Below are 56697 nucleotides of genomic sequence, written 5' to 3'. Positions count from 1 at the left end.
TCTCGATCCGGCGGCGGCCGCATCCGATTCTTCTCGGCCACCCGGCCCATCGACGACCTCGTCGCCGATCTCAACGACTACCGGCCGGCGGCCGTCATCGGGTACTCGACCGTGCTTCGGGAACTCGCACGCGCACAGCAGGAAGGCCGGCTCGCCATCAGTCCAGCCATGATCGTTCCCACCGCCGAACCGATCACCGCCGCCGGTAAGGCGCAACTGCGCGAGGCTTTTCGGTGCGTGGTACGGGAGATGTACAGCGCGACCGAAGCCATTCCGTTGGCCACCGAATGCCGCGACGGCAACCTGCACGCGAACACGGACTGGTTCCTGCTCGAACCGGTCGACGATGCCGGTCACCCCGTCCCACCCGGCCTGCCCTCGGCCACGGTCCTGCTGACCCACCTGGGCAATCGGTTGCAACCACTGATCCGGTACGACCTCGGCGACAGCATCGCCATGCACCCACAACCCTGTTCGTGCGGCAGCGCCTTTCCGGTGATCGAGGTGCAGGGCCGACAAGGCGATGTCCTTCACTTTCGGTTCGGCACCGGGCGGCCGACGGCGGTCTTCCCCCTGGCGTTGACCGGCGTCGTGGAAGCCGTTCCCGACGTCACGCGCTGCCAGATCGTCCGCACCGGCCCGTCCGCACTCGAGGTCCGCTTCGACACGAAGACCGGCAGCGACCGGGCCGCCGCGTGGGACCGCATCGCCCGCTCCCTGGGCGGATTCCTCGAGTCCCAGGGGCTCGGCGACGTGCGGGTCGAACTCGGCACGGCGCCGCTGCAACGACACCCCCGCAGCGGCAAGTTCCGCCACGTGTGGACCGCAGACGGATGAGGCCCCGACACGGGGAGTGGATCAGCGTGGCGTCTGCGACGTCACCGCCGTCCGGTCTGCGGCCACGTCCAGGCGCAGGAACGACGCCACGCGATACAGCTTGAACGTCCGGCGCAGCCGTGGCGACAGAAACACCTGTGCCTCGGCGGTCGGCACGATGACCGGCGCGGTGGCGGTCAGTCGCTGCCCCTTGTGCTCGACGGTGCACACCTCTGCGGCGAGCACATTGGCGCACCAGTCGACACCCGTGCCGTAGGGAAGCGGAATGTAGAGACGGTCGCCGACCGCATGGATCAACACCGGGGTGGCATAGGCCCTCCCCGATCTCCGCCCCACATGGTGCACGACCGACGCGTACCAATGCTCGGATCCGGCCAGGTGCAGCATCGCAGGGTTCAACACCGCCCGGTTGAAGCGGCGCACAGCGTCGACCCCGGGCCGCCAGCGGGTGCGGAAGATCGACACCAGGACCACCTCATAGACCGCCAGCGCCAGCATCACGCGGCAGAAGGTTCGAAGGACCCGGGTCGAGCGGCGCTCCGTCGTGGACATGGGCCGAAAGTATCCCGGCGCTGAGACCGCGTAGTAGGGCCGTTGGGCCCTCGACTCCGACCCGGCGCCCCGTGATTCCCGACCTCGGCGCTACGACTCCAGCGTGGCGAGCCGGGCCGCAGCGGCTGCCCGTGCCGATTTCCCGCCGACGCCGAGTTTCGCGTAACAGTTCGACAGGTGCCGTTCCACGGTTCGCACACTCAGGTGCATGGCAGCTGCGATCGCGCCGTTGTCCATGCCCGCGGCGACGAGCCGGAGGACCTCGATCTCGCGGTCGGTGAGCAGGCCGCTTTGCAGCGTCGGGGTGGCCCGGCCTGCCGGCAGAAACCCGCGCAGCTGTGCGCAGAAGTCCGCCCAGGCCGGTTCGTCGTCGAGCAGGATGTGGTTGGCGCTGTCCAGCGGGACGAACGTCGCGCCGGGAATCAACGCCGCGAGATTTCGCCCCTCGTCGAACGGGACCACCGCGTCGTCGCGCACGTGCAGCACGAGCGTCGGGACCGTGATGCTGCGCGCCAGGTCGCGGACGTCCACGGCGTAGCGGACCGCGCGGGAGCGTGCCGCATGCTCGCCGGAACTCGATGCCCGTTGCAGTTCGTCGAACCACGCCATCTGGGCATCCGACCCACCCGGTATGAACAACGTCGTGAAGACCCGCCGGAACGCCGGGTTGGACCTGCCCCAACCCATCCGGGTCAGGGCGACGAATGTCTGGGCTTCTTCCCGCGTCTCCGGCGTCGGATCGCGGGCGACCCGGCCGCGCGCATAGGTGCCGTAAAGGACCAGCTGGGAAACCCGATCCGGATGCCGGGCCGCGTAGGCGATCGCGACCGGACCACCGCCGCTGGCACCGAGCAGGCTGAACCGCTCCACGCCGGCCGCGGCCACCACCGCCTCCAGGTCGCCGACCCAGTTCTCCAGCGTCAGGGCTGGGCACTCCCGGTCGGACAGGCCGCAGCCACGCTCGTCGTAGCGCACCAGCGTGTGCTCGCGGCTGAGAAACTCCACCCAGTGGCGCCATACCGGCGACGTCCAGTCGCGCTCCAGGTGGGTCATCCAATGGCCGGCCTTGACCACCACCGGACCGTGCCCGCTGGTGGCGTACGCAAGCCGCACGCCGTCCGTCGCGGTACAGAACCGCAGTTCCTGGCGCACGAAAAACATGCTACGTGCGTGCCGACACGTTCGGACCAGCGATTTGGGTGGTAGCACCGATGCCGCCGGTGGCCCCCGATTCCTACCGTTCGGCGTATGGGGAATACCGCGGAGGCGCGCGACATGGGGATCTTCTCCCGATGTGTCTCACCCGTTCACGGTCGACCGTATATATGGCCCGCAGAACCCGCAGCAGTGGCGCTGAACCGGCCGTTTCAGCGGACTGCAACATTGCCTCAACAACGCCGGTCCACGGTGGGCCCAGCACATCCGAACCGGCCGAGGACATCACCGATGCCAAAACCACCAACAGGAGAAACCGCCCGGAACCGCGCGGACCCCGTGATCGGCGACCTGGACGGGTTCGTCGGCGCGATTGCTTTGGCGACCACCCATGGTGCAGCGGCCAATCGGGTCACCGGGCAGGTGATCAATATGGGGACCACTTCCCGATGTGGCTCAGGCCCCGATCGCCGAGCGTGGACCTGGTCCGCGCAACCCGGCAGGAAGGAGCGTCACCAGAAGCGCCGACGAGCCACGTCCGGGCGGTACGCCGAAGCAGGCCGGGCCCCAACGAAGTTGAGGCAGATGCCTCATGCCGCACGGGGGCTACCACAACCACCATTTCCAATAGGTCATCAACAGTTCGGCGGGACCGCCGGGCCGACCACACAACAACAGCTGAAAACCCTCAACCCGCGGCCGAATCGCCGATCGATCCGGCCACCACAGAAAGGAAACATCTCATGACCACACTGACCACCCCGGTCGACAACGGAGTCAACGTCGACGCCCTGCTCGGCGTCCGCGCGGCCCTGCCCGATTCTCCGGAGATCGCCCAGTTCCAATGGCGGACAACGGTTTCCTGGGTCAACGGCACCCACAGCCGCGCCAGCGTCGACTCGTTCCACGGGTTCGGCGAGGAGCAGAAGCACAAGACCGAGTTCCACTACGACGTCGACCATCCGTTGGCGTTCGCCGCCGAGGACAACGGCGCCACCCCGGTCGAGTACGTGCTCGTCGCCCTCGGCGGCTGCCTCACCGCGGGCATCGCCTCGGTCGCCCAGAATCGCGGCATCCAGCTGCGTTCCGTGCACGCCACCATCGAGGCGCAGCACGATCTGCACGGCATCCTCGGTGCGGACCCCGACGTCCGCAACGGGTTCAGCGGCGTGCGGGTGACCTACACGATCGACGCCGACGCCACCGACGACGAGATCAAGGCCCTGGTGGCCCAGTCCCAGAAGCGCTCGGCGGTGTTCGACATCCTCACCAACCCCACCGACGTCACCGTCGACGTCGCCTGAAAGACCGGAGGCCCGAAGTGCTCACGACAACCACCGTCGTGGTGGGCGGCGGCCACTGCGGGCTGGCGATGAGTCGCCGCCTCGCCGAGAAGTCCATCGACCACGTGGTCTTGGAACGCGGCGAGGTGGCGCACTCGTGGCGCACGCAGCGCTGGGACTCGCTGCGGCTGCTGACACCCAACTGGATGACCCGCCTGCCGGGTTACGCCTACAGCGGCGACGACCCGGACGGCTACCTCACCGCGGCTCAGACCGCGCAGTTCATCGCGGACTACGCGAAGGAGTCCGCCGCTCCGGTGCGGGAGAACACGGCGGTGCTGTCGGTCCAGCCCACCGAACACGGCTACCTGGTGCACACCGACCAGGACACCTGGCACGCCCGCACGGTCGTCGCCGCCTCGGGTGCGACGGCGGTTCCGCACGTTCCGCCGCTGCGCAGCGCCGTGCCCGCCGGGATCACCTCGCTGACCCCGGCGCAGTACCGCAACCCGGATGATGTGCCCGACGGCGGCGTCCTGGTCGTCGGCGCATCGGCGAGCGGGATCCAGATCGCCGAGGAGCTGCACCGCTCCGGGCGCCCCGTCACGCTGGCCGTCGGCGAGCATGTCCGCATGCCCCGCACCTACCGGGGCAAGGACGTGCTGTGGTGGATGGATGCCTCGGGACTGTTCGGCGAACGCTACGACGCGGTCGACGATCCGATCCGGGTGCGCGCCCTGCCGTCGATGCAGCTGGTCGGTTCCCCCGAGGGCAGAACCGTCGACCTCAACGCGCTGAGCCGGCTCGGGGTGCGACTCGCCGGACGGCTGGCCGGGATCCGCGATGGTGTCGCGCAGTTCTCCGGCTCACTGGCGAACGTGTGCGCGCTGGCGGACCTGAAGCTGGGCCGGCTGCTGGACACCTTCGACCGGTGGGCGGCCGAGACGGGGATCGACGGCATCGAGGCGCCGGAGCGCTACGCGCCGACGGTGGTTCCGGCGGCCGTGCCGCTGACGCTGGACCTGCGCACCGGAGGAATCCGGACGATCCTGTGGGCCACCGGGTTCCGACCGGATCTGTCGTGGATCGATGCCCCGGTATTCGACCGGAAGGGCCGGGCCGACCATGACGGCGGCGTAACCGCCAGCCCGGGCCTGTACCTCATCGGCATGCCGTTCCTGCGACGCCGCAATTCCACCCTCATCGACGGCGCCGCCGAGGACGCCGCCGACCTGAGCGATCACCTGGCGGGTTTCCTCGCCGGGGCCCGAGGAGCCTCTGATGACTGACCACTACGACGCAATCGTCGTCGGCGGACGCGCCGCCGGAGCGGCGACCGCGATGCTGCTGGCCCGCGGCGGGCTGCGGGTCCTCGTCATCGAGGCGACCCGGCGCGGCACCGACACGCTGTCCACCCATGCGCTGATGCGCGGCGGCGTGCTGCAACTGCACCGCTGGGGCCTGCTCGAGACCGTCACCGCGTCCGGCACCCCGGCCATCGTCGCGACCGAGTTCGGCTACGGCGACGACGTCGAGACCGTCGACATCCGGTCCGCCGACGGCGTTTCCGCCCTGTTCGCCCCGCGCCGAACGGTTCTCGACACACTGCTGCAGGACGCGGCCCGCGCTTCCGGTGCCGAGATCCGCAGCCCGGCCATCGTGACGGACCTGCTGACCGAACGCGGCAGGGTGTACGGCGTCGAGGGCATCGTACGATCCACCGGCGCGCCGTTCCGTGCCACCGCGACCCTCACCATCGGTGCCGACGGACGGGGCTCGATGGTGGCGCGGACGGTCGACGCGCAGTTCCTTCGCCGTGGCGCGGCGTCCGGCGGGATCGTCTACGGCTACTTCCCCGGGCTCGGACGGGACCGCTACCGGTGGGCCTACGGATCCGGCGTCGCCGCGGGTGTGGTCCCGACGGGCGACGGCCTGGCCTGTGTCTGGGCCGGCACGTCGGCCGCGCGGTTCGACACCCTGCGGTCGCGGGGCCTCGAGTCGACGTTCCGGCTGCTGCTGGCCGAGGCGGCCCCGCGGGTGGCCCGCTCGATCGCCGCGGCATCGTCGGCCGGTGCGCTTCGCGGGTTCCCCGGGGCGCCGGGCCATCTCCGCGCGTGCGCGGGCCCGGGCTGGGCGCTGGTCGGCGACGCCGCCTACTACAAGGACCCCATCACCGCGCACGGCATCACCGACGCGCTGCGCGACGCCGAGCTGCTGGCCAGAGCGGTGCTCGACGCACCGCACGGTGGGCGATCGCAGGCCGACGCCCTGCTGGGCTACCAAAACACCCGGGACCGTCTCTCGACGGAGCTGTTCGACATCACCGAGCGCATCGCCGGCTACCGGTGGAGCCTCGCCGAGCTGCGCGGACACCTGCGGGTGCTGAGCCAGGCGATGCGGCCCGAGGTCGACGCGCTGCTGCACCTGGACACCCCCGATGAGCACGCCCTTCTCGCCGGTTGACACCATGCGGCCGTCGGCAATCGGGCAACGCTCCCTCATCGCGCTGATCCAGGTTCTGGGCCTGTCCGTGTGGTTCTCGGCCACCGTCGTGGTTCCGGGCCTGCGCACCGAATGGGGCCTGGGCCCGGTCGCGGCCGGATGGCTGACCGCATCGGTGCAGATCGGGTTCGCGGCCGGCGCGGTCGGCTCCGCGGCGCTCAACCTGGCCGACCGCATCCGGCCCCAGCGCCTGCTGGCCGCCGGGTGCGTGGGCGCGTCCGCCTGCACCGCCGCGCTCGCGTTCTGCGCCGACGGTCTGATTGCGGCGGTCCCGCTGAGGTTGCTGACCGGGGCCTCGCTGGCCGCGGTGTACCCGGTGGGCATGAAGCTGACGGCCTCGTGGTCCGGGTCGGCCGATCGTGGCCGCTCGTTCGGCGTCCTCATCGGGGCGCTGACCCTCGGCTCCGCCCTTCCGCATCTGATCAACGGCCTCGGGCCGCTGCCCTGGCGGACGGTGCTGGCCGCCGGGGCGGCGCTGTCCACGGCCGCGGCTTTGATCGCCTCGAGCGCCATCGTGCCCGGGCCACACCTGGACGGCGGCGCGGTGCGCTGGAACCCGCGGTACGCGGTGACCATGTTCGCCGACCGCGGGGTCCGGCTGACCAACATCGGCTACCTCGGCCACATGTGGGAGCTGTACGCCCTGTGGACCTGGCTCGCGCTGTTCATCGTGGCCGGCAGGCAGGCCCGCGCTGTCGACGCCGCGTGGTCGACCGGCGTCATCGCGTTCGGTGCGATCGGGATCGCCGGCCTGGCCGGATCCCTGCTCGGCGGTTGGGCGTCCGACCGGCTCGGTCGCCGCCCCGCCGCGGTGACCGCGCTGGTGGTCAGCGCATCCTGCTGCATCGCGTCCCCGTTGTTCTTCACCGCACCGACCGTCGTCCTGGTGCTGTTCCTGTTCGTCTGGGGTGCGTCGGTGATCGCCGACTCCGGGGTGTTCTCGACGTCGCTGAGCGAGCGCGCGGACACCAGGTTCGTCGGCACCGCGCTGACCGCCCAGACGGCGGTCGGCTTCCTTCTCACCATCGCCACCATCCAGCTCGTCCCGCTCGTCGCCGGCCACATCGGATGGCGATACGCCTTTCTGGTGCTCGCGCCCGGGCCGCTGATCGGCGCCGTGGCGATGGCAGCACTTCCCCGTCTCGCACCATCCACCACCGCACAGAAGGAGAGAACCCATGACCACTCATTCCCCAGCGCGGGTCACGCCGGTTGTCGGGCAGACCGCTGAGCTGTCCCGAACCGTCGGCGACGACGACATCGCGCTGTTCACGATGATCAGCGGCGACCGCAACCCCCTGCACTACGACGAGGCCGCCGCCAAGGCGTCCCGATTCGGTGAGATCGTGGTCCAGGGCGGTGTCACCAGCGCGATCCTCAATGCCGTGGTGGCCGAACGACTGCCGGGTCCCGGAACGGTGTTCCTGAGCACCCGATGGGATTTCAAGGCGCCGGTGCGCCCCGGCGACACCATCACCGGACGGGTGGAGGTGCTCGCCGCCCGGACCGACAAACCGATCACGACCCTCAAGACCACCGTCACCCGCGACGACGGCACGGTCGTGCTGGACGGCACCGCGGTGTGTTACACGATGGACCTGACGGGCGGCGCCGGCGAGTAGCTGTGCCGACCCAGACCGAGAGTCGTACGGCCTTGCCGTACCATAGTCGTACGGAAAGATCGTACGAAAGAGGTCGAGATGGCGATCAGTGCCAGCGAAGCGCGTCAGCGGCTCTTCCCGCTCCTGGAGAAAGTCAACGCCGACCACGAACCGGTACGCATCACATCGAAGGCCGGAGACGCGGTGCTGATGTCGGCAGACGACTACGACTCGTGGCAGGAAACGGTCTACCTCCTGCGTTCGCCGGAAAACGCGCGGCGGCTCATGGAGGCGGTCGCCAGAGACAAATCGGGCGAGTCCGGACCGGAACCGCACACGAAGACCATCGACGAGCTCCAGGAGATGGCCGGACACGAGTGAGAAGCATCAGCTTCGATCCCGGCGCCTGGGAAGACTTCCTTTTCTGGTTGTCCTCTGACCGCAAGATGGCCCGCCGGATCACCCGGCTCATTGCCGAGATTCAGCGCGACCCGTTCGCCGGGATCGGAAAGCCGGAGCCGCTCAAGGGTGAGCTGTCGGGATACTGGTCCCGGCGGATCGACGATGAACATCGACTCGTCTACCGGGCGGACGACGGCGAAGTCAAGATCCTGAAAGCGCGATACCGCTACTGATGCACCGCGCCGCCCGAACCAGCTCTTCGAAGAATCACCCCGATATGGCCGACCCCACCCCGACGAAACTGCGCCCGGCTCAACCAGCGCGGTTCGTGCGCAGGATACCCAGTCGCTGTTGGTATTCCGCTTCGTCGATCTCGCCCCGGGCGAACCTGGCTGCCAGCACCTGCTCGGGTGTTATGTCGTACGGCGGGTGCTGCGGCACGGAACGTGGCGGGGGGCCACCGATGGTGAAGCGGACCAGCGCGATGATGCCGACGATGACGAGAGTCCAGAACAGCACCATCCCGACAGCCATGCCTGCGTACCCCCATCCGCTCATGTCGTGGTCGTACCAGAACATCACGGATATCTCCTTCCTTGCGGACCTGCTGTGCCGGCGTAGTCGAGGGCGGTCATGATCCCGGCCGCCATGTGGTGACCCCCGGGGACAGCCGGCAGAAGGCCGCACCGTGCCACAGGACTCACCACAAGGGGCTGGAGGGCCATGACTCCACCATGCCCGCCACCCGCGTCGGGTTGGGTGTTGGTTTCGTCAAGATTTACGCAAGACGCGGGAGCGGTTGGCGGCACGCTGCCTATCGTCGGAGGCAGGAACCGGTTCACACCTCGCAGCAGGCAGGGAGGCCATGGGCAGCCACGGTGACCGAACCGACGGTCGAGGCCGGCTGCTGTTGATCGCCGCGGCGATCGTGGCAGGTGCGGCCCTCATCGCCGGTGTCTTCGCGACTGGCGTGCTGCGGTCGGACGACCGCGGCGACTCCGCACCCTCTGCCGAAGAATCGGCTCAGGACCGCTGCCAGTCCGACGTCCTCAGTCGGTTGGTGGCGCCCGAGACCGCGCGTCTCTCGGATGTCCGCACCGAGACCAGCGACCTGGAAGCCGACGGCAAGGACCTCTTCGCGCTGACCCTCGAGGAGCCGCTCAAAGGCGTCGACACCTCACGCATCACCGTGCTCAACGTCTCCGGTGTGGTCAACGCCCCCAACGAAATCGGTTCGACGATGCAGGACCACTTCGATTGCCGCGCCTACTTCGTCGACGGGTCGCTGGCCCACACCCTGGTGCTGTTCGACCACGGCCACTGAGTAACCACACGGTGCTAGCGATCGAGAACCGCGTGGGTACTGGCCTCGGGGCGCAGGTCCAGGCGCCGCAGCAGTTGTGCGTTGAGCGCCACCACGATCGTCGACAGCGACATCAATATCGCTCCGACCGACATCGGCAGCACAAACCCCACGGGCGCGAGAACGCCGGCGGCCAGCGGCACCGAGACGAGGTTGTAACCGGCGCCCCACCACAGGTTTTGCTTCATCTTGCGGTAGCCAGCGCGGGAGAGTTCGATCACCGACAGCACCGAGCGCGGGTCCGAACTGGCGAGGATGACACCGGCCGAGGCGATCGCGACGTCGGTACCGGCGCCGATCGCGATGCCGACGTCGGCCTGTGCCAGTGCGGGGGCGTCGTTGACGCCGTCGCCCACCATGGCGACCTTCTTTCCCTCGCGCTGCAGCGCCGATACCTTCGAGGCCTTGTCTTCCGGTCGCACCCCGGCGAACACGCGGTCGATGCCGAGGTCGTCGCCGACCGCGCGGGCCACGGCCTCGGCGTCGCCGGTGATCATGACGACCTCGATGCCGAGTCTGTGCAGCGCATCGACGGCTTCGCGGGATTCGGGGCGGACCTCGTCGGCCAGCCGCAGCCCACCGATGACTGCGCCGTCACGGACGACGTGCAGGATGATCGCACCCTCGCCGCGCCAACCCGCGGCAGAGCCGACCTCTGCGGCACCGACCTCGTCCAGCAGACGGGGGCCGCCGACCCGGATTTCGTGCCCGTCGACCGTCGCGGTCACCCCGACCGCCGGGGAGGACGAAAAGCCACCGGCGTGCGGCACGGTGAGTCCGCGTTCGTCGGCTGCGCGCACGATTGCACGCGCCAGCGGGTGCTCACTGTCGGTTTCGGCGGCCGCCGCCAGCGCGAGGACCGTGTCACGGTCGAGGCCGCCGGCGGGATCGATCCCGGTGACGGTGGGTTCGCCACGGGTCAGGGTGCCGGTCTTGTCGAACAGCACCGCATCGACGGTGCGCATGCTCTCCAGGGCGAGCCGGTCCTTGATCAGCACGCCGCCTCGCGCGGCCCGTTCGGTGGCGATCGAGACGACCAGCGGGATCGCCAACCCCAGCGCGTGTGGGCACGCGATGACCAGCACGGTGATCGCCCGCATGACCGATGCGTCCGGGTTTCCGGCGATCGTCCATACCGCAGCCGTGATCGCCGCGGCGACCAGCGCGAACCAGAACAGCCAACCCGCCGCCCGGTCGGCAAGGCGCTGGGCCCGCGATGACGAGTTCTGCGCGTCGGTCACCAGCCGCTGGATCCCGGCCAGCGCGGTGTCCTCGCCGGTGGCGGTGATCTCGACCCGCAGGCCGGAATCGGTGGCCACGGTTCCGGCCGTCACGGCGTCGCCGACCCCGCGCGCGACCGGCCGGGACTCGCCGGTGACCATCGACTCGTCCATGTCCGCGCGGCCGTCCACGATCCGGCCGTCGGCCGGGATGCTGCCACCCGGCCGGACCACCGCCACGTCGCCGACCTGAAGATCGGCCGGCGACACGGTGACCGTCTGGTCACCGTCGATCTTCTCGGCTTCGTCCGGAAGCAGGGCGGCCAGCGAGTCCAGGGCCGACGTCGTCTGGGCCAGGGAGCGCATCTCCACCCAGTGACCGAGCAGCATGATGACGATGAGCAGGGCCAGTTCCCACCAGAACTCGAGTTCGTGGTGCAACAGGCCCAGCGTCGCACCCCATGATGCGAAGAACGCCACGGTGATCGCCAACCCGATCAGCAGCATCATTCCCGGCTTGCGGGAGCGCATCTCGCTGCGGGCACCGGTCAGGAAGGGCCGTCCACCGAAGAAGTACATCACCGTGCCCAGCAGGGGAGCGACCCATCGGGCGCCCGGGAAGCCCGGGATCTCGTAGCCGAGCAACATCGCGAACATGCTCGAGAAGCCGACGACCGGTACGGCCAGGATCACGTTGATCCAGAACAGTTTCCGGAACTGCGCGGCATGATCGCCGCCGTGTCCGGCATGGCCTCCATGACCCTGGTGGCCGGCCATCGGCGAGGCGGCCGAATGCGCATGGTGTCCGTCGTGGACCTCATCCCCACCGTGCATTCCGGTGTGCGGGGTGTCCACCAGGTGGCCGTCGTGGTTTGTCATGTCTCCTCCTTCAGCGGGCTCGCGGTGCACCCCGGCCGGTGCGAATGCCATCACCCGCGCGCCGTTCATGCGACGCGTACCGCCGAATAGCCGGCCTCGTCGACGGCGTCGAGGATCTGCGCGTCGTCGACCGGACCGTCGGACGTCACGACCAGCGCACCGGTCTTGGCGCTCACCTCGACGTCTTGCACCCCGGCGACACCGCCGACTTCCTGTCGGATCGACCGCTCGCAGTGCCCGCACGTCATACCCGTGACGGTGTACCTACTCGTGCCCACGTCCCCCTCCCTCCGCTTTGATACCCCCTTGGGGTATAGGTCGATACCTTATACCCCAAGGGGGTATAGGAGCAAGGGGGTTTCGCGAGTCGCTGGGGGACCACCCGGGCTGGTCGCCGCCCGGGCCGATGAGAAGGCCACCCGGCACCGGGCAGCCGCCGCAGTGCATTGAACAAACTCGGCAGTTTGTCGCGCGGGCGAGACAGCCTGGCCCTACCGTTGCTTCGCCGGTGCGACTCCTGCTACATCTTGTAGCGAAGTGATCTATCACACACATCGGGAGGCGGGATGTGTCATCGGCCACCCCCCATGACCGGGGAAGGGCCACGGCCGGCAGCCAATCACGGCAGGTTCATCGGTAGGGTCGGCGCTCTCGCGGTCTTCCTGGGTGTCGGCGCGGCACTCGCGATCCCGGCGGCGAATGCCGAAACCGACGGCTCGGCGCCGAAATCCCCATCGGAATCACCGGCCTCGGAGGTATCGCCGGGGCCGTCCTCGCTGTCGAGGTCGGCTGCCGACGAGAGCGCCGAGGACCCCGAGAGCGATATCGGTGACGACTCCGACGGCTACGACGACACCGACCTCGCCGACACCGACCTCGCCGACGACATCGACGACATCGACGACCAAAGTACGCCGGACGGTGAACCGGACGAAGACGGTGCGCTCGCCGAATCCCCGGAGGACCTCGCCGACGAGGCGGCTATCGCCGACAACGCGACCGGTGACGATTCCACCTCCCCGGCTCCGGACAGCGGCCCCGGTACGCACGCGATCATCCCGGCCGACGACCAGCCCGTCACTGTCGAGTCCGATGCCGTGACAGCCACCTCGGTGGTCGAGGCGCCCGAGGTCGCCACATTCGCCCCGTCCGACGCCGACGAGCCACCACCCGCACCTGGGGCGTCACCGGCGGACTGGGCGTTGGTCGGCTACGCGCGGCGCCAGATCGGCGCCACCGCGGATGCGGCCGCCGAGGTCGACGGGCAGCCCACCGCAGCCGTGTCCAGCGTGGACATCGACGACACCGCGTTGACCAACCAGGTCAGTCCGCTGGGTACCCCGCAGCAGATCGCGCGCGAGCAGCTCGCGATGAGCACCGCGAACTCGCTCCCGGTGACTTTGATGAAGTTCGTTCTGCGGCTGGGCTTCCTGGCGGCCGGAAGGGAACAGTTCGCCCTCGTCGGCGGTCCCGACGCGGCCAACCTGGCGGCGCTGGACGACGCCGTCGACGAATACGCACTCGCCGCGGGGTTCCAACAACAGATCCTCAACCCGATGGACCCCGCGGTGGTCAGCCAGGTCGCGCCCCCGCACAGCTGGTACGGCATCGACGTCGGCGGCTCGCGCCTGCTCTACGACAACCCGGACACCATCTACCGCTTCATCCCGGTGAACAAGACCTCGGAGTACGTGATCACCGGCCGCATCTACGACGGCATCCCCGCCGACACCACCTTCAGCGTGCTCGAGGGAACGGCCGGCACGACGTCGACGATCCTGTCTCTCCAGGATCTCGACGTCAACGAGGACGGCTCGTTCGTCATCACGGTCAGCGGGGAACCCGCGGCACCCGGGCAGACCAACCATCTGCAGCTGACGTCCGGCTCCACCCTCATCGCGGCCCGAAACACGCTGGGCGACTGGAACACCGAGGATCCGATGGAGCTTGCCGTGCATCGGGTCGCCGGGCCGCCCAACAGCCTGTTCGCCCAGCTGGGCGGATTCGTCCTGCTCGGTGGACTGGTCAACGACAGCCCGTTCCTGACCTCGCTGGTGTCGTTGATCCCGCCGCTGCGCATCGCCGAGTCCCGCCCGGTGCGGGGCACCCTGGCGGCCCTGCTGCTGCTGGTCAGGGGCGCCAACGAACAGGCCAAGTACATGGCGCTGGCGACGACCGACGCCGACACCGGCGAGCTTCGGGCGCCCAACACGATGACCCAACCCGCCAGCAACGCCGAGTTCCTGGCCAACCAGCTGCAGAGCAACGGCTACTTCCAACTCGCCGACGACGAAGCACTGGTGCTCACGATCGACCCCGGCAATGCCGGGTTCTTCACCGTTCCCGTCTACAACGACTGGACGATCACCGACGACTACTGGAACCAGCAGACCAGCCTGAACAACGACCAGGCGATCGCCAACCCGAACGGCACCTACACGATGGTGGTATCTGTCGCCGATCCCGGTGTGGCCAACTGGATTTCGACCGGCGGGCTGAATCAGGGCATCATCTCGATGCGGTTCCAGAACCTGGATCTCGACTCGACGGACATGCCCACCGTCAAGGCGGTGGTGGTCAAACTCGAAGACCTCGACGACGAGCTGCCCGCGGGCACGGTGTACGTGACGCCCGAGGAACGGGCCCTGCAGCTGGCCGCCCGCAAGGCCGGCTACGACCGACGTTGGGCTCCCTACCCGCAGGCGTGATGCGTCGCGCCCGTGCCGATCTGGCCGGGAGGCGCCGGTGCGCTCATCCGGCGGCTCGGGGTGCGCCGCCCGACAGCAGTTTTGCCGCCTGGCATACCTGCTCGGCCAGGCGGGGGTGGCTGTCGGGTTGCATGCGCTCGGCCGGTCCGCTGATCGCCACCGCGCCGATCGGCCGGCCGTCCACATCGAACACCGGTGCCGCGATGGTCATCGCGGGCGCGTTGACGTCGCTGCTGGCCGCGAAGCCGCGGGCGCGGCAAGCGTCGAGAAGAGCGCGGAACGCCGCGTCGGGCGGTCCGCCGAGCAGCTCTTCCTGCCGCGCCTCGCTCAGGTAGGGCAGCAGGATCCGGCCGGTCGCGCTGTCCCGGGCCGGAACGAGGGCACCGATACTCGGGGCCATGCGCAGTGGTTGGTGACTTTCCGCCACCTGGGAGACCACCAGGCGCGGGCCGTCGGCCTCGTTGAAGATCGCGGTCTCCCCGGTCTGGGCCGCCAGCTGTTCGAGCACCGACTGGATGGTGTGGCGCAGATCGGCCTTGGCGCGGGAGCTGTGGGCGATGTTCAGGATGCGCACGGTGGTCTCCCACCGCGTCATCTGATCCTCGCGCGCCTGGATCCAGCCCTGCTCGGACAGTGTCACCAGCGCGCGCTGCACCGCGCTCTTGTCCATACCCAGCATCCGCGACAGGGCTGCGACGCCCACCGGCTGGTTGGCCGCGACCGCCTCGAACACGACCAGCACGCGTGCAGCCGTAGAACTGCCCTTGACGGCCATCGACACCTCCGGCTAGGTTGGATAGTGATCCACCGTATCACTTATTGATACATATACACCTTTGGTCCGCCTCCCGGGAGAAGCCAGTCATGTCATCCATTCACGTCCGTCCCCTCCGTGAGGATCTCTCGTTCGGTGCACGGGTCACCGGCGTCACCCTCGACGTGCTGGCCGACCAACAGGTCCGAGACCAGCTCAGCGATCTCTTCGACGAACGCGGGATGATCCTCTTCGAAGACGTCGAACCCGACGGCAGGCTGCAGGTGGAGCTCAGCACGGTGTTCGGCCCGCTGAAGGACCATCCGGTTCCGAGTGTGCCGCGCGCGGACGGCGGCTTGCATCCGGGCGTCGTCGAGATCGGCCAGGCGCCGCGTGAGGGCAACATCGTGATGGTCGACGGCAAAGAGGTCACGTCGTGGCTGCCCTGGCACTTCGATCACTGCTACAACAGCGAGTTGAACCGGGCCGGCGTCCTGCGCTGTGTGACCGGCGTCAGCGAGGGCGGCGAAACCCAGTTCGCCGACGGCATCGACCTTTACCGGGCACTGTCGCCGGAACTGCGGCAACAGATCGAGGACCGCAACATCCTCTACAGCCTGAACCTGCGCTTCCGGGACATGCGCTTCGGCCTGACCGACGGATTCCGCGAGGTCCAGCCGCACGTCCGCCTCCAGGAGACCATCGAGTTCGGCAAGACGCTGCCGCGGGCCGTGCATCCCGCGGTGTGGACCCGCGCCGGCGGCGAGAAGGTGCTGCACGTCTCGCCGTGGATGGCCGAGGGGGTCGAGGGCGCCGAGACGCCCGAAGGTGACGAGCTGCTCGAAGCGGTGTGCCGGGAGATTCTCGCCAAGATCACGCCCTACACCCACACATGGCGCCCCACCGACATGGTGATCTGGGACAACACCCGGATGCTGCACGCCGTCACCGGACACGATCCCGACGAGAAGCGGATCATGCACCGCACCACGATCCGGGGCGACTACGGCCTGGGCTACTTCGAGGGCAACGCGGCAGGAGACCGGATCCTCGAGATGACCGTCTGAGCACCGGGATCGCGAGACCGCTGACCGTCGCCGAAATGGCATTCCGGCAGGCGTTCTCCGTAGAAACGCCTGCCGGAATGCCATTTCGGCGGGGCTGAGGCGCTACGACAGGTAGTTGGGTTGTAGTCACGTCAGCCGGATTCTGCGTGCAACCGCAGGATCGGATCAGATGGCAACGACGCGGATCAGGTCCTCCAGGCCGACGAAGTCCGCGGCATTCCTGCTGTAGAGATCCAGCCCGTGGGCGTGGGCGGTCGCGGCTATGACCAGATCGGCGAATCGGCTGCGCGGCTTTCTGCCTTCCCGTACCACCGCGGCCACGACAAGGCCGTAGCTGCGAACGGCAACGGCGTCGAACGGGATCGGCTCCAACTTGGATTCGACTTCCTGCAGCCGGGCCTGTCGTTTCGCCGCCTCTACCGGTGTGCCGGCCAGCAGCGGACCGGCGGCCAGTTCGGCGGCCGTGATGGCCGAGATCGCGTCGAAACGCGGTTTCTCGCCGGCTGCCCTGGGCAACAATGGGGCATGGAGTCTCGAGTCGGCAGGGTCGCGGGCTGACGGTGGCATCGACGGATGCTCTCGCGCGGGCTTACCGTCGCGCGGTGGCGGTCTACCGCCGTACCGGTGCAGATGTGCCGTTCGGCGACCCGGTGCCCTCGCACGGAACAGAGATGGAGGGCTGGTTCTGGCGGATCTCGGACGCGGCCACCGGCCGCGTCGTGGTGGCGCTGTGCAGCGCCAACCGCGACCCGGGCGGCGACTGGGCGACCGCCGCGATCGCATTGCATCCCGGCGGGATGGTGCGCTCCGCGGCCATCGACGGGGTGACCGCCGACCGGAATCGGTTGGCGGTGCGCGCCGCCGCCGACAACGCCTGCGTCGATGCGTCGATGGGACGACTGGACATGAAAGTCCGCGATGCCGGGCTGGACCTGGTGTTCTCCGATACCCGGCTGTGGCCCAAGGCTTTCGGTGGTGGGGGCGTGTTCTCCTGCGTCCCGTTCCTGAACCAGTACTGGCATCCCTACCGCCTCGGGGGTACCGCGTCGGGGACGGTCTGCGTAGGCCAACAGCATTGGGAATTCACCGACGCGACCCTCTATTGCGAACGCAACTGGGGTGCCGGATTTCCCGAGCGGTGGTGGTGGGGGCAAGCCCACGACTTCGGTGCTGCCGACGTCTGTGTCGCGTTCTCGGGTGGCATCCTGGCGCTGGGCCCGCTAAACCGTGCGGTGACCGGAGTCGTGGTGCGCCTCGGCGATCGCATCATCCGGATCACCCCGCCGGCCCCGGTCAGCGGCGCTGCCGACGGCACGCAATGGCGTGTGCACGCCAGGACGCCGCGCTACCAGATCGACGTGGACGGCCACGGTGCCGACGAGGGCCCGCACGTGCTACCCGTGCCCCTACCCGCATTGCACCGCAACATCGATGCCGATTTCGAACACCTCGCCGGACGACTGCACCTCCGCGTGCGAGAGTGGGGCCGGCCGATCTTCGACGGCACGTCGCCGCTGGCCGGCTTGGAGATCGGCTCGCGTCCACGATGACCCCGAACAGCAGCCCCCGACGACGTGCGGCACGGGCCGCCGACAGCGCTACGACTGCGGGAATGCCGATCGGAGAGAGGGATTCACGATGATCCTGCTGCTCTATTTTCTCGCTGTCGCGGCACTGATCGTCGGCGCCGGTGCGCTCTATCTGACGCTCGTCCCGGCGGTTCCGAGCACCTGGGTGTACTACCACTACCGCGTGCGTAAGCCCGCGGTGTGGTCGATGTTCGCCGCGGGCGTTCTCATCGTCGGGTGGGTGACCCTGCGGGAAGGGGCGTTTCCACTCGCAACGCTGGTACCGCTGCTGTTGCTGGGGCTGGCCGTCGTCTTCACCTACCGCCTGCACCAGGAGGTGGTGTTCCGCGCGGTGGATTTCCCGGCGATGGCCGAGGATCCGCTGCGCCTGCCTCTCCGCGACGACATGCACCTGGCCGTCATCGAATCAGAAGGGGTTAGCAAGGCCTATCCGCTCGACTACGTGATCCACCACCACATCGTCAACGATCGCTTCGGCGACAAGACCGTGGCACTGACCTTCTGCGCCATGTGCCGGAGCATCATCCCGTTCGACGTCACCGACATCGGGCCCTTGTTCGTCGGCTCCTTCAAGAAGGCCAACATGATCGTCGCCGACCGGCGCACCAAGACCTTCTTCCAACAGGCCACCTTCGAATCGATCGTCGGCCCGCTTCATCCGCACACCTTGTCGATGGTGCCCTTCCAGATTCTTTCCTGGGCCGACGTCAAGCACCTCGACCCGCTCCCCCAGGTCGTCAGGGTCACCGAGAAAGACCTGCGTCCCTTCGAGTTACCCATCCACGGGGTGTGGCGGCGGATCGTCGGCAGCGAGGTGACGCCGGGGCTGAGGCGCACCGACCGTGATGAATCGTTGCCGGCCCGAACCCGTGTCGTCGGCGTGCTGGCGCCAGTGGTTCACCCGCGCCCGGTCTACCTCAAAGACGATCTGCTCGAGCACCGGGTGGTCCGCAACGATGTCCTGGGCTGCTACCTGGTGGCGGTGAACGGCACCGTGAACGGTTTCCACGCCCAGGCCGACGGACACGAGGTGGCGCTGACACTCACCGACGACCTCCTGCTCCACGACTCGGCGACCGAAACCGACTGGGATCTCAGGGGGCACCGGATCCGCGGGCAGCTGGACACCGACCTCACCCCCGTTGCGATCTCCGACGAGTACTGGTTCTCCTGGAAGTTCTTCCACCCCGATACCGAATTGGCCCGGATCTGAGCAGCCGGCGGCGTCATCGAACGACGCGGTACCTCAGATGGGCAATGCCCGGCGCCTCGAGTACCCGCACGAGGTCGAGCGTGGGCGTACCTGCGGCGAAGCCTTCGAACAAGCGCTCTCCCGCCCCGAGGATGACGGGGTTCACCTGGAGGTCGATCTCGTCCACGATTCCTGCCGCTATCGCCTGGCGGGCACACGACGCCCCTCCGGCAATCGAGATGTCTCCACCCGAGGCGATTGCGGTGGCCTGCTCGTAGGCGGATTCGATCCCGTCGGTCACGAAGAAGAACGTGGTCCCGCCCTCGAGCTCGATCGGTTCATGCCGGTGGTGGGTCAGCACGAAGACCGGACAGTGGTAGGGCGGCTCGTCACCCCACCAGCCTTGCCACCGTGAATCGCCCCACCCGCCGCGAATCGGGCCGAACATGTTGCGGCCCATGATCGTCGCCTTCATCCCGTCCAGCATCTCCGAGACGACCTGCCGGTTCACCGGGTGGTCTTTGGCAGCTCCGAGATGCCACCCGTGCAGCGCTTCGCCACCCACGCCCAGCGGGTGCTCGCTGCTTTGATGCGGTCCCGCCACGTATCCGTCGGCCGAGATGGACATCGACAGATTCGTTCTGCTCATCTTGCCTCCGCCTCGATCAAACTGGTCGGATCACATCATCAAATCTAGACTTCGGCACACCGCAAGACTCATCGTCGAAGACGACGTCGCGGAGATCGCCCACTACATCCCCGTGGAACGCATCTTGTTCGGCTCCGACTGGCCGCACGCCGAGGGAATGTCGGAGCCCAAGGAGTATCTCGAGAACGTCGCGACGTTCACCGCAGCCGAGCGGAAGCTGATCATGCGTGACAACGCCCGGGCGCTGACCTTCGGATGACAACGGGCGAGAAGTCGGGCCGGAGCGCCCCGCGCCCGGTCGGCGCTGATGTCGGCGAAATCGCGGCGGGGAATCCCAGCAGCTCTATCGCGACATCACCACCCTCGTCACGCGCTGATCCAGACTCCGCCGTCGGCATGGACATTCTGGCCGGTCATCCAGTGGCTGTCATCGGAGGCCAAGAAGACGAAGATCGGCGACACATCGTCATACGGATCACCGATTCGTCCGAAGGGGTTGTCCTTGAACGCTTTTCGTGCCCATTCCTGCACTTCTGGGCTGCGTTTGTGTAGCAGGCTGGTGACATTGTCGGTCCAACCGCCGGGACTGATGGTGTTGACCCGAATGTTGAACTCTCCCCACTCCCTCGCGACTACCCGCGACAGGCCCCGAATCCCCTCCTTCGCCGCAGCGTATGCGGCGTGAAACGTCGTACCTTCGATCCCGCCTTTTGACGAGGTGTTGATGATGGACGCACCGGCGCCGGGTTTGTCCCTCATGTACGGAAAGCACAGTTTCATCATGTGCCAGGAGGCGTAGAGCGAGGTCGTCAACTCGGTGTCGAGGTCCTCTACGCTGAAGTCCAGGAAGCGCCGCAGGTCGGTGATCTTGTGCGCATTGTTGAGCAGAACGTCGATGGTGCCGAAACGAGCGGCTGTTGCGTCGACGAATGCCACGAGATCCTCGTAGCGGCCGACATCGCAACGGAGCGAGACGACTTCGGCACCGCGCTCTTCGCAGAGTCGCCTCGTCTCGTCCAGCTTGCCCTCTTGGACGTCGCAGATCGCCAGGTTCGCACCTTCTTGTGCAAACCTGAGCGCATGTTGCTTTCCCAGTCCGCTCGCGCAACCCGTGATCACGGCTACCTTACCGTCCAGCTTTCCCATGGCCCGGCACCTCCCTCTCGCGATCGATGATCCAGCGGCGGCCGACCATGCTTCCGCCGACGGTGCGGGCTGATTTCCCTGCTGCCCGCGAAAAGCTGTCCGGCGCGCTACCCGGTCAACGGCGCGGACTGTAGGTAGACGTCGAGGTGGCGAACCTTCCCGTCCTCGTTGAACTCGAATACGCTCATCGAGTTCACCACGAGCCAATCCTCCCCGTAGAGGTGCCGTTCTTCGACCTCGAAGTAGACCCGATTCGCCAGCTCGGATATGCGGCGCACCGTGGTCTCGAACGATTGGACTCCTTGAGCCCATCCGTTCACCATCTCGGCGTACTGCGGCCAGTCCTGCTTGTCGAGAAACGGGCCGATTCTTTCGAATTCGTCGATCGCCAGGAACTCGCCCAACGGTGCCCAGTCCTCTGGTGACTTCACCTCGGACACCAGCCTTCGCACAGTGTCGTCATATTCGATGACCTTCTTCGTCAAAGGTCCGTACTCGTCCACTACGGGCTCTCCTTCGCTTCGTCGGACAGGTTGATAGATCAACCGGTCGTCGACAGTTGGGTAGTTGCGGATAACCGGTTCAAATTTCGGACACGATGATGGCCTGCCGGGGACATGCCGCGGCAGCGGCGCGCACCGCCGCGTGATGCGCGGAGTCGGGGTGCTCGTCGGTGACCGTGGCGATGTCGTCGTCACCTAGATCGAAAACCTCGTCTGCCAGTTGGAGGCAAATGCCGTGTCCCTCGCATAGACGCGGGTCAACACGGACTGTAATACGTTCGCTCACATGTAAATCCCGCCGTTGACATTGATCTGCTGGCCGGTGATGTAGCCCGCATCCTCGGAGCAGAGGAACTCGCAGGCCGCAGCGACGTCTTCGGCGGTCCCCACTCGCTTGAGTGGCAGCATCGCCCCGATGTCGTCCAGCTTGGCAGGAAGCGTTCCGTCGGCTTCTGCGGCGCGCGCCATCGGGGTGTCGACCAGTGCGGGCGGAATGGTGTTCACGGTGATCCCGTTGCCGGCGAACTCCGCTGCCAGCGCCCTGGTCAGCGCGATCACCCCGCCCTTGGAGGCCACGTAATGTGCCTGTCCGGGTGCCGCCGCTTGACCCGCGGTCGATGAGATCGTGACCACTCTGCCCCAGCCGGCGTCGATCATGTCGGGAATCGCGGCTTGAATGCAGTTGAAGGTGCCGGTCAGGTTGATGGCGAGGGTCCGCTCCCACTCCTCGATGCTGAGCTCGGTGAACGGAGCGTAGGCGGTGATGCCGGCACTGGTGACCACGATGTCGATCGGTCCCAGATCCCGGCGGGCCGAGCCGATGGCATCCTGCACGGCCGAGCGGTCGGTGACGTCGACCTCATAGCCTCGAACGTCAGCTCCCTCGTCGCTCAGGGCCGACACGTGTTGTTTGAGCGTGTCACCTCGTTGATCAAGAATGGCAACCTTGTCTCCACGTCGGGCGAACCGCCGGCTGATCGCCGCGCCGATCCCGGACGCACCACCGCTGACCACAGCCACTCTGCTCATGGATCCCTGCTTTCTTCGGGTTTGTCGCGCGTCAGTCGACAGGGGTGAGCACGAGGTGCAGGTTGCTCAGTCCACGGACGATGAACGTGGGATCGTATTCGTATCGACGCTGCCCTTCAGGACCGTGCTCCTCCTCCGAGAGCGAGATCTCGCTGGTGCGGTCGAGGAACCGTTCCACCGTGACGCGGCCCTCGGCTCGGGCCAGCGGACCGCCCGGGCACGAGTGCGCGCCGCGGCCGAAGGCGATGTGTTCGCGCACATTCGCACGTCCCAGTAGGCACTCGGTCGGCTGCTCGAAGCGGCTGTCGTCGCGATTGGCGGCACCGGGATGGATCATCACCGTGGTACCCGCCGGGATGTCGACCCCGCCCAACGTCGTAGCGACTCGGGCCAGTCGGAAGTCGCTCATGGTCGGGCTTTCCAGCCTCAGAACTTCCTCGATGAACTCGGGGATCAGGCTCCTGTCGTCCCGCAATCGCTGCTGAATTTCTCTGTCTTCAGCGATAATTCGAAGCGCAGCGGCGAGCATGCGAGCCGAAGTGTCCTGTCCGGCTCCGAAGAGAAACGTGGCAGTACGCACGACGGCATCGACGTCGGGCAGCGTTCCATCGTCGTATCTTGCGCTCGCCAGGTGGGTCAGGATGTCATCTCGGGGGTTCGCGCGACGGTCCTCGATGTACTCGCCGAACTTCTGATAGAGGAACTCCAGCGGGTTGACCGGGAGGGTCTCCTCCTCGCCGACGACGCTGATGGTGCTGCCGACCAGGACCTGCTGAACCTCGGCGCGGTCTTCTTCTGGCACACCGAGCAGATCAGCGATCGCCCAGGTCGTGAAAGGCTTGCCGTACTCGTTGACCACCTCGCAGCGACCGGTGCCGATGAATGCGTCGATGCAGCGGTCGGCAATCCCGGCCAATGCCTCTTCGTTCTCCTTCAGCCGGCGTGGTGTGAGCAGCTTGCGCAGGAGGTTCCGCTGGGTTTCGTGCTTCTCACCGTCCATCGTCACCATGAACTCACTGAACGGCCATTGTTCGCGCGAGCTTTCGATGACGTCGGTGACGTCGGTGATTCCGGGCGAGGGCGTCACCACGGGCGGGAAGGGCCCACCGACCGAATTGCAGGACGAGTACGTCGCCGCATCGCGGTAGACCTCGACCGCCGCCTCGTAACCGGTGACCGCGACGACACCGGGGTGGGCCACACTACGCACCGGGCACCGTGCTCGCATTGCATCGAAATATGGATACGGGTCGGTGACGAGCGCGGTGTCGGTGAAGAAATCGGCCGCGTCCAGGTCCACCCCCCCGGATTTCGTTTGCTCCTCGCCAGGCTGATTGCTGCTCGCCACGACGGGCTCCTTCTTGCTTGTGTGGACGGGTTTCGGATTGGGCTTCGGCGGCCGCTTGTACACCTGTATAGTCCATGCAAGTGTACAAGCGCAAGAGACCCACCCGCTGATGCGGAATCGTTTCACTCAAGCTCTTGTCGAACTACAAGGGTGGTGGACAACACCCGTCTTGTCATGAGAGGACTCTGCGATGGCACGAATGCAACCATTACCGCCGAAAAGCTGGTCGCCCGAAATGCGGGAGGCATTGGCTGTCATGCCGCCGCCGGATGCGCGCTATACCTTGATCAGCGAGGGCCGTCCCAGCGGATTCAACATTCTCGGCGCAGTTGCGCACCACCCCCGGCTGGCGAAGGCGTTCTTCACACTCCAGGCCCACCTGTTGCTCACCACCAGCCTGAACGAACGTCAACGCGAGCTCGTCATCATGCGCACCGCGGCGCTGCGGCGGTCGACCTATGAATGGGCCCAGCATCTTTTCATGGCGCGCGACGCAGGTCTGTCTGACATCGAGATCTCGTGGATCGTCTGGGGGCCGGATGCGCCGACGTGGAGCCCGGGTGACGCCAGCGTGCTGCGCGCGGTCGACGATCTCCTGCTCGACGGCGTCATCAAGGATTCGAACTGGGCGGCGCTGGCCGAGCACCTCGACCCACAGCAGATCCTCGATGTGATCTTCACGGCCGGGTCCTACGCGATGCTGGCGTCGATGCTGGACAGCCTCGGCATCGAACTCGACGAGGACCTTCAGAGCGGTGTCAACGATCTGACCCGCCCGCCTGCGGAAATGGTCGACTAGTCCGGCTTATGCCGGTTAACCCAACACGGCGGCCGACGTGGTGTCCGCCCGGCACGGGGAGGTGGGAGGACGGCTGCCAATCGGGGCCTCGGTGCGGAAGCAACCCGGCAAGAACTGCTCAATGCCGTCGAGCGGGTGTTCTTCAAGGGCGGTCACGCGAAGGTCAGCTATCGCGGGGTGGCCGCACGGGCAGGCGTGACCCCGGGCCTCGTCCAGTACTACTTCCCCACGATGGATGGCCTCTTCGCGGCCATGATCCGACGGCTGATCGACCGTGACATCGAGCGCTGGAATGACGGTCTGCGGAGCCGCCCGGACGAACCGCTGCGCGTTCTCTGGGAGTACAGCTGGGACGAGGCGGCAGGGGCGTTCGGCACCGAGATGATGGGGCTCGGTGTGCGCCGCCCGTCCCTGCTGCCTCTCATCGCAGAGGGAACCGAGCGCATTCGCACCGCACAGCTCGAGGCGCTCGAGAGGAAGTACCCCAGCTTTACCTTTCTCGGCGACGTGCTACCCCCCGATGCGATGGTGCTGCTGGTGACCAGCATCCCCAAAGTCCTCACGCTCGAAGAGAGCGTTCACGTGACAATGGCGCATCGCTCGCTAGTCACGGCTTTCGAGAGTTTCCTCGACAGTGTGGAGCCGACCGGTCCGAGGCGGCGCCGGAGCCGTTCGTCGCGGCCGCGCCGGTGACCTCTACGTCGTGCTGACCGGCGCGGCACCTCCCTCTTACGCGAACATCCCCCGATAGCCGTACGCGGGGTGGGTCTTGGCGATGGACGGGCTGTCCGTGTCGAAGACTTTCTCCCTCAATGTTCCTGGCCGGTACTCCTTCTGCATCAGGCCCTTGTCTTGGAAGACGGGCACCAGATGTTCGAAGAAGTCGTCGTAGCTTCCGGGCATGACCGCGTTCATCACCTGAACTCCGTCAACGCCGGCGGCCTGATATTCGAACAACTTGTCGGCGATGGTCTCGGGTGAACCCACGACCATCTGCGGCAGCGACAACGAGGTAAGGAAGTCGGTGACGGTCGGCTTCATCCCCGCAGGCCACGCATTGATCACCGACAGGAAGGCCCCGCGGATACCCGGGATCTCGTCCAGCAACTCTTCCAGAGGTGTTGCCGGATCGTACTTCCCGAGATCGGTACCACTGAGGCTGGCGAAGTAGGCGGTCTGGGCTTCCGGGGATCGGTACTGCTCGAGTTCCGACCACTTGCGGTACGCCTCTTCGTCGGTGGAACCGGTCACGAACATGAGCCCCTGGAGGAACCGGATGTCGTCATCGAGGCGCCCGTGTTCCCGGGCCATGCCGCGAACGGTCTCGACCTGCGCGGTAATCGCCTCGGGGGTGAAGGCCGACAAGAACATCAACTCCGCGTGCCTGCTGGCGAAGTCAAGCCCTGCCGGCGAACCGCCCGCCTGAGCGAGCAACGGAGTGCGCTGTGGTGAGGGCTCCATCAGATTGAAGCCCTCGACCTGGTAGCGCGGGCCGACGTGGTTGATGTCATGGATCTTGTTGGGGTCGGCGTAGACGCCACGCGCGGCATCGTCGACGACGGCTCCCTCGTCCCAGGAACCTTCCCAGAGCTTGTAGACAACGTCGACGTATTCCTTGGCCCAGTTGTATCGGTCTTCGTGCGAGAGGTCAGCCGGAAGACCAAGATTCTTGAACGCCCGCTCGTTGGCCGACGTGACGATATTCCACCCGATTCGGCCGTTGCTGAGATGGTCCAGCGTCGATGCGGCACGCGCGAACACGAACGGATGGTGGGAGATGACCGAACTGGTGTAGAGAAAGCCGATATCGCTGGTCTGTTGCGCCATCGCAGGAACCAGCATCGTGCAGTCGGCGATGGGAACGTTCACCGCCATCTCGAACACGATGTCCCGCGATCCCTTGTACTGCCCCCCGACACCGATGATGTCGGTGAAGAAAAAGGCATCGACCTTGGCGGCCTCGGCCTTCTTGGCCAGGTCGACCCAAAGGTCGAATTTCTTGAACTCGCGGTTACGCGCCTGCGGGTTGCGCCAGGCGCCCTGGAAATTGTGCCCGACCGCATCCATCACCAGCAGCGTGAAGATCATCCGTCTTGTCGGCATCGCGGAATTCTCCTGTTTCCTCGTGGAGGGCCGGTCAACCACCCTCACTCAAGTTCTCGGGTGGCCGGACAGCCCCGAGTGGTACCGGCCGCCGGGCAATTTCCGCCAACGCGTACAGTGCCCGCCATACACTTGTATAGCAGTGGCCGTGGTCACACACTAGCAGAATCAAGCACTTGATCAATTCTGTTGTTGGCGGGCAGCCCGAACGTGGCAGACTCGTCGGCCATGGAGACGCCGCCAACCCTCGGTCGCCCCGTGGGAGCCCACGGTGACGCGACCCGCAGGCGGATCCTCGCCGCGACCATGCGCTGCGTCACCGACCTCGGCTACGCCAAGGCCACGATCCGCGAAATCGCACGGACCGCAGGGATGACGAGCGGCAGCCTCTATCACTACTTCCCGACCAAGACCGAACTGATCCGCGCCACCTTCGAGGAACTAGCCGATTTCTCGATGCCCAGGATTGCGGCCGCGGCGGCGCGCGAGACCGGTTTCCGAGACCGGCTGATGGCCGTCCTCGAGGAATGCGACCGGGTGATGCGGGACTATCCGCTACTCGTCGCCTTCGACCACGCCGTGCAAGTGGGTACCGCGCGCGAACTCGAAGGGGATGTCGAGTCGGTATTCACGCCTCTGCGCGACGTCCTGATCAACATTGTCGAGCAGGCGAGCCAGGAACGCTGCCTCCACGCCGACGTCGACAGCTCTGCCAATGCGATCTTCCTCGTCCTGCGCGGACTGACCCACCACGGCGCTACCGCTTCACCCGAAGACTACGACGCCACCGTCGACGCGCTCAAGAAACTGGTGAGCGGCACCCTGTTCGACTGACCGACCGCACGCGCGAGTTACTCCAGCACGCCCCGCACCGCTACGACGACTTCGGTGCTCTCCCGTGGGCGTCGGCCGTCGAGCGACTTCGTCCGGATCGACAGCGCGATGTCCTCGACCACTCGAGTTCCGGCGAGGCCGAACGACTTACGTGTCTCGCCGTGCGCCCGGGAACCGATGTCCTGCGGACGCCGATCGCGGGGCTTCGCGCGCGCCGAATCCCCTCGCCGACGTCAGACTGCTGTGATGGAGGTCAGCGCCGGAAGGGCGCCTGATGTGGAGGGCAGATAATCATGGCGCCAAACGGCGGCAGTGGTAGCCGGAGGACCAGCAAGCGCCAGGCAATCTTGGCCGCTACCGAGGGCCTCATACTGACCGAAGGTTATGGGGCCATCACCTACCGCAGTGTGGCCGCCGCGGCAGAGGTCACAGCGGGGCTGGTGAAGTACTACTTCCCCGCACTCGACGAGCTGTTCGTCGCCGTGTTGCGTGAGTCAACCGACCGACTCATCGAGCGGCTGACGAGCGTGACCGGTGCCGCCCAACCGCTGCGCGCGGTCTGGGCGTATGCCAACAGTGCCGGGGGAACAGCCCTGTTGATGCAGTTCGCAGCACTGGCGCAACAGGTTCCCGAGGTCAGGAAGGTGGTGGGGGAGGGCGGCGAACGGGTACGCCAGGCACTGGTACAGACCCTTTCGGACAAGTGGGCCGACTACGGCCTGGCGGACACGGACCTGACGCCCGGCGCAGCTCTGTTCCTGCTCGCCGCGATCCCTCGGATGATGTTCCTGGAGCAGTCGCTCGGCACCAGCACAGGCCATCAGGAGGCGCTGGCGCTCGTGGAGCACTTCCTTGACCGCGTGGAGCCGTTGCCGGAATGAGCTCACATCGCCTTGCATTTCCCCCATGGTCATGATCTTCTTTGTACAGAAGATCAAACTCGGAGGAGTCACATGTCAGGCACTGCGCAGCCAATCACCTCGAAGATCGGACTCGAGGTGACCGGCATGACGGCCGGCCAGTTCGCCGATCCGGACACCGCACAGCAGGCTCAACGCGACCTCGATGAGTACGGTGTCGTTGTCTACCGTGACGTCAATCTGAGCGACGACGAACTGGTCGAGTTCAGCCGCCGCCTGGGGACCCTGGTCGTGCAGCCCACCGGTGAGCATCAACATCCCGAAATCCAGACGATCACTCTGGACCCCAGCAAGACCAACGCCATGCTGGCGTCGTTTCGGCAAGGCAACTTCCACTGGCACATCGACGGCGCCACCTTGGACATCCCACAGAAGGCGACGCTCCTGACCGCCCGCGCGGTCGATCCGGCCGGCGGAGACACCGAGTTCGCCAACACCTACGCCGCCTACGACGCACTGTCTGACGCCGAGCGTACCGAGATCGCCGACCTGCAGGTCGTTCACACATTCGCGCATGCGCAGTCATTGGCGAACCCCGACCCCACCGCTGAGCAACGCGCAGCATGGGATCGCGTACCGCCACAAGTCCATCCGCTGGTATGGACGCGCCGCAGCGGACGCAAGTCTTTGCTGTTGGGTGCGACCGCTGCCGAGGTGGTCGGCTGGCCGATCGAAAAGAGTCGAGACCTACTCGACCGACTCCTCGCCTGGGCCACCCAACCGCAGTTCACGTTGCGGCACCAGTGGCACGTCGGAGACCTGGTGATGTGGGACAACACCGGAATGCTGCACCGTGCACTGCCTTTCGAGCCCACTTCGGTGCGTTTGATGCATCGCACCACGCTGCAGGGCGAGGAGCCGGTGACCGCGGCCTGAGCCGCCTCACCGCGGTCCGTACGCGGCCCCTCCGTCGATGAAGAACGGATGGCCCGTGAGATAGCCCGAGGCATCGCTGGCCAGGAAGACGATCACCGGGCCCAGATCTTTGTCGGCATCACCCACATAGCCGACGGGAAACGCCGACTCGATCGTGCGGCGATTCTCGTCGCTGATCGCCATCCAGTCCTTCATGGCATCCGTCACGACGGCCGGATAGATCACGTTCACGGTGATTCCGAGCCTACTCAGATCGGTTGCCGCGGCGTAGGTCAACGACGCGATGGCGCCCTTGGCCATGGCGTAATGTCCGAGATTTCCTACCCCGCCCCTCGCTGCGCCCGATGCGGTGTTGATGATCCGGCCCCAGCCCTGTTTCTTCATGTGTGGCAGGCAGGCCTGCATGAAACGAAGCGTGGCCACCGGACCGGAATACAGCGAAGTGGCCACGATGTCGTCGGTGAGATCCTCCCAAGCGACCGGATCCAGGGCGCCCTGCGCGTTGTTGACGAGGATGTCGACCGTCCCGAACTTCTCGACGGCCTTGTCCACGACCTCCTGAACCTGCTCCTTCTCGCGAACGTCGCACTGCAGCGCAAGGCATTGGCCACCCGCGGCCTCGATCTCGGCTTGAACCCCGAGTAGATCGTCGTAGGCGATGTCACACGCGACCACCTTGGCCCCCGCCCCGGCAAGCGCCATCGCTTCTGCCTTGCCGATGCCCCGCCTGGCGCCACTGACGACGGCGACCTTGCCGTCGAGCACACCTTGGTATGCCATGTTGCACTCCTCACATCGTGGCGCGGCTTCGGGCTCAACGCCACGCTCGCTATACGGTTATACGATCGTACAGTGAACTCGTTCGATTACGGCCCGAAAGGCTCAGCAGAACTCGCCGTCTCTGCCGGGCGGCCATCGGCCGCCGAGGCCCGCGCAAGAGACGGCGCCGGCGAGGGCGGTAGTCAGTTGCCCCCCGGCGTCCACGGTGCATTCGACACCCACTTCGGGACCGCCGTACGGGCGTTCGCCAAGCTGTTTCCCGGGCCCCGTTCAGGGGGCGGCGCGCTAGCGGTGTACCTACACGGGGTGCCCGTGGTCGACGTGTGGACCGGCTGGGCGGACCGCGAGGGGACTCGGCCCTGGACTGCCGACACCGGGGCGCTGGCGTTCTCGTCCACCAAGGGTCTGACGTCGACAGTCATTCACCGCCTCGTCGACAGAGGCTTGCTGTCCTATGACGCGCCGGTTGCCGAGTACTGGCCCGAGTTCGGCGCGAACGGCAAGGCCGATCTGACGGTGCGCGACGTGATGGCCCATCGGGCGGGGTTGTCGCGGCTGACAGACATCACGATCGACGATCTGCTCGACACGCGCCGCATGGAGGAACGTCTCGCCGCTGCGCCACCCGATCGGCTGGTTGACCGCTCGGCTTACCACGCCCTGACTTACGGCTGGCTGCTCTCCGGGCTGGCACGCGCCGTGACCGGATGCGGGATGCGGGACCTCTTCCGATCCGAGCTCGCCGCCCCCCTGAACTCCGACGGATTGCATCTGGGTCGACCACCTGAGGACGCGCCCACGACCCCAGCCCAGACGTTGCTGCCCCAGGGCAAACTGTTGAGTTCGGTTTTCGACTTCGCCGCACCGAAACTGGCCGGCCTACCCATGTCCGGCATGCTCAGCGCCCTGCGAGTGCCCGGGTTGGTCGAAGTGTTGCAAGGAGACATGCGCTTCCTCGACGCGGAAATCCCCTCCGCGAACGCGGTGGTCACCGCGCGCGGGCTGGCGAAGACCTACGGGGCGATCGCCGACGGTGGTCGTATCGACGGCCGGCAGTTCCTCTCCCACGAGGTCGTGCGCGGGCTGGCGGGTGCGAAAAGCTACCGTCCCGACGCCAATGTGGGCATGCCCATGTCCTTCCATCTCGGCTATCACGGCACATCCATCCCCGGCCTGCTCCCGGGACTGGGGCATTCAGGACTCGGCGGTTCGGTCGGTTGGGCGGATCCGGCTACCGGCGCAGCGTTCGGATACGTCCACAACAGGTTCCTCACCCGAATGGTGCTGGATCAAGCGTCTTTCGCGGGTCTGGCGCCGTTGATCCGGCGGGCTGTGGTGCGGGCGGAGCGTGACGGACACCATTCGGTCGACAACCTGGGTGCCGGTTACCCGGCATCGGTGACGAACGCCTGAACGAGCCGCCGGGGCCATCGAAACATGGCCTATGCCAACGCACAGCACCACCTCGAGTGCGAGAATGTCCAGAACCGATCGAGCGAGGAGACCATGGCATCATCGCCGCGGCGCGTGGGCGCCGAAACCTCCAAAACCAGGGACACCCTGTTGGACCGGGTAGAGAAGATGATGCTCGACGAGGGTTACGCGAGTGTCAGCTACCGTGCGGTGGCAACAGCGGCCGGCGTGACGCCGAGCCTGGTGCAGTACTACTTCCCCACGCTCGACGACATTTTCCTGGCCGCCATCCGTCGCTACTCAGAGCGCAATCTGGCCGTATTGGCCCGGGCGCTGGACAGGCATGTCGAAGACCCACTGCGGGCCGTGTGGGAATTCAGTTGGCACGAGGCAACCGGGGCGTTGATGACCGAGTTCATGGCCCTGGGCAACCATCGCAAGTCGATTCGTGCCGAAATCGCCGGCGTGACCGAGCAGATGCGCAAGCTCCAACTGGACGCGCTCACAGCCAAGTTCGGTGAAGGTGCGCATCCCGGGGGGCACCTGTCCCTTCCGGCTTTGCAGCTGCTGATCTCCGGACTCCCCAAACTCCTGAGTCTGGAGGAAGGCGTCGGTGTCGACACCGCCCACGAGGAAGTGACCGCCGCCTTCGAGCGCTACGTGAACATGCTGGAACCCCCCGCCGACGGAACCACGAAGTCGCCCAGCACCCCGAACGTCGCGAAGACGAACACGGCGGCGCCCAGGCATCGCTCTGCCCGCCGCCGATGAACGTCCGGTCCCTCACAGCGCTCAGCTGACGCCGGCCCCACCTGCAAGCCCCGAGACCGCGCCGGCCCGGTTTTGCTGTACGCTCGTATAGCATCGGGTGAATGGTTGGCTCGGACCCCGGGGGCGAACGTCGCCGCCCGATGAGCCGTGGCATGGAAGGAGTCGCGCCGATGACGAATGTAGAGGACATCGGCGTTCTGCCCGGCGAGCCGCGAATGCTCATCGACGGAGAACTGCAGCTCACCGATTCGGGCGCATCCTTCGATGTCGAGCACCCGGCCACCGCCGAAGTCGTCGGTCAGGCCACCGACGCGACGGTGGCCGATATGGAACGCGCGGTCGGCGCCGCGACGCGCGCATTCGGCCACACGGAGTGGTCGCGCGATGTCGAGTTCCGCCACCACTGCCTGATGCAGTTGCACCAGGCGCTCGATCGCAACAAGGAGCGCCTGCGCCGCGTTCTGATCACCGAGGTCGGGTGTCCGATCACGGTGACCGCCAGCCAGATCGAGGATCCGATCGCCGAGGTCAAACACTGGGCCGACTACGGCCGATCGTTCGACTATCAGGTCGATACCGGTATGCATGAGACGGCCCTCGGCCCGGCGCGACGGAGACTGCACTACGAGCCGATGGGAGTAGTCGGCGCAATCACTCCGTGGAACGTGCCCTTCTACCTCAATGTCGCCGAAACCATTCCGGCATTGATGGCGGGAAACACCGTCGTCCTCAAGCCTGCTCAGTTGACACCCTGGTCGGGTAGCGAACTCGGCCGTATCGTCGCCGAGGAAACCGACATCCCTGCCGGGGTGTTCAATGTCGTCACATCGAATTCGAACGAGGTCGGCGCCGCCCTCTCCGCGGATCCGCGGGTCGACATGATCACCTTCACCGGCTCTACAGCGACCGGTCGCGCGATACTCGCGGCCGGAGCCCCCACGGTCAAGAAGACGTTGCTCGAACTCGGCGGCAAATCCGCCCACATCGTGCTCGACGACGCAGACTTCAATTCAGCGCTCCCGTTAGCCGCGATGATGGCCTGTGTGATGTCCGGCCAGAGCTGCATTCTGCCCAGCCGAATCCTTCTGCCACGCAGTCGATATGAGGAAGGCCTCGCACTGCTGAAAGCGTCGATGGAGAACTTCCCGGTCGGAGACCCCTGGACACCAGGCGTCATGCAGGGGCCGCAAATCAGTGCTGCGCAGCGGCAGAAGGTGCTTGGTCTGATCGAGAGTGGCATCGCTTCGGGGGCTCGATTGATCACCGGAGGCGGAGTACCGGAGAACCTTCCGCGGGGCTATTACACCCAGCCCACCCTGTTGGCCGACGTCGATCCGGACTCACAGATCGCCCAGGAAGAGATCTTCGGTCCCGTCCTGACGGTCACACCCTACGACGGCGACGACGACGCGATCGCCATCGCCAACAACTCCATCTACGGTCTCTCCGGTGAGGTCTCGTCCGGCGATGTCGACCGCGCGCTCGCGGTGGCGACCCGGATGCGAACAGGCAATGTCACGATCAACGGCAAGAGCCACTTCGGGATCACCAGCCCCTTCGGGGGCACGAAGCAGAGCGGGCTCGGCTATCGCAACGGCAGCCACGGTTACCTGGAGTACCTGGCCATCAAGACGATCGGCCTTCCCGGGTGACCATCGTCGGCCGTGGGACGGGCACGGCTTCTCCGGTCCGGGACATCCACCCGGCCACCGTGCGGCACATCGACTGCTTCGATCGCCACCTGCTGACTTTCGTACTCACCTGGGCGCCCTTCGGGGGCCCCGACGACGAGGACACGTTCTCCCGCTTCGGTTTGCCCTCCAACTCGGTATGGGACAGGTTCTACCGAATCGTCGAAGCCGCCGAACCTCACTTGGGAGAGTTCGATGACGCCGACGCCGATCTGATCCGGCGAGCATCTTCCGTCGACCGAACCAGGCGAATCGGCTAGCGGACCACAGCCGCTGCTAGGCGCTGCGTGATTCCGCGAAGCTGCTGCACTACCTCATCGTGTTCAGCGGGGTGCCTGCCCGCCAGCGACTTCGTGGGCATTGACAGCGTGCAGTCGTCGACCACCTGCAGGCCGGCGATCCCGAACGATTTTCGCGCCTCGTCGTGGGCCCAGCCACCCCCGTACTGGCCGAGCGAAGCTCCGATCACCGCTACCGGCTTGCCCTTCATCGGACTTCGGCCGTAGGGACGCGACAGCCAGTCGATGACATTCTTCAGCGCGCCGGGGATGCTGCCGTTGTATTCGGGTGTGACCGCGAGGGCCGCGTCAGCGCCACCGGCTGCTTCGCGCAGCGCAGCCACCTGTGCCAGCGGCGGTTCGGTATCGAGGTCCTCGTTGTATAGCGGCAATTCACCCACCCGGTCGAACAACACCATCTGCACGCCGCTGGGCGCATTCTCGATGGCGACTTGTGCGAGCTGACGGTTGACGGAGGCCTTGCGCAGGCTGCCCACCACTACCAGAACGGTCACCCCGGGGGAAGTCGCGCTCATCGCGCTCCCGCCTCCGGCGATGTCGAGCTGATCGGTTTCGTGCGTTGGGGGCATGCGGAAAGTACTTTCGGGTTGCGGCCTTCTGTGCTGTACGTGTGTATAGCAGCAGCTGCCGACAGGGTCAAGCACATTGCCACCACCTTCAGGTGTGCTATACAGGTGTACAGCGCATTGGCGCCTCGAACCTCCCGAAAGGACCACCATGTCGAACACCGATGACCTCGACCAGCTGCGCAAGCGGGTGCAGTACCTCGAAGACCGGACGGCGATCCTGGACTGCATCATGAACCAGTCCCGCGGTCACGACCGCCACGATGCAGAGCTGATGGCCAGCGTCTATCACGAGGACGGTATCGACGAGCACGGCCCCATCGTCAAACTCGGCCCCGAGTACGGCGAGTGGGCCAACGCGGCACACAGCAAGGTGTTCGAGGATCACCTGCACAACATCACGACGCACACCTGTGAGATCGACGGCGACGTAGCGCACGCAGAGACCTACGTGATGGGCGCCATGCGGGCCAAGGGCGGCAAGATCGTCTCCCTGATGGGCGGCCGCTACCTCGATCGCCTCGAGCGTCGCGACGGGGTCTGGAAGATCGCCCTGCGCCGGTGCACCGTCGAATGGATGATGACCGGCGACTCGTCTGTCATGGCTTCCGGCGCAGTGAAGGGCTTCATCAAGGGTAAGTGGGACAAGACAGATCCGTCTTACGCCCGGCCGCTGGTCCTGGACGGTGAACCGGTCGAGCGGTACTGACCGAATCCCTTGCGACGGACGCCGTCTCGACTCGGCGGCCGTCGCGTTTCACGGCGAAGCGACTCTTTGGAGAGGGGCGGATCGGTGCAGCTGCAGGGGCGCGTAGCACTCGTGACCGGTGGGGGTTCCGGCATCGGAAAGGCTGCCGCGCAAAGCCTCGCCGACGAAGGCATGCGGGTCTGTGTGGTCGACATCGACGGTGCGGCTGCATCCGCCGTCGCGGCGTCGATCGACGGAATCGGCCTCCAATGCGATGTCTCGGACCACGGCCAGGTGGACGGGGTATTCGCCACGTGTGTCGAGGAGTTCGGGAGCATGGATCTCGCGCTCCTCAATGCCGGCATCACGATCCGCTGGTCCGGCGACATCGGCGAACTCGACGTCACCGACTATCGGAAATCCGTGGGCGTGAACCTCGACGGTGTGGTGTTCGGAGCCGCCGCAGCGGTGCGCACGCTACGGGCCCGCCCGGAACGGACCGAGGGCGCGATCCTGGCGACCGCCTCTCTTGCGGGCATCATGCCCTGGCATCCGGACCCTGTCTACACGCTGGGCAAGCACGGCGTCGTCGGGTTCATGCGGGCCATCGCCCCCAACCTCGCCCCCGAGATGATCGCCGTGCACACGATCTGTCCGGGGATCACCGAGACCGCAGCGCTCGGCAACCGTCGCGCACTGTTGGAACGAATCGGCGTTCCCGTCATGGAACCGGACGCCATCGCCAAGGCGGTCCTGCTTGCGGCCACGGCGCCACTGGACCAGACCGGTGGCTGCTGGGTCGCGCAGCACGACAAGGCGCCGTGGCGAATGGAGTTCGCGGAGGTCCCGACCCCCGACAGTCTGCTCAACGTGCCGGTTGCGCCTCCAGCAGCCCCGGAGTGACCGGCCGGCCCGCCTTCATCAGCCAAGAATGGCGGGCATCGAGTCCCAGCCGCGCACCGTCGCCGTCGGTGCCCGAACCGCCCCGGCGAGGTCCACGGTCCAGTCGGGCCAACGCTTCAGGATCTCCTCCAGCGCGACACGACCCTCCAGTCGCGCAAGCGATGCACCGAGGCAGAAGTGCGTGCCTCGCCCGAACGACAGATGGTTGGCATTCCGGTGGATGTCAAACCGCTCGGGATCATCGAACTTGCGTTCATCGCGGTTCGCCGACCCTGCCATCAGCAGCAGAGCACTGCCGGCGGCGATCGTCTGTCCCTGGTAGACAACGTCGTTGGTCACATAGCGCGCGATATTGTGGACCGGAGGCTCGTAGCGGAGGACCTCCTCCACCGCGCCGGGTATCAGTGACGGGTCCTGCACCAGCTCCCGGCGCTGATCGGCGTGCTCACCCAGCAGCTTGCCCAGCCAACCGAACAGGCGACCCACCGTCTCGGTGCCGGCATTGGCAATCACACCCAGGAAGACCAGAAGCTCTTCACTGCTCAATTTGCGCACTTCGCCGGACACATCCTTGAACTCCACAGCCAGCAGTTCGGTGACGAGGTCGTCGGAGGGATTCTTTTCCCGCCATTCCACATACTCCCGGAACATGTTGCCGTTGAAGTAGTTGTCCTTACTCACCGGCAACGGCTCGCCTGGCTTGTTGCGGAGTCGCTGGCCGGCCACCTGTCGTACCGACCGCTGCAGCGAGTCGGGAATGCCCACCAACATGCCCACGACTCGCATCGGCATCTCCGCGCCGAGGTCGAGCGTGAAGTCGAACCGGTCACCGCCGACCAGAGGGTCTAGGCACGCGGCGCAGAAGGCACGAACCTGCTCCTCGATAGCCTTCATCTTTCTCGGTGTAAACGCGCGGGAGACCAGCAGTCGATGGACTGTGTGCAACGGCGGGTCCTCGTTGATGAAGACACCGAGCGGCATGGTCGGTTCGGCCTTGACCACCTCGAGGATGTCGCCTTTGGCCGAGCTGAGGTTCTCCACGTCGCGAAGCGCGGACTCCACGTCCGCGAAGCGGCTCAGGCCCCAGAAGTCGAACTTCTCGTTGTAGTACACGGGTGCCTCGTCGCGTAGCCGCCGATATGTGGGATACGGATCCACGTCGATCCCGACGTCGTACGGGTCGTAGGACAACGCTTTCTCGTCCGATACGCGCATCATGCTCCAAATCCCTTGCATCATTGCCTGACCGGTGGTGCAATACGATCGTACAGCAGCGGCTTCCGACCCGAAAGATGCCCAATGGACCTGGGGTTCGTCTCAATGAACACGCCACGCGATCTCGCGGCGGCCCAACTCGCCTCCGAGCTGGAATCGCGCGGCTTCGAGTCGATGTGGGTCGGCGAGCATCCGCAGATACCGGTGCGCGGCCGGGACCAGTTCCCGGCCGGTCTACTGGCGTCTCAGAAGCGAATTCTCGACCCTCTGCTATCGCTGATGTCGGCGGCGCAGGCGACCACCGAACTTCGGCTCGGCACGGCCGTGCTGTTGCCGTTGGAACACGAACTGTTCACGCTCGCCAAGCAAGTCGCCACCCTGGACCACATGAGCGGTGGCCGGCTGCTCCTCGGCGTAGGAGTGGGGGTTCGCGTCGAGTTGGAGGTGTCCCGACGAATCGCCTGGGCGGACAGATATCGTGCGTTGGCAGACATGGTGGCTGCGCTGGACGCATTGTGGTGCGACGATGAGTCCGAACACCACGGCGAGTTCTTCGACTTCGATCCGGTGTGGTCATATCCGAAGCCGTACGAACCCTCTCGGCCCCCACTCCTGGCCGCCGCCACCGGACCCAAGGCAACCCGCCAGTGCCTGCCTTGGGCCGACGGCTGGCTTCCTGGCGACGCCGGGCTGCGGGACGTCGCGGCCGCACTCGCAGATTTCCGTCGCACGGCCGAAGAGACCGGCCGGGACCCAGGAAGGCTGGACCTCACCATCATGGCGTGGGGGGACCCGTCACTCCGGCGTCTGACGACCTATCGCGACCTCGGATTCAACCGGGTGGTGTTGGGCGGAGGCCGGCGCGAAGGTGACAATCCCGCAACGACTTTGCCGTTCTTGGACCGCTACGCGGACATGATCGGTGAACTCTGCTGACGCTGTCGGCGATCTCGCTCGGCCGCCATCGAGTTCAGCTGCGTGGCACCGGAGCCACGTCGGTGTGCACCAATTCCAGCAACTGACCTTCGGGGTCACGAATCATGCAGGCGAATCCCCCGCCCGGATCTGCGATGACGGCACCGCCCGCGGATCGGACAGCGGCCTGCGCCGCCGCCATGTCGTCGACTGCGATCGACAGGTGGGTGAGACCGGCTCCGACCATCGTGCGCTCAGCCTCGTCTGGCGCCGGGTAGCCCGAGAATGTCAGCAACTGCAATACGAAGTCGCCGTTCTGCAGATAGACGGCCTCGAAACCGATCGGAGAATCCAGCCCGAGCAGGCCGCCGGCGAGGGAGTCCGGTACGCGCAACCGCTTGACTTCGGTGAAACCGAGCGCTTCGTAGAAGCGCTTCTGACGGTCGAGTTCGCGGACACGTAAGCCCACATGACTGACGCTCATTCGATTGCCTCCAAGATGAACGGGGAACGTCTGCAGTGTCGTCGCACAGTGCCTACGCCGGCGTCAGACACCCGCAGGACCGGGGCCGCCGTGCATGTAGAGCGTCTGACCGGAGCAGTAGCTCGAGGCGTCGGAGGCGAAGAACAGCACTCCGTAGCCGATCTCCTCGGGTTCGGCGATACGGCCCGAGGCGTTGGTCTGCCCGATCATGTCGATGTCGAACCCTTGACGCTTGACATCGGCCTCCAGACCGGGGGTCCGGATCGCACCGCACGCGATGCAGTTCACCCGGACACCCTTGCGCGTCCACGCGGCTGCCATCGATCCGGTCAGGTTGTTCAGTCCCGCCTTTGCGGCCCCGTACGCCGCGGCCTGCGGCATGGCCAGCAGGCTGGCTCCCGAGGAGATGTTGACGATCGCCCCCCTGCCCTGCGCGATCATCGGTTTGGCGGCGGCCCGGGACAGATACCACGCACTGGACAGGTTCAGTTCCAGTACCTGCTCCCACTCCTCGTCCGTCCACTTCATGATCGACTTCGTCTCACCGCCGCCCGCATTGTTCATCAGGACGTCGACCCGACCGAATTCGGCGAGCGTGGCGTCGACGAGATCGCGGCACTCGTCGGCCTTGGTCACGTCGGTCGGAACTGCAACTGCGCGGCGACCGAGCGCCTCGATCTCGCTGGCGGTCTCCTTCAGGGGGTCGAGGCGACGTCCGGCCAGCACGATGTCGGCGCCGCGCTCAGCCAACAGGATCGCCGAGGCCCGGCCGATTCCGGTTCCGCCGCCGGTGATGATGGCGACCCGACCCTCCATCGAGAACTTGTCATTCACAACGTCACTTCCTATCCCTGGCAGTCGCGCGTCAAGTGCAATACGACTGTACAGCATCACCGACGGCGGTCGGACCGGGTTCAACGAGGATCATCGGATTCGGAATGCAGAGCCACGTTTGCGAGACTGCTCCGCGGGACACTCGACAACTTCGCGCGCGTCGAGTACACCAATGGGATGCGACATCCGAGCAACGACGTCTGGGAGGTCCTGGCGACCGCCCGATCGATCCGCCGCTTCACCGACGAACCCGTCGACGCCGCGACGCTCGAACGCTGCCTCGCGGCCGCGACGTGGGCACCCAATGGCGCGAATGCCCAGCTCTGGCGGTTCATCGTTCTCGATGGAGCAGACCAGCGGGCTGCTGTCGCGGCGGCCGCTCAGACCGCCTTACAGACAATTGAAGCCATCTACGGAATGACTCGTCCCGCCGACGAAGACACTAGCCGCGCGGCACGCAACAACCGGGCCACCTACGAACTTCACGACCGGGCGGGTGAATACACGTCGGTGTTGTTCACGGCGTTCAAGAACGAATTCGCCTCGGAGTACCTCCAGGGAGGGTCCATCTATCCCGCGCTGCAGAACTTCTACCTCGCGGCGCGCGCGCAGGGTCTGGGCGCCTGCATCACCAGCTGGGCCTCCTACGACGGAGAGCAGATCCTGCGCGAAGCCGTTGGCATACCTGACAATTGGTTCCTCGCCGGACATGTCGTGGTGGGCTGGCCACGCGGTCACCACGGCCCGGTGCGCCGCCGCCCGCTGGCCGACGTGGTGTTCCACAACCGCTGGGATCCCCAGCGGGCCGACATCGTCTACGGCGGAGGCGCGCGACCCCGACGTGGCTGACGTGATCGTTCGCCGGCCCCTGGTGGGACGAAACGCTAACCCTCGCGAGCGAGTTCGCTCAACAACGTTCGCGTTCGCCGGATGGAGTCCACGCGTTCCGCACGATCGACACCTACCGCGACTGGTTGCGCCCATACCTCGGTGGCGCCGGCTTCGAGCAGACCCGTGAGTTGCCGGTGAACCGAGGTCTCGTTGCCCACGATCGCGATGTCGGCGGGGTCGACCCCTCCACCGGCTTGGATGATCCGCCGGTAGTTCGCCATCCCCGCATACGAGGAAGACGTCGCGGCCACCGACTCACGAGCTGCTGTGACGTCATCGTGGACGGCGACGGGCAGGCCCGCAACGATGCGCGGCGGCGGCCTGTCGGAACCGGCCGCTGACCGCAGCGCCGGTGCGATCCGATCGGCGATCGCGGTCGCGGAGGCCATCCACAAGACCACGCCGTCTGCCAGCCGCCCCGCGATGCTCAGCATCCGAGGCGACAGCGCAGACAGCAGTACCGGCACCGGATGTTCGGCAGTCACTGTGCGGCCGCCAGAGTGGGTCGACCAGTATGCACCGTCGAAATCCACCTGTTCACCGCGCAATAGCCCACTGACAATGCTCAGGTACTCTTCGGTATTGCGCGCTGGATGGTCATAGGACATGCCCAGCACGCCTCGGACCACAGGCTCGTGGGACGGACCGAGTCCGAGGACCAGACCCGGCCTTCCCATGGCGTTTGCGGCCGCGACCACGCGATTGGCCTGTAACAGCGGATGGCACGGATAGGTTTGCAGGACCGCGGTACCCAACTCGATCCTGGCGGTGGCTCTGCCCGCGATGGCCATGGCCACCAACGGATCACCCGCGACAGCACTGGCGTACCACAGTGCGGAGAATCCGTCGGCCTCCGCCTGCTGGGCCTGCTGAACGATCTTGTCGACGGAGGATCCGCCTCCGGTCAGGCCGATCCGCAACGCAATTCACCTCTTGAACCGATCGGGGCAGCGAATTCACGGCGTCCAGCCCGCGAGACCGTCATCGCATGACGTGCGCACATTGTGCAGTCGGGTGGACATCGAAGAGCTCGCGGTAGGACGGTGGCTGGCGGCCGTCCTCGTCCTTGATTCCGTATTTCACCGCGAGCTCGGCGCCGATCAGGGTCTGACCACTGAGTTCCATCAGCTCGGGATCGTTGAACAGTGCCCAGATCACGTGGCCGGTGAGCTCGGGAGTCTCCGCGGTGTCGAGGATGTGACCGAACTTGTCGGGCTTGCTGGCGATGATCTTCCGGACGCGGTCGGTCAACAGCGAACCCATCCAGATCGACACGGCCGCAATGCCGAACTCCCGGAAGTCCACCGCCATATCGGCGGCCATCTTGTCGGTGCCGGCCTTGGGCACCCCGTAGGCGGGGCCGAACGCGTAGTGCACAGAACCCGACGAGGACGTGAAGGCCACCAGTCCGCGCTTTTGCGGCAGCATCAGTGGCGCCGCATATACCGTGGCGACATAGCTGCTGCGCAGGCCGACGTCGAGCGTGTCGATGACGTTGATCGGCTCTTCCCAGAACTTCGTGCGACCCATCATGGCGTCCCGGATGATGGCCGCGTTGTTCACCAGGATGTCGACCCTGCCCTGCTCCTCCGCCACTCGGTCGAACAGACCCCTCACCTGTTCGTCGTCTCCGTGGTCCACCCGCACTGCGATGCCGGTTCCGCCGGCCGCGGTGACCATGGCCGCGGTTTCGTGGATGGTACCCGGCAGTGCGGAGTCCCCCGCCTGTTCGCTACGGCCGGTCACGTACACGGTGCATCCGTGACTACCCAGCGCATGGGCGATACCCACGCCGGCGCCGCGACTCGCTCCCGTCACCACTGCGACCGGCGCACCTGCCGACATGTCCCACCTCTTCCTGTTGTTTGTCCTGATACGGAAACGTGCTGCTGCCGAACGAGTTCAGTCGCCGATCGCGGCGGATTCCTTGCGTTCGGTGATGGGCCGGGCCAGCTCCTGCTCCTCGCAGATGCGCTGCAGCTTGGTCACCGTTTCGTCGACGCCCGGACCCGACCGCGAGCCAGCGGTGAATGTCGCCGGCAGGTGCCGCATTCCCTGGATGACGCCGATGCTGTCATAGTGCACCGTGCCCTCCGGATCGCAGCGATAGTCCGGCATCCGATCCAGCACCGCGGTCAACATCGACTTGAACACCGTACGCGCCACGTTGGATCCGATGCACCGATGCACGCCGAGTCCGAAACTGAAGTGTCGGTTACCTTTCCGGTCCAGATGCACCTCGTCCGGATCAGAGAACACCGACGGGTCGCGGTTGGCCATGGCCCATGAGAGCCACAGCCGCTGCCCTTCCTTCAATGTGGTCCCGTCGAGTTCCATGTCCTGCGAGATCGTGCGGGCGTCTCCGGGCGCCGGCGTGAAGAACCGCAGGAACTCCTCGGTCGCGGGATTCAGCAGAGCGCGCCGCTCTTCGCTGAGCCGCGTCCGCTCGTCGGGGTGCTGAGACAGCCACTCCAACGCATGTGCGGTCAGCGCGGTGGTGGTGTCGAACCCTCCGCCGATGAGCAGGTTCAACATGCCCATCAGCTCCATGTCGGGTGGCGCCTCACCGTCGATGCGCAGCTTGGCGAGCGCGTCGATGATGCCCGGCCTGGGGTGGTCCCGGATCTCGACCAGATTCGTATAGAGATCGACGCCCATGGCGACGTAGAGGTCGCGGACCCGCGCCGCGTCCGGCGAGTCGGGCGGGGTGTACACCGAGGCGTGGGCGGGCTCGTTGTAGATCGTCCATTTGTCCAGCGGTATGCCGAGCATCGCCAGAGTGAGCACCGCCGGCACGATATTCGCCAGGTCGTCCACGAAGTCGATACGGCCGGTTTCGATACGGTCGTCGATGCACGCACGGACGATCTCGTCGACGAAAGGCTCCCAGCGTTTGACGGCCGCCGGCGACAGATATGGGTTGAGCGCGGTTCGGTAGTGGCGATGCTCGGGGTCGTCCATCTCCAGCATGCCGCCCCGGTACTCCGAGGCCTCGATCATCACCGGTATCGAGATGCCCTTGTAGCCACGGCGTTCGTTGCGCACGTCGTGGTCATTGGAGACATACGGACACCGCGCGAGTTCGAAGACCTCCTGGCTGCCCGCCGCGACCCAGTGGCCGTCATAGGTGTCGGTCCAGGCGAGCGGGCACTTCTGTTGCATCTCGTGGGTGACCTCGAGAAATTTTTCACGGTATTCCGGTTGGTGCCGGTCGAAGTGATACCGATTACCCGGTTCGGCGACTTCGGCCTCCGGATTCACCTGCTCATGCTGTGTGCTCACTTCACGACACCCGCAACGGTCGAGGTCTTGCCTTCGGTGTCCGACCCTTCGTCAGCTAGCACGATTGCCTGCTCGGGACATGACCGGGCAGCTTCCAGGACCTGTCCTTCGAGCGCGGCGGGCACCGTTTCGCTGACCGCGTGCGCGGTGCCGTCGACATCGTCGAGTTCGAAGGACTCGGGCGCGATCATCGCGCACAGGGTGTGACCCTGGCACCGTGAAGCGTCGACTCGTACTTTCACCGCTGCTCCTCCGGGATCCTCTGTGTCTTGATAGTCCTGCTCGGCCGATGCACGATCAGATGACGGCCCCGCCGTTGACTCCGATGACCTGACCGGTGACGTAGCCGGCGGCATCGGAGCACAGGAATGCGCACATCGCCGCGATGTCATCTCCGGAGCCCAACCGACCGGCCGGGATGGCTTTGGTCAGGTACTCCGCCGGAGGCAACTTTCCCGCCTTCTGTTGTTCACGCAGCATCGGAGTGTCGATCACGAACGGCGGAACCGTGTTGGCGGTGATGCCCTTCGACGCATAGTCCAGCGCCACCGACTTGGTCATCGCGATGACGCCGCCCTTGCTGGCCGAGTAGTGGCCCTGACCCGGCGCCCCCTTCTGACCGGCCGCGGACGAGATGGTCACGATGCGGCCCCATTGCCCAGCCACCATGTCGGAGAGCACATTGCGGATGCAGAGGAAGGTGCCGGTGAGGTTGACGGCGAGATACCTGTTGAACTCGTCCAGGGAGATCTTGTCGAATCGGGTGAACCCCGAGATCGCCGCACTGGTGATCAGGATTTCCAAGGGGCCGAAAGCCTCCCGGACCGAATCAAACGCCACGTTCACCGCTTGTTCGTCGGAGACGTCGCACGGCGCTGCGATCGCCTGACCGCCCTGCGCCGTGATCTGGGCTGCCGCTTTCTCGGCGGCCTCGGCGTCTACGTCGATGACGGCGACGCGATGACCGTCCTCGGCGAGCTTCGCCGCGATGGTCTGACCCATCCCGGAACCGGCACCCGTCACCGCTGCAACTCGGCTCACGTCTCTCCTCGATCGATCTGTGGGCATCATCACCCATTGCTGTACAAGTGTATAGCCAATGCGGGCGTTGAGCACAACCCTCCGTGCGCAGGTTGCGGCCCCGCGGTGTTGGCTGTACGAATGCACAGCGAAGGCACCGCCGCCCGACCATGGAGAAGGGCTACCGCATCGGGATCTCGCCGCCCGATGGGTCACCCCGGCATGGTTGCCCCAGAACGATACCGTGCTGTACATCTGTACAGCACGTGCGATATGCTCACCCCGGCTTCGCAGGAGGAGATGACGTGAGCGACCTGTACTACGACCCATGGGACGTCGAGATCGATATCGACCCCTACCCCACCTATCGTCGACTCCGAGACGAGCAACCGCTGTACTACAACGAGAAGCACGACTTCTGGGGTGTCAGCCGTTACGCAGACGTCGACGCCGCACTACGGGATCCGCAGCGGCTCAGTTCGGCGAAGGGCGACATCCTCGAAGTGGTGAAGGCCGAACCGGTGATGCCTCCCGGCGTGTTCATCAATGAGGACCCCCCGCTGCACACCATCCACCGCGCGCTCGTCGGCCGAATGTTCATGCCCAAGAAGATGCGCGCCCTCGAAGACAAGGTGCGGGCGTTCTGCGAGGCGTGCCTGGATCCGTTGGTCGGTGGCGATCGTTTCGACTTCGTCCAGGACCTCGGTGCCGAGTTGCCGATGCGCACCATCGGGATGCTCGTAGGCATTCCCGATGCCGACCAGCCCTCGGTGCGCGCCCACGCCCATGCCGTTCTGCGCAACAAGCCGGGCGAACCGCTGCCGGTCAAGAAGGACCACTACTTCGACGGCGACATGTTCACCGAATATGTGAAATGGCGTAAGAAGAACCCTTCCGATGACCTGATCACCGAACTGCTCACGATCGAGTTCGAGGACGAGACCGGAACCACCCGGAAGCTTCGCACCGACGAGCTACTGATCTTCCTGGCCGTGATCGCCGGCGCGGGGGTCGAGACCACCGGCCGCCTCTTCGGCTGGATGGGCAAGGTGCTGGCCGAGCATCCCGATCAGCGCCAGGCGTTGGTCGACGACCATTCGCTGATCCCGGTGGCGATCGAGGAGCTGCTGCGCTACGAGCCTCCCGGCCCGCACGTCGCCCGTTACGTCGCCGTCGATGACGTCCAGTTCCACGGTCAGACCGTCCCGGCCGGCAGTGCCTTGCTGATGATGCTGGCCTCCGCCAATCGCGATGAGCGCCATTTCGACGATCCCGACGCCTTCAACATCCACCGCAAACCCGGCGGCCACCTGACATTCGGTCGCGGTGCGCACTTCTGCCTGGGCGCGCCGCTGGCCCGGCTTGAGGGTCGGGTGGCCCTCGAGGAGGTTCTCAAGCGCTTCCCCAAGTGGGACATCGATATCGACAACGCCCGGCGGTCCCGTACCTCGACGGTCCGCGGCTGGGACACCATGCCCGCCCTCATCAGCTAGCGGCCGGCCCGACGTCACGTCTCGAATCGTCCACTGCACAATCACATTACGCGGAGATCCTCAATGCCACCGACATCTCGGCGGGTAGCGGTGGTCACCGGCGCCGCCCGAGGCCAAGGCCGCAGTCATGCCGTAGCCCTGGCCGCCGGGGGCGCAGACATCATCGCCATCGATATCTGCGCCGACATCGAGTCGATCCCCTATCCGCTGGCCACCAAGGAGGATCTCGACGAGACGGCGCAGCTCGTTCGCGACGCCGGCGGCCGGATCGTGGCGAAGGTTGCCGACGTACGCGATCTGAAAGTTCTGCGGGCCGGCATCGACTCCGGGATCGAGGCATTCGGCGAAGTAGACGTCGTCGTCGCCAACGCGGGAGTTGTCGGCATGGGCCTGCCGGATCCCGAGGATGACCAGGTATACCGCGACATCGTCGACACCAACCTGCTCGGCGTCTGGCACACGATCGTCGCCACCGCTCCTTCGATGATCCGCCGCGGCACCGGCGGTGCCATGGTGCTCATCAGCTCGATGCAGGGACTTCTCGGCCGCGGCGGTGACGGCAGTGCCGCCACATTCGCCTACGCGGCATCCAAGCACGGGGTGGTTGGGCTGATGCGGTCGGCGGCCTACGCATATGCCAAGCACAACATCAGGGTCAATTCGGTGCATCCCACCGGTGTGGCCACCCCGATGATCTTCAACGAGCACATGTCACAGATGTTCGAAGCCAATCCGGAGGGCACCGGGATGTCGGGCAACCTGCTTCCCGTACCGTTCGTCGAGCCGGCCGATGTGACCAGCGCAGTGGTGTGGCTGACCGGCGACGGCGCCCGGCATGTCACCGGCGTGGCGCTGCCCGTCGACGCCGGCTTCGCAGTGATGTGACGTGTCGGCCTGACGTCGCGTGGCAGGTCACCGCATGCGTGCCATGCCGGCAATGTCGGGATCGAGTTGTTGCAGGGCAACGATTATCGACACACGATAGTTGTTTTCCCCGGTCTTCCCCGGGGTGTTCATGTGCCCGATCTCTGAGCGCACGGTGCTCGTTCGGCCACGCCGCTCGGGCGGCCGGATCTCGTCGATCCGGGCTTCGAGAGCGTCGATGATCTCGTCGAATTCCAAGACCAGCCCCGCGATGATCAAGACTTCCGGGTCGATGAGCGCCTCCACGAACATGGCGGTGTGCGCGACTCGATCGATGGCTTCACGGAAAGTATCGGCGTCCTTCGTCAATCCACCGAGGTCACTGTCTTCGGCCGCTCGGACGGCGTTGAGGGACACACCGGCATCGATGCAACCGATACGCCCGCACCGACACCGCGCGCGGCCGCCGAAAGCGGGGATGTGCCCGATACTGCCGGCCACTCCGGTCGCCCCGACGTAGGGCTTTCCGTCGATGATGAGCCCGATACCGACACGACGTCCGTAGTCGAGCACCACTGCCGAGCGGACCTCCCTGGCCTGACCGGCGATTGCCTCGGCAAGCGTGACGGCCTGGGTGGCGTCCTGTACAGCGGTTGGGATTCCCAATGCACGGGAGATCATCTGGCCCATTTCAACTTTGGGCCAGCCGAGGAGGTTCGACTCCAGTACGGTACCGCTGATCCCGTCCACGAATCCCGGTATGCAGACTCCGGCGGCGGCAACAGCACCGCCGGCGGAGTCGGCAGTCAGCTGCCTGGAAATCTCGATGATCGAGCCGATGACCGACGCAGGGCTTCTGCCACCCGTCGGCGTCTCGCCCTCAGCGGTGACATTGCCCGCGGCGCCGGCTACGAAGATGCGCGCTCGTTGTTCGTCGATCCAAATCCCGAGCACTCGGGGTGCCTGCGGGTTGCAGTCGAGGAGCACGCGCGGCCGGCCCCGGTAGCCCGGGCCCTCGACGCGAGCGCTGAGTTCCACCAGCGTCCTGTCGTCGAGGAGTTCGCTGACGATGGCCGTGATCACGGACCGGGCCAGACCGAGCCTGTCGGCCAGGTCGGCTCGGGCCAGCGGCCCCGAGGTCCGAACCAGATGCACGACACGCTGGCGTTGCAGCAACCGCAACGCCTGGGTGCCCTGCTTGGCGGGTTCCGGCGGGTTCAGCAAAGTTTTCCTTGACGTTTTGTACAAAATACTGCTATTAAGTTCGTCACACGAATTAAATAATGTGATCGTACTCACACACCCTCGGAGGGGGCCTCATGACCGACCTGAACAAAAACAAGCCTGTCAATCCCCTATTCACGGCCTCGGCCCGTACGCCGGCGGCCCCCCCGTCGTCGCGGACCACAGCTCGGCGCGCCGCCAGGATCGGCGGTTACGGCGGTGCTGCGGTGGCGGCCTGGCTCGTCACGGCGGTCGCAACCGGCTATGGGGTGGCATCGGCAGACATGACCGAAACGTCGTCCGGCTCGATCTCCACGTCGGAAGCGCCACCCGACGGCGACTCGACGGCGAGTGATGACGACGCGACCACGACTGGCGGAGATGACGCAACCGCCGACGACACAACCGCCGACGAGGAGGCAACCGCCGACGAGACACTCGAGGACGACGCACTCGACGACGAGACACTCGAGGACGACGCAACCGCCGACGACGAGACACTCGAGGACGACGCAACCGCCGACGACGAGACACTCGACGACGACGCAACCGCCGACGACGAGACACTCGACGACGACGCAACCGCCGACGACGAGACACTCGACGACGACGCAACCGCCGACGACGAGACACTCGACGACGACGCAACCGCCGACGACGAGACACTCGACGACGACGCAACCGCCGACGACGAGACACTCGACGACGACGCAACCGCCGACGACGAGACACTCGACGACGACGCAACCGCCGACGACGAGACACTCGACGACGACGCAACCGCCGACGACGAGACACTCGACGACGACGCAACCGCCGACGACGAGACACTCGACGACGACGCAACCGCCGACGACGAGACACTCGACGACGACGCAACCGCCGACGACGAGACACTCGACGACGACGCAACCGCCGACGACGAGACACTCGACGACGACGCAACCGCCGACGACGAGACACTCGACGACGACGCAACCGCCGACGACGAGACACTCGACGACGACGCAACCGCCGACGACGAGACACTCGACGACGACGCAACCGCCGACGACGAGACACTCGACGACGACGCAACCGCCGACGACGAGACACTCGACGACGACGCAACCGCCGACGACGAGACACTCGACGACGACGCAACCGCCGACGACGAGACACTCGACGACGACGCAACCGCCGACGACGAGACACTCGACGACGACGCAACCGCCGACGACGAGACACTCGACGACGACGCAACCGCCGACGACGAGACACTCGACGACGACGCAACCGCCGACGACGAGACACTCGACGACGACGCAACCGCCGACGACGAGACACTCGAGGACGCGGCGAACGACAACACGGATGCCGACAACACGGGCGTCGACAACACTCCCACGACGCCCACAACCGTGGCGCCGGCCGCGACCATGACAACGGCCACGACCCAAGACGAGCTCGAGGCCGAGGCGGTCGAGGTCGAGAGCGAAGGCGGCCCGACAGCCGCTCTCGTCGCCGAGTCAGCTGAGGATGGCGGCGGCGAGGCTGCCGCGGTTGCCGAGGAACCCACCGAGACCACCTTCGAGATGGCGCGTTTCTCGGCAGCCGCAAACGACTCCGTCGCGCCGTCCACTCAGGTCTCGACTCCGATCACGGGCTTCGGTGGTTTTCTGAACAGCATCGTCACCAAGCTCCTCAATCCGTTCCTGGGCCCGGCACCCGATTCAGACAAACCCTTCACGCCCATTATCTGGGCGGTTCTCGGGTGGGTTCGGCGGGAGCTGTTCAATCAGGCGCCGGTCATCGCCTATGACCGCGAACTGACGGTGCAGAACGGGCAGACACTTGCCGGCAACATCGGTGCTGTCGATCCCGAGGGCGACGCCCTGCGCTACAAGGTCACCCAGGCGCCGCGCTACGGCACCCTGACGATCGACCAGGCGACGGGCGACTTCACCTACACGCCCTACGACATCAACTACACCGCGCCACAGACAGATTCGTTCACGGTCTCGGTCACCGACAAGAAGTTCAACCTGCTGAGCTTCCTTCGGCCGCACCGCGATGTAGAGGCCATCGGCCTGACGGTGCTCAATCCGACGGTCGAGCGGGTGATCCTCACTGAAGCGGACCTGGGTGTCGACTACCCGTGGACGCCCCGCTTCTCAGCAGATGGAACCCAGATCTACTTCACCGGGACACCGCTGGACGGCACTCGAAGTGAACTGCATGTCGTCAACGTCGACGGCACCGGCGTGCAGTGCCTGACCTGTGGCCTTTCGCCGGAGGTCACCCAGGACCTGTTCAAAGCGGTTCCCACCTACGACGGTTCGGGGCGCGTGCTGGTTCAGGTGGAAACAGGCCTGGCTGCCAGCGCCATGATCTACGAACCCGGAGGTTACGAAGGGAACTCCAGCGCGAGACTGGTCCCCATCATCCCCCCGCCGAGTAACCCTGCGGCTGGGGAGCCGAATGGCTATGTCTTGGGTGTTTCCCCGCTGCAAGAGCCGCGGATCTCGCCCGACGGGCAGCACATCCTGTTCAACCGGCTTGGGGCGAACGGCCTTCCCCCGCAATTCGGCGGCGACGGCTACTTCGGCGTCGTACCGGTCGTTGGAGAATTGCAGCGCACCACCAACGCGACCACTGGGCAGATCGAGTACGTGATCGTGGACCCGGTGGTGATCGCCGCCGCCGGTGAGAGCAAGAACTGGACCCCCGACGGCAAGGGCGTGATCTGCCTGTGCGGGTTGAACGAGCAGGGAAATGCCGACAACGTCATCATCGACCTGGCGACCGGCGAGGTGACCCGCTTGAACGGCAACCTCGACTACGACGAGGACATGGACCTTTCACCCAATCAGCAGTGGATGGCAGTAGGAAGCCTGCGCTCGTTTGACGGGCTGACGCCGGCTACCAGAATCGTGCGGCCAGCGACCCTCCCCTTCTATATCCAGGGGGCTGTCTACACTCAGTATGCACTCCCGCTCAATATCTCCAACCAAGAGTGGTTGGTCGCGGTCGAAGACGACCTCAAGCGCGAGAACGGTATTCCGTTGTTCGTCCAGGGTGACGGACTTCCCGGCGAGCCCAACGGCGACGACTGGACCGCCCGAAGCATGCCTGGCTGGAACGCCGATGGGACCGCGGTCGTCTTCTGGGAGTACGACCTCAACAATCCGAACGAAGACGCCCGACTGGTGATCGCCAACGTGAAGTACACGACCAGCGTCGGGACGATCACGGATCGGTCGACGCCGGATCTGTGGGTCCCGGACCCGGACAATGTCGAGCCCGGGAAGTTCCAGTTCCAACCACTCAAGACCTACGTTCTGGGCCCGCCGCCGCTGCCGCCAACCGGGACGTACCAAGGCGTGGGCGGCGGCTCTTACACGATCACCGAGAAAGATGACCCGGACACCGTCAACAGGGCTGGTTATACGGTGCGCACCGTCACCTACGACAACTACAACAACGGTGACGGCATGATACTGAACGGCAGCGAATCAACCAGCAGCAAGGCCGGCCTGAACACCGTCTACTACCTCGCCGACATCGACGTCACAGATGCCGTCACAGGGGAGAACAGGGGCTACGTGAGGGGGGACGCCAGGATCAACACCCTTCAGCGGTCCATTACCCCGACAACGCCGGACGATCCGGCAACTCCGGACATCAACGAAAGTTCGATGATTCGTTCCAGCCTCGATGGCGACCTGCTGTACCTCCTGGACCAGCAAAGGTACCAACTCAATCTGGCAGAGCAGTAAGCGACGGCAGACCACACAGCGCTCGGCTGGGACTCGGTTCCCAGCCGAGCGTTGTGCATTGGCTACCGAAATCGGTTGTGCGCCGAGCGCGCGCCGCTCGAACTCAGCTGCCGTCGAGGATCAAATCGGCAGCACGCCAGGCCATCGCCATCATCGGGCCGTTCAGATTCCCGGCCACCATCGTCGGCATGGTCGAGCAGTCCACAACGCGCAGCCGGTCGACACCACGGACGCGCAGCCGGCCGTCGACGACATCGTCGTCCCCGGGCCCCATCGCACAGGTGCCGATCGCGTGGTAGCCGCAATAGCCGCCGTCGAGCGCCGCATCGACCAGTTCGGCGTCGCTGTCGACGCTTCTGCCTGGATAGGTTTCGCGGCTGACCCGGTCGGCGATCGGGGACTGCTCGAAGATGGCACGCATCTTTCTCTGCAAGTGCGCGATGGTCTCGCGATCGTAGTCACTACCCAGGTAATTCGGGTCGATGCGCAGCGGGGCATCAGGGTCGGCGGAGACGATCTCGCACCGGCCCGTGGAGGTGGGGCGTAACACCATGCCGAGACAGGAGATACCCGGTTCCCGCTCGATGGCAACGGGTTCGCCGAGGTTGTAGGGCGGAATGGTCCACGGCCCGAGCAGTAGCTGCCCGTCGACACGGTCGACCTCGGGCCGCGACTTGACAAATGCCAGGACGTCGAAGGACGGAGCTGCCAGCGGACCCTTCCGGGTGGCCAGGTAGCGCGCCCCGGTCAGCGCTTGCGCGAAGTTACCCGACAGCTGCCGGTTATATCCAAGATCTTCCTTCAAGCGGAAACGCATTGTGGCGCAGCGATGCTCGCGCAACCCTCGACCGACATTCTCCCGCTCGAGATAAATGCCGACGCCCGCGGATTTCAGCACCTCGCCGGGTCCGATACCCGAGAGCTGCAGCAACTTCGGTGTGTTCAGGCTGCCGAGCGAGATTATCACCTCACGCTCAGCCCTCACCTCGCCGGTTCCACTGCCGTCGGCGACCTCCAGGCCGACCGCCCGTCCGTTGTCGAAGAGGATCCGACGAACCACGGCGTTGGTTCGTACGGTCAGGTTCGGCCGATGAAGGACCGGGCGGAGGAAGGCACGGGCGGCGCTGACGCGCCGGCCTTTCTTGATCGTCGCGGTGGCGTAGCCGATCCGCTCGTCATCCGATTCGTTGATGTCCTCGACCCGGTTCAGACCAGTAGCCGTTCCCGCTTCGATCATCTCCTCGCATAGCGGGTCGGGATCTTGCGCCACCGAGATGTGCAGCGGCCCACCGACGCCCCGGGTCGGTGAGGGCCCGAAGCCATTGTCCTCGAAGCTGCGGAATATCGGCAGGATCTCGTCCCACCCCCAGCCCTTGTTGCCGAGCCGTTCGAGTTCGTCGTAGTCCCGTCGGTTGCCCCGGTTGTAGACCATCCCGTTGATCGAACTCGATCCGCCGAGCACCCTGCCGCGCAGCCACCTCTCGGTGTGCGGGCTCGACCCGAACGGCGTAGTCATGTAGTGCCACATGTGCCGCTCGGAGTCGAACAGCATCCCGGAACCTTTCGGGATGTGGAACAGCGGATTGCGGTCCCCGCCGCCGGCCTCCAGCAACAGCACCCGGTTCCTGGGATCTGCCGTCAGGCGGTTGGCGAGCACGCATCCCGCCGTGCCGGCCCCGGCGATGATGTAGTCATAACTGCTCATGCGGTCTTCCTCGATGCCAGTCGACGACGTGGTGTGCGCTGTACGATCGTACAGTACGCTGTCTCCGAGGAGGCCTGATGAGCGACCTGTACTACGACCCGTGGGATATCGAGATCGACCTCGATCCCTATCCGACGTATCGACGCCTACGGGATGAGTGCCCCGTCTACTACAACGACCGGCACGGATTCTGGGGTGTCAGCCGCTACGACGATGTGGACGCCGCGCTGAAGGACACCGCCCGACTGAGCTCGGCCAAGGGCGACATTCTCGAGGTCGTGCTGACCGATCCGGTGATCCCACCTGGGATCTTCATCAATGAGGACCCGCCGCTGCACACCATTCATCGCGCGATCGTGGCCAGAGCGTTCACCCCGAAGAAGATGCGAGCCATCGAAGACAAGGTGCGGGCCTTCTGCGTCGCATGCCTGGACCCGCTGGTCGGCGGCGAGCACTTCGATTTCGTCGTAGACCTCGGCGCCGAACTTCCCATGAAAACCATCGGCATGCTCGCCGGCATTCCGGACTCCGAGCAGCCCGCGGTTCGCGCGCACGCCAATGACGTGTTGCGCAACGAGGCCGGCAAGCCGCTGGACATCGACAAAGAGCGCTACTTCACCGGCGAGATGTTCGGTGAGTACGTCGAGTGGCGGGAGAAGAATCCGTCCGACGATCTGATCACCGAGTTACTCCACGTGGAGTTCGAGGACGAGACCGGCACCGTCCGGAAGTTGACCAAGCAAGAACTGGTGGTCTTCCTGGCTGTCGTGGCCGGTGCCGGTGTCGAGACCACCGGCCGGCTGTTCGGTTGGATGGGCAAGGTGCTGGCCGAACATCCCGACCAGCGGAAGGAACTCGCCGAAGATCCCCGGTTGATCCCGACGGCGATCGAGGAACTGCTTCGCTTCGAGCCGCCCGGCCCGCACGTGGCACGCTACGTCACCACCGACGACGTGACGTTCCAGCAGCAGGTCGTGCCCGCGGGCAGCGCGCTGTTGCTCATGCTGGCATCGGCCAATCGCGACGAGCGCCACTTCGAGGATCCGGACACCTTCAATATCCGGCGCAAGCCGGGTGGCCACCTCACCTTCGGCCGCGGCGCGCATTTCTGCGTGGGGTCGCCGCTGGCCCGCCTGGAGGGGCGGGTGGCCCTCGAAGAGGTCCTCAAGCGCTTCCCCGAGTGGGATATCGACATCGAAAACGCCCGCCGCTCCCGGACGTCCACGGTCCGCGGCTGGGACTCGATGCCGGCCAGAATCGGCTGATCCACCTTTCCGCCGCGGCTCGGGTTCTGGTGTCCGATGAGCGCCCCGATGACTTCGTTCTCGTCTTCGGAAAGGCCTTGTCAGAGTTGAGAGTTGGTGATCCTCGGCTATCGGGAGGGGCAATGGGTCCGCTCGTGAGGAAATCTTCGGTGCCATCATGGTCGTCATGAATTACGAGGACATCGACGACACGGTGCGGGTTGCCAACGACACGCCCGATTCGCTTTACTCCCCTACGCCGTCGTGGGTGGGCAAGTCGAGAATGTTCGGAAGCTCCTGGAACCACTCGAGAATGGCTTGCTCGTAACGGATCCCGAAGTCCAGTGTGGCTCGCGAAAAAGGTACCGCGGTGTCGCCGAGCTCCTCGACACGTTGCCGGTAGTCGTGTAGGCGGTTCTGGTGTAGTTGCTTGTGCGCCGTGACGAACTCAGCGAGGTTGCGTGGCTCAACATGTTCACCGAACGCGATCGTCAGCAACAACGGGAAGCGGATCTGCTCGAGCGGCGGGCTCGTGTTGACCCATTCGCAAAAACTCTCCCGCCCTCTTTGCGTAATCGTGTACGGCCGTCGTTCACGCCGGCCCGCGTCGCCGGACTCAACAAACCCCTCCCGTTCGAGGACCGCGAGCTCTCGGTATATCTGACTGCGGGTGATGGTCCAGTAAGCGCCGATCGTCGCGTCAGCGGTCTGCATCAGATCCCATCCGCTCATCGGCCCCGCATGCAGGAATCCCAGCAATGCTGCCGAGGTCGCGTTGAACGGTTTGGTCATCTCGCTCCTTGACAGTCCACTGTGGACGGTCTACGGTTATTTTGACCGTCCATAGTGGAAGATGCGGTGCGATGCTACACCCGCTACTCCTTGCGCCCCACATCGGAGCTGGCGCTATCGGCCTGGCGGTTGGTCTTGTCGCGATGTTCGCCCGCAAATCGCGCGGGTTACCCGCGATGTCCGGTCAGATTTACCAGGGCGCCACCGTCATGCTGGTGATCACCTCCTTGGGACTCGTCGCACTTGACTGGTCGGCTCTGTGGTTCTTGCGCTCATCGCTGTCGCGACCGAGGCTGCGGCCGTGAGCGGGTGGATGCTGGCGCGGCGCCAGCCGCCCGGCTGGGAGACTCTTCGCCTTAGCCTCGATCCACCGATGAGCTGTTATAGCTGAGGCTGGGGTAGCTTTGGTGAGCACTTGCCGGTGGTGAGCAGGGGGTATCTGCTGGTCTGTCCAGCTTTTCCTTGTGTGCTGCGGTCGGGCCTTTCGGCGGGTGGTCAGGTGGTGGCGATCGCCGGTGGGCTGTGGCCGATGATGTTGCGCCACAGGGTGAGCC

59 protein-coding genes (1 of these 59 only partly in view) are annotated in these 56697 nt (G+C 65.9%); 32 read left to right on the top strand and 27 right to left on the bottom strand.

Going from position 1 to position 56697, the window contains the following annotated elements; translation table 11 throughout:
- Window positions 1-837, top strand: partial view of a phenylacetate--CoA ligase family protein gene (locus JDV09_RS17815; RefSeq protein ID WP_221370464.1) — the 3' portion only. 546 nt of this gene lie to the left of the window's left edge; only the last 837 of its 1383 coding nucleotides appear in the window; the start codon falls outside the window, past its left edge; it ends in the stop codon at window positions 835-837.
- Window positions 838-858: 21 nt separating this feature from the next.
- On the opposite strand, the gene JDV09_RS17810 is transcribed toward JDV09_RS17815, so the two are convergent.
- Together JDV09_RS17810 and JDV09_RS17805 are read right to left on the bottom strand one after the other, a co-directional pair.
- Window positions 859-1389, bottom strand: coding sequence for a PNPOx family protein (locus tag JDV09_RS17810; RefSeq protein WP_372452952.1), 531 nt, complete (start codon window positions 1387-1389; stop codon window positions 859-861).
- Between the two features lie 90 nt (window positions 1390-1479).
- Window positions 1480-2541 carry an alpha/beta fold hydrolase gene (locus tag JDV09_RS17805; protein ID WP_308124158.1) on the bottom strand — a complete coding sequence of 354 codons (1062 nt, stop codon included), beginning with the start codon at window positions 2539-2541 and terminating at the stop codon, window positions 1480-1482.
- Window positions 2542-3287: 746 nt separating this feature from the next.
- Between JDV09_RS17805 and JDV09_RS17800 the strand changes: the two genes are divergently transcribed.
- From JDV09_RS17800 to JDV09_RS17770, 7 genes are all read left to right on the top strand, one after another.
- Entirely contained in the window at window positions 3288-3848 is a 561-nt protein-coding gene (locus JDV09_RS17800) for an OsmC family protein (RefSeq protein ID WP_221370462.1), read from the top strand.
- Between the two features lie 17 nt (window positions 3849-3865).
- Window positions 3866-5116 carry an NAD(P)-binding domain-containing protein gene (locus JDV09_RS17795; protein WP_221370461.1) on the top strand — a complete coding sequence of 417 codons (1251 nt, stop codon included), beginning with the start codon at window positions 3866-3868 and terminating at the stop codon, window positions 5114-5116.
- Complete coding sequence (locus JDV09_RS17790; RefSeq protein ID WP_221370460.1) at window positions 5109-6290, top strand: NAD(P)/FAD-dependent oxidoreductase; 1182 nt, start codon at window positions 5109-5111, stop codon at window positions 6288-6290. Before JDV09_RS17795 ends, JDV09_RS17790 begins: the two co-directional genes overlap by 8 nt.
- Window positions 6265-7560, top strand: coding sequence for an MFS transporter (locus JDV09_RS17785; protein ID WP_255605543.1), 1296 nt, complete (start codon window positions 6265-6267; stop codon window positions 7558-7560). Before JDV09_RS17790 ends, JDV09_RS17785 begins: the two co-directional genes overlap by 26 nt.
- A complete protein-coding gene (locus tag JDV09_RS17780) occupies window positions 7508-7951 on the top strand; it encodes a MaoC family dehydratase (protein ID WP_221370459.1) in 444 nt (147 codons plus the stop codon). Before JDV09_RS17785 ends, JDV09_RS17780 begins: the two co-directional genes overlap by 53 nt.
- A 78-nt stretch (window positions 7952-8029) precedes the next feature.
- Entirely contained in the window at window positions 8030-8311 is a 282-nt protein-coding gene (locus tag JDV09_RS17775) for a type II toxin-antitoxin system Phd/YefM family antitoxin (protein WP_221370458.1), read from the top strand.
- Window positions 8308-8565, top strand: coding sequence for a Txe/YoeB family addiction module toxin (locus tag JDV09_RS17770; RefSeq protein WP_221370457.1), 258 nt, complete (start codon window positions 8308-8310; stop codon window positions 8563-8565). The genes JDV09_RS17775 and JDV09_RS17770 overlap by 4 nt, the downstream gene beginning before the upstream one ends.
- Before the next feature lie 79 nt (window positions 8566-8644).
- On the opposite strand, the gene JDV09_RS17765 is transcribed toward JDV09_RS17770, so the two are convergent.
- On the bottom strand, window positions 8645-8914 hold the full coding sequence (locus JDV09_RS17765; RefSeq protein WP_221370456.1) for an SHOCT domain-containing protein: 270 nt from the start codon (window positions 8912-8914) through the stop codon (window positions 8645-8647).
- A 283-nt stretch (window positions 8915-9197) separates the two neighbouring features.
- Here JDV09_RS17765 and JDV09_RS17760 point away from each other — a divergent pair, with 283 nt between their 5' ends.
- Window positions 9198-9656 carry a hypothetical protein gene (locus JDV09_RS17760; protein ID WP_221370455.1) on the top strand — a complete coding sequence of 153 codons (459 nt, stop codon included), beginning with the start codon at window positions 9198-9200 and terminating at the stop codon, window positions 9654-9656.
- Window positions 9657-9670: 14 nt separating this feature from the next.
- Here JDV09_RS17760 and JDV09_RS17755 read toward each other — a convergent pair whose 3' ends face one another.
- Both JDV09_RS17755 and JDV09_RS17750 read right to left on the bottom strand, forming a co-directional pair.
- Entirely contained in the window at window positions 9671-11692 is a 2022-nt protein-coding gene (locus JDV09_RS17755; protein WP_255605553.1) for a heavy metal translocating P-type ATPase, read from the bottom strand.
- Window positions 11693-11859: 167 nt separating this feature from the next.
- The gene (locus tag JDV09_RS17750; RefSeq protein ID WP_221370453.1) at window positions 11860-12072 is read right to left on the bottom strand and encodes a heavy-metal-associated domain-containing protein; all 213 of its coding nucleotides are present in this window, start codon (window positions 12070-12072) and stop codon (window positions 11860-11862) included.
- A gap of 309 nt (window positions 12073-12381) precedes the next feature.
- Here JDV09_RS17750 and JDV09_RS17745 point away from each other — a divergent pair, with 309 nt between their 5' ends.
- Complete coding sequence (locus JDV09_RS17745) at window positions 12382-14502, top strand: hypothetical protein (protein ID WP_221370452.1); 2121 nt, start codon at window positions 12382-12384, stop codon at window positions 14500-14502.
- A 43-nt stretch (window positions 14503-14545) separates the two neighbouring features.
- Here the strand turns inward: JDV09_RS17745 and JDV09_RS17740 are convergent, their stop codons facing one another.
- Window positions 14546-15244 (bottom strand): IclR family transcriptional regulator, encoded by a 699-nt coding sequence (locus JDV09_RS17740; protein ID WP_221370451.1) that lies wholly within the window; start codon window positions 15242-15244, stop codon window positions 14546-14548.
- Window positions 15245-15366: 122 nt separating this feature from the next.
- Here JDV09_RS17740 and JDV09_RS17735 point away from each other — a divergent pair, with 122 nt between their 5' ends.
- Window positions 15367-16323 carry a TauD/TfdA dioxygenase family protein gene (locus tag JDV09_RS17735; protein ID WP_221370450.1) on the top strand — a complete coding sequence of 319 codons (957 nt, stop codon included), beginning with the start codon at window positions 15367-15369 and terminating at the stop codon, window positions 16321-16323.
- Window positions 16324-16488: 165 nt separating this feature from the next.
- On the opposite strand, the gene JDV09_RS17730 is transcribed toward JDV09_RS17735, so the two are convergent.
- Window positions 16489-16839: a PIN domain-containing protein gene (locus JDV09_RS17730; RefSeq protein ID WP_255605542.1), complete on the bottom strand. Its 351-nt coding sequence runs from the start codon at window positions 16837-16839 to the stop codon at window positions 16489-16491.
- Window positions 16840-16925: 86 nt separating this feature from the next.
- On the opposite strand from JDV09_RS17730, the gene JDV09_RS17725 reads away from it, so the two are divergent.
- Window positions 16926-17873 carry a tocopherol cyclase family protein gene (locus JDV09_RS17725; protein ID WP_372452951.1) on the top strand — a complete coding sequence of 316 codons (948 nt, stop codon included), beginning with the start codon at window positions 16926-16928 and terminating at the stop codon, window positions 17871-17873.
- Window positions 17874-17961: 88 nt separating this feature from the next.
- A complete protein-coding gene (locus JDV09_RS17720) occupies window positions 17962-19125 on the top strand; it encodes a DUF3179 domain-containing (seleno)protein (RefSeq protein WP_221370448.1) in 1164 nt (387 codons plus the stop codon).
- 13 nt (window positions 19126-19138) lie between these two features.
- Here JDV09_RS17720 and JDV09_RS17715 read toward each other — a convergent pair whose 3' ends face one another.
- Window positions 19139-19753, bottom strand: coding sequence for a dihydrofolate reductase family protein (locus JDV09_RS17715; RefSeq protein ID WP_221370447.1), 615 nt, complete (start codon window positions 19751-19753; stop codon window positions 19139-19141).
- Between JDV09_RS17715 and JDV09_RS26890 the strand changes: the two genes are divergently transcribed.
- The gene (locus JDV09_RS26890; RefSeq protein ID WP_255605541.1) at window positions 19725-20012 is read left to right on the top strand and encodes an amidohydrolase family protein; all 288 of its coding nucleotides are present in this window, start codon (window positions 19725-19727) and stop codon (window positions 20010-20012) included. The two genes, JDV09_RS17715 and JDV09_RS26890, sit on opposite strands and share 29 nt — an antisense overlap.
- Before the next feature lie 107 nt (window positions 20013-20119).
- On the opposite strand, the gene JDV09_RS17705 is transcribed toward JDV09_RS26890, so the two are convergent.
- From JDV09_RS17705 to JDV09_RS17685, 5 genes are all read right to left on the bottom strand, one after another.
- Window positions 20120-20899: an SDR family NAD(P)-dependent oxidoreductase gene (locus JDV09_RS17705; protein ID WP_221370445.1), complete on the bottom strand. Its 780-nt coding sequence runs from the start codon at window positions 20897-20899 to the stop codon at window positions 20120-20122.
- Window positions 20900-21006: 107 nt separating this feature from the next.
- Window positions 21007-21402: a hypothetical protein gene (locus JDV09_RS17700; protein ID WP_221370444.1), complete on the bottom strand. Its 396-nt coding sequence runs from the start codon at window positions 21400-21402 to the stop codon at window positions 21007-21009.
- Window positions 21403-21481: 79 nt separating this feature from the next.
- Entirely contained in the window at window positions 21482-21688 is a 207-nt protein-coding gene (locus tag JDV09_RS17695; protein ID WP_372452950.1) for a ferredoxin, read from the bottom strand.
- Window positions 21685-22431, bottom strand: coding sequence for an SDR family NAD(P)-dependent oxidoreductase (locus JDV09_RS17690; protein WP_221370443.1), 747 nt, complete (start codon window positions 22429-22431; stop codon window positions 21685-21687). The genes JDV09_RS17695 and JDV09_RS17690 overlap by 4 nt, the downstream gene beginning before the upstream one ends.
- Window positions 22432-22462: 31 nt before the next feature.
- The gene (locus JDV09_RS17685) at window positions 22463-23731 is read right to left on the bottom strand and encodes a cytochrome P450 (RefSeq protein ID WP_221370504.1); all 1269 of its coding nucleotides are present in this window, start codon (window positions 23729-23731) and stop codon (window positions 22463-22465) included.
- Between the two features lie 304 nt (window positions 23732-24035).
- Here JDV09_RS17685 and JDV09_RS17680 point away from each other — a divergent pair, with 304 nt between their 5' ends.
- Both JDV09_RS17680 and JDV09_RS17675 read left to right on the top strand, forming a co-directional pair.
- Window positions 24036-24578 (top strand): carboxymuconolactone decarboxylase family protein, encoded by a 543-nt coding sequence (locus JDV09_RS17680; RefSeq protein WP_255605540.1) that lies wholly within the window; start codon window positions 24036-24038, stop codon window positions 24576-24578.
- Between the two features lie 114 nt (window positions 24579-24692).
- Entirely contained in the window at window positions 24693-25271 is a 579-nt protein-coding gene (locus JDV09_RS17675) for a TetR/AcrR family transcriptional regulator (protein WP_221370503.1), read from the top strand.
- 36 nt (window positions 25272-25307) lie between these two features.
- Here JDV09_RS17675 and JDV09_RS17670 read toward each other — a convergent pair whose 3' ends face one another.
- Window positions 25308-26666, bottom strand: a complete 1359-nt coding sequence (locus tag JDV09_RS17670; protein ID WP_255605539.1) for an LLM class flavin-dependent oxidoreductase — start codon at window positions 26664-26666, stop codon at window positions 25308-25310.
- A 243-nt stretch (window positions 26667-26909) separates the two neighbouring features.
- Here JDV09_RS17670 and JDV09_RS17665 point away from each other — a divergent pair, with 243 nt between their 5' ends.
- The 3 genes from JDV09_RS17665 (at window position 26910) to JDV09_RS17655 (ending at window position 29311) form a co-directional block, all read left to right on the top strand.
- A complete protein-coding gene (locus JDV09_RS17665) occupies window positions 26910-27515 on the top strand; it encodes a TetR/AcrR family transcriptional regulator (RefSeq protein WP_221370440.1) in 606 nt (201 codons plus the stop codon).
- A gap of 293 nt (window positions 27516-27808) precedes the next feature.
- On the top strand, window positions 27809-28396 hold the full coding sequence (locus JDV09_RS17660) for a TetR/AcrR family transcriptional regulator (protein ID WP_221370439.1): 588 nt from the start codon (window positions 27809-27811) through the stop codon (window positions 28394-28396).
- 72 nt (window positions 28397-28468) lie between these two features.
- Window positions 28469-29311 carry a TauD/TfdA dioxygenase family protein gene (locus JDV09_RS17655; RefSeq protein ID WP_221370502.1) on the top strand — a complete coding sequence of 281 codons (843 nt, stop codon included), beginning with the start codon at window positions 28469-28471 and terminating at the stop codon, window positions 29309-29311.
- Window positions 29312-29317: 6 nt separating this feature from the next.
- Here the strand turns inward: JDV09_RS17655 and JDV09_RS17650 are convergent, their stop codons facing one another.
- A complete protein-coding gene (locus tag JDV09_RS17650; RefSeq protein ID WP_221370438.1) occupies window positions 29318-30091 on the bottom strand; it encodes an SDR family NAD(P)-dependent oxidoreductase in 774 nt (257 codons plus the stop codon).
- 186 nt (window positions 30092-30277) lie between these two features.
- Between JDV09_RS17650 and lipL the strand changes: the two genes are divergently transcribed.
- From lipL to JDV09_RS17630, 4 genes are all read left to right on the top strand, one after another.
- The gene (lipL, locus tag JDV09_RS17645; RefSeq protein ID WP_221370501.1) at window positions 30278-31504 is read left to right on the top strand and encodes an esterase/beta-lactamase LipL; all 1227 of its coding nucleotides are present in this window, start codon (window positions 30278-30280) and stop codon (window positions 31502-31504) included.
- A 93-nt stretch (window positions 31505-31597) separates the two neighbouring features.
- On the top strand, window positions 31598-32275 hold the full coding sequence (locus JDV09_RS17640; RefSeq protein ID WP_221370500.1) for a TetR/AcrR family transcriptional regulator: 678 nt from the start codon (window positions 31598-31600) through the stop codon (window positions 32273-32275).
- A gap of 170 nt (window positions 32276-32445) precedes the next feature.
- Window positions 32446-33927: an aldehyde dehydrogenase family protein gene (locus JDV09_RS17635; protein WP_221370437.1), complete on the top strand. Its 1482-nt coding sequence runs from the start codon at window positions 32446-32448 to the stop codon at window positions 33925-33927.
- Window positions 33924-34226, top strand: a complete 303-nt coding sequence (locus JDV09_RS17630) for a hypothetical protein (protein ID WP_221370436.1) — start codon at window positions 33924-33926, stop codon at window positions 34224-34226. Before JDV09_RS17635 ends, JDV09_RS17630 begins: the two co-directional genes overlap by 4 nt.
- Here the strand turns inward: JDV09_RS17630 and JDV09_RS17625 are convergent.
- Window positions 34223-34780 (bottom strand): NAD(P)H-dependent oxidoreductase, encoded by a 558-nt coding sequence (locus JDV09_RS17625; RefSeq protein ID WP_221370499.1) that lies wholly within the window; start codon window positions 34778-34780, stop codon window positions 34223-34225. The genes JDV09_RS17630 and JDV09_RS17625 overlap by 4 nt on opposite strands.
- Window positions 34781-34982: 202 nt before the next feature.
- Here JDV09_RS17625 and JDV09_RS17620 point away from each other — a divergent pair, with 202 nt between their 5' ends.
- A complete protein-coding gene (locus JDV09_RS17620; protein WP_221370435.1) occupies window positions 34983-35540 on the top strand; it encodes a nuclear transport factor 2 family protein in 558 nt (185 codons plus the stop codon).
- A gap of 66 nt (window positions 35541-35606) precedes the next feature.
- Window positions 35607-36422, top strand: a complete 816-nt coding sequence (locus JDV09_RS17615) for an SDR family oxidoreductase (protein ID WP_221370434.1) — start codon at window positions 35607-35609, stop codon at window positions 36420-36422.
- Between the two features lie 18 nt (window positions 36423-36440).
- Here the strand turns inward: JDV09_RS17615 and JDV09_RS17610 are convergent, their stop codons facing one another.
- Entirely contained in the window at window positions 36441-37637 is a 1197-nt protein-coding gene (locus JDV09_RS17610) for a cytochrome P450 (protein ID WP_221370498.1), read from the bottom strand.
- A gap of 84 nt (window positions 37638-37721) precedes the next feature.
- Between JDV09_RS17610 and JDV09_RS17605 the strand changes: the two genes are divergently transcribed.
- A complete protein-coding gene (locus JDV09_RS17605) occupies window positions 37722-38573 on the top strand; it encodes a TIGR03619 family F420-dependent LLM class oxidoreductase (protein WP_221370433.1) in 852 nt (283 codons plus the stop codon).
- A gap of 34 nt (window positions 38574-38607) precedes the next feature.
- On the opposite strand, the gene JDV09_RS17600 is transcribed toward JDV09_RS17605, so the two are convergent.
- Together JDV09_RS17600 and JDV09_RS17595 are read right to left on the bottom strand one after the other, a co-directional pair.
- Entirely contained in the window at window positions 38608-39036 is a 429-nt protein-coding gene (locus tag JDV09_RS17600; RefSeq protein WP_221370432.1) for a VOC family protein, read from the bottom strand.
- A gap of 63 nt (window positions 39037-39099) precedes the next feature.
- On the bottom strand, window positions 39100-39870 hold the full coding sequence (locus tag JDV09_RS17595; protein ID WP_221370431.1) for an SDR family NAD(P)-dependent oxidoreductase: 771 nt from the start codon (window positions 39868-39870) through the stop codon (window positions 39100-39102).
- 177 nt (window positions 39871-40047) lie between these two features.
- Between JDV09_RS17595 and JDV09_RS17590 the strand changes: the two genes are divergently transcribed.
- Window positions 40048-40719, top strand: a complete 672-nt coding sequence (locus JDV09_RS17590) for a nitroreductase family protein (RefSeq protein WP_221370430.1) — start codon at window positions 40048-40050, stop codon at window positions 40717-40719.
- 35 nt (window positions 40720-40754) lie between these two features.
- Here the strand turns inward: JDV09_RS17590 and JDV09_RS17585 are convergent, their stop codons facing one another.
- From JDV09_RS17585 to JDV09_RS17565, 5 genes are all read right to left on the bottom strand, one after another.
- Window positions 40755-41681 (bottom strand): TIGR03564 family F420-dependent LLM class oxidoreductase, encoded by a 927-nt coding sequence (locus tag JDV09_RS17585; protein WP_221370429.1) that lies wholly within the window; start codon window positions 41679-41681, stop codon window positions 40755-40757.
- Between the two features lie 61 nt (window positions 41682-41742).
- Window positions 41743-42606 carry an SDR family NAD(P)-dependent oxidoreductase gene (locus tag JDV09_RS17580; protein WP_221370428.1) on the bottom strand — a complete coding sequence of 288 codons (864 nt, stop codon included), beginning with the start codon at window positions 42604-42606 and terminating at the stop codon, window positions 41743-41745.
- A 57-nt stretch (window positions 42607-42663) separates the two neighbouring features.
- Window positions 42664-44043, bottom strand: coding sequence for a cytochrome P450 (locus JDV09_RS17575; RefSeq protein WP_308124157.1), 1380 nt, complete (start codon window positions 44041-44043; stop codon window positions 42664-42666).
- Window positions 44040-44285: a ferredoxin gene (locus tag JDV09_RS17570; RefSeq protein WP_221370427.1), complete on the bottom strand. Its 246-nt coding sequence runs from the start codon at window positions 44283-44285 to the stop codon at window positions 44040-44042. The genes JDV09_RS17575 and JDV09_RS17570 overlap by 4 nt, the downstream gene beginning before the upstream one ends.
- A gap of 55 nt (window positions 44286-44340) precedes the next feature.
- Window positions 44341-45084, bottom strand: a complete 744-nt coding sequence (locus JDV09_RS17565; protein WP_221370426.1) for an SDR family NAD(P)-dependent oxidoreductase — start codon at window positions 45082-45084, stop codon at window positions 44341-44343.
- 284 nt (window positions 45085-45368) lie between these two features.
- Between JDV09_RS17565 and JDV09_RS17560 the strand changes: the two genes are divergently transcribed.
- The gene (locus tag JDV09_RS17560) at window positions 45369-46556 is read left to right on the top strand and encodes a cytochrome P450 (RefSeq protein ID WP_221370425.1); all 1188 of its coding nucleotides are present in this window, start codon (window positions 45369-45371) and stop codon (window positions 46554-46556) included.
- A 63-nt stretch (window positions 46557-46619) separates the two neighbouring features.
- Window positions 46620-47441 carry a mycofactocin-coupled SDR family oxidoreductase gene (locus tag JDV09_RS17555; RefSeq protein ID WP_221370424.1) on the top strand — a complete coding sequence of 274 codons (822 nt, stop codon included), beginning with the start codon at window positions 46620-46622 and terminating at the stop codon, window positions 47439-47441.
- A 27-nt stretch (window positions 47442-47468) separates the two neighbouring features.
- Here the strand turns inward: JDV09_RS17555 and JDV09_RS17550 are convergent, their stop codons facing one another.
- Window positions 47469-48644, bottom strand: coding sequence for an ROK family transcriptional regulator (locus tag JDV09_RS17550; protein WP_255605537.1), 1176 nt, complete (start codon window positions 48642-48644; stop codon window positions 47469-47471).
- Window positions 48645-48739: 95 nt separating this feature from the next.
- Here JDV09_RS17550 and JDV09_RS26885 point away from each other — a divergent pair, with 95 nt between their 5' ends.
- The gene (locus tag JDV09_RS26885) at window positions 48740-52402 is read left to right on the top strand and encodes an Ig-like domain-containing protein (RefSeq protein WP_255605536.1); all 3663 of its coding nucleotides are present in this window, start codon (window positions 48740-48742) and stop codon (window positions 52400-52402) included.
- Between the two features lie 103 nt (window positions 52403-52505).
- On the opposite strand, the gene JDV09_RS17540 is transcribed toward JDV09_RS26885, so the two are convergent.
- Window positions 52506-54107: a GMC family oxidoreductase gene (locus JDV09_RS17540; RefSeq protein WP_221370423.1), complete on the bottom strand. Its 1602-nt coding sequence runs from the start codon at window positions 54105-54107 to the stop codon at window positions 52506-52508.
- A 77-nt stretch (window positions 54108-54184) separates the two neighbouring features.
- On the opposite strand from JDV09_RS17540, the gene JDV09_RS17535 reads away from it, so the two are divergent.
- Window positions 54185-55372 (top strand): cytochrome P450, encoded by a 1188-nt coding sequence (locus tag JDV09_RS17535; protein ID WP_221370422.1) that lies wholly within the window; start codon window positions 54185-54187, stop codon window positions 55370-55372.
- 109 nt (window positions 55373-55481) lie between these two features.
- On the top strand, window positions 55482-55679 hold the full coding sequence (locus tag JDV09_RS27520) for an aldehyde dehydrogenase family protein (protein WP_372452953.1): 198 nt from the start codon (window positions 55482-55484) through the stop codon (window positions 55677-55679).
- On the opposite strand, the gene JDV09_RS17530 is transcribed toward JDV09_RS27520, so the two are convergent.
- Complete coding sequence (locus JDV09_RS17530; RefSeq protein WP_221370421.1) at window positions 55598-56143, bottom strand: PadR family transcriptional regulator; 546 nt, start codon at window positions 56141-56143, stop codon at window positions 55598-55600. The genes JDV09_RS27520 and JDV09_RS17530 overlap by 82 nt on opposite strands.
- Window positions 56144-56697: the final 554 nt, after the last annotated feature.

The sequence above is a fragment of the Mycolicibacterium xanthum genome, from assembly GCF_019710635.1.
GTDB classification, from domain to species: Bacteria; Actinomycetota; Actinomycetes; order Mycobacteriales; family Mycobacteriaceae; genus Mycobacterium; species Mycobacterium xanthum.
This window is presented reverse-complemented; position numbering and strand designations above follow the sequence as displayed.

Coding starts and splice junctions, on each gene's coding strand:
- JDV09_RS17810 (WP_372452952.1), bottom strand. CDS start 1,389: ATGTCCACGACGGAGCGCCGCTCGACCCGGGTCCTTCGAACCTTCTGC.
- JDV09_RS17800 (WP_221370462.1), top strand. CDS start 3,288: ATGACCACACTGACCACCCCGGTCGACAACGGAGTCAACGTCGACGCC.
- JDV09_RS17790 (WP_221370460.1), top strand. CDS start 5,109: ATGACTGACCACTACGACGCAATCGTCGTCGGCGGACGCGCCGCCGGA.
- JDV09_RS17785 (WP_255605543.1), top strand. CDS start 6,265: ATGAGCACGCCCTTCTCGCCGGTTGACACCATGCGGCCGTCGGCAATC.
- JDV09_RS17780 (WP_221370459.1), top strand. CDS start 7,508: ATGACCACTCATTCCCCAGCGCGGGTCACGCCGGTTGTCGGGCAGACC.
- JDV09_RS17775 (WP_221370458.1), top strand. CDS start 8,030: ATGGCGATCAGTGCCAGCGAAGCGCGTCAGCGGCTCTTCCCGCTCCTG.
- JDV09_RS17760 (WP_221370455.1), top strand. CDS start 9,198: ATGGGCAGCCACGGTGACCGAACCGACGGTCGAGGCCGGCTGCTGTTG.
- JDV09_RS17755 (WP_255605553.1), bottom strand. CDS start 11,692: ATGGCCGGCCACCAGGGTCATGGAGGCCATGCCGGACACGGCGGCGAT.
- JDV09_RS17745 (WP_221370452.1), top strand. CDS start 12,382: ATGACCGGGGAAGGGCCACGGCCGGCAGCCAATCACGGCAGGTTCATC.
- JDV09_RS17735 (WP_221370450.1), top strand. CDS start 15,367: ATGTCATCCATTCACGTCCGTCCCCTCCGTGAGGATCTCTCGTTCGGT.
- JDV09_RS17720 (WP_221370448.1), top strand. CDS start 17,962: ATGATCCTGCTGCTCTATTTTCTCGCTGTCGCGGCACTGATCGTCGGC.
- JDV09_RS26890 (WP_255605541.1), top strand. CDS start 19,725: ATGGACATCGACAGATTCGTTCTGCTCATCTTGCCTCCGCCTCGATCA.
- JDV09_RS17715 (WP_221370447.1), bottom strand. CDS start 19,753: ATGAGCAGAACGAATCTGTCGATGTCCATCTCGGCCGACGGATACGTG.
- JDV09_RS17705 (WP_221370445.1), bottom strand. CDS start 20,899: ATGGGAAAGCTGGACGGTAAGGTAGCCGTGATCACGGGTTGCGCGAGC.
- JDV09_RS17690 (WP_221370443.1), bottom strand. CDS start 22,431: ATGAGCAGAGTGGCTGTGGTCAGCGGTGGTGCGTCCGGGATCGGCGCG.
- JDV09_RS17680 (WP_255605540.1), top strand. CDS start 24,036: ATGCCGCCGCCGGATGCGCGCTATACCTTGATCAGCGAGGGCCGTCCC.
- JDV09_RS17670 (WP_255605539.1), bottom strand. CDS start 26,666: ATGATCTTCACGCTGCTGGTGATGGATGCGGTCGGGCACAATTTCCAG.
- JDV09_RS17665 (WP_221370440.1), top strand. CDS start 26,910: ATGGAGACGCCGCCAACCCTCGGTCGCCCCGTGGGAGCCCACGGTGAC.
- JDV09_RS17660 (WP_221370439.1), top strand. CDS start 27,809: ATGGCGCCAAACGGCGGCAGTGGTAGCCGGAGGACCAGCAAGCGCCAG.
- JDV09_RS17655 (WP_221370502.1), top strand. CDS start 28,469: ATGTCAGGCACTGCGCAGCCAATCACCTCGAAGATCGGACTCGAGGTG.
- JDV09_RS17650 (WP_221370438.1), bottom strand. CDS start 30,091: ATGGCATACCAAGGTGTGCTCGACGGCAAGGTCGCCGTCGTCAGTGGC.
- JDV09_RS17640 (WP_221370500.1), top strand. CDS start 31,598: ATGGCATCATCGCCGCGGCGCGTGGGCGCCGAAACCTCCAAAACCAGG.
- JDV09_RS17635 (WP_221370437.1), top strand. CDS start 32,446: ATGACGAATGTAGAGGACATCGGCGTTCTGCCCGGCGAGCCGCGAATG.
- JDV09_RS17625 (WP_221370499.1), bottom strand. CDS start 34,780: ATGAGCGCGACTTCCCCCGGGGTGACCGTTCTGGTAGTGGTGGGCAGC.
- JDV09_RS17620 (WP_221370435.1), top strand. CDS start 34,983: ATGTCGAACACCGATGACCTCGACCAGCTGCGCAAGCGGGTGCAGTAC.
- JDV09_RS17610 (WP_221370498.1), bottom strand. CDS start 37,637: ATGCGCGTATCGGACGAGAAAGCGTTGTCCTACGACCCGTACGACGTC.
- JDV09_RS17605 (WP_221370433.1), top strand. CDS start 37,722: ATGGACCTGGGGTTCGTCTCAATGAACACGCCACGCGATCTCGCGGCG.
- JDV09_RS17600 (WP_221370432.1), bottom strand. CDS start 39,036: ATGAGCGTCAGTCATGTGGGCTTACGTGTCCGCGAACTCGACCGTCAG.
- JDV09_RS17590 (WP_221370430.1), top strand. CDS start 40,048: ATGCGACATCCGAGCAACGACGTCTGGGAGGTCCTGGCGACCGCCCGA.
- JDV09_RS17580 (WP_221370428.1), bottom strand. CDS start 42,606: ATGTCGGCAGGTGCGCCGGTCGCAGTGGTGACGGGAGCGAGTCGCGGC.
- JDV09_RS17555 (WP_221370424.1), top strand. CDS start 46,620: ATGCCACCGACATCTCGGCGGGTAGCGGTGGTCACCGGCGCCGCCCGA.
- JDV09_RS26885 (WP_255605536.1), top strand. CDS start 48,740: ATGACCGACCTGAACAAAAACAAGCCTGTCAATCCCCTATTCACGGCC.
- JDV09_RS17540 (WP_221370423.1), bottom strand. CDS start 54,107: ATGAGCAGTTATGACTACATCATCGCCGGGGCCGGCACGGCGGGATGC.
- JDV09_RS17535 (WP_221370422.1), top strand. CDS start 54,185: ATGAGCGACCTGTACTACGACCCGTGGGATATCGAGATCGACCTCGAT.
- JDV09_RS17530 (WP_221370421.1), bottom strand. CDS start 56,143: ATGACCAAACCGTTCAACGCGACCTCGGCAGCATTGCTGGGATTCCTG.